A 57,671-nucleotide genomic window follows, 5' to 3' on the forward strand; every position below is an offset into this window, starting at 1 on the left:
TTGAAATGTCAAAGTTATTTGTATTTTTGTATCCTACAGCAGCGACCATAGTTACTGCATCAGCGGAATTGCTTGTAGTAACAATGTTCCCTTTTTGAATAATATCTTTACCAGCACTGACAAAAATATTTGCAGAGTTTCCATTCACACCAGTACCAGTTTTAGCACCCGCATTATTGGTGATACCACCAAAAGTGACATCGCCAGTGGTTGCTACCAAATTAACGGCACCCGCAACGCCACCAGACTTATTCGTACCATTACCGTCTGCACCAGATGCAGTGATCTTTCCAACTGTGAGGTTAGTGCCCGCGGTAATATTTATACCCCCCGCGCTCTTACCATCAGTATCACTTCGCCCCACACCAGCACTGGTATTGATATCACCCGTTTTAATTTCTCCTGCTGCATTCATGGTGACTTTAGCACCGAGATTATTAATTCCACCATTGGCGTTAACATTGCCCGTAGTTATGTTGCCTGCTGAGCTAGCCAAGGTTACATCTCCAGATAGCGTTGAACTCGCCGATGTTGAGCCAGCATCTCCAGCACTGGTAGTAATACTGCCAACAGTAATATTATTTACTGTATTGATAGTAACCACTCCACCTTGTCCACCACTGCCTAATGTCTGATTAGAAACTGACCCACTCGTATTGATATTACCCGTCATGGTCAGACTGTTGGCCTTAATCTCTACATTGCCACCATTGGCACCAGTACCAGGACCAACTGCTACACCAGCAGCATTAATATTGGCATTGCCAAGGTTTATATCCCCTGTAGCCTCCATTTTTACACCCCCAGCAATACCATTGAATATATTGCCTGTCGTGTTGATATTCCCTGTGGTCTGCGTTATGTTCGCGGCGGAAAGGAATACCCCTCCACTCCCACTTGTGATATTTGCGTTGATATTAATATCGCCGCCATTTTGACCATCTTTATCTGCTGTCAAACTAATCGAGCCAATTAACCCTGATTGAATATTTGCATTTACATTGATATTGTTATTTGCTTCCATTCGGATACTGCCATTAGGCAAGGTCATGGAAACCGGACTTTTGACTGTAATGTCATTGTTAGCTTGTAAAAATAATTCGGTAAACCCTTGGACATTCGATATATTGATTACGGTATTTGCACCAGAATTATCGGCAAAGGCCACATCAGGCGTCCCTGTTGCTTGATCCGTCAACGGTGTAGGCGCCGTATTATCCAAAGTAATATTCTCTGGATCAAACAATATACTACCGCCTATGCCATTGGCTGCGCCGACATTGACATCACCGAGCATGGCCAAGTGCTGCTTGCCAGAGACCTCAACAAACCCACCGTTACCTTTTGACGCACCACCTTGTGCAGAAATATTCCCATAGTAACGGGTTAAATCATCTGCCCAGACCACCACTTTGCCGCCATTGCCTTCTTGAATGGCATCCGCTTTGATCGTTGCACCGCTGGCTACATAAGTGGTTCTAGCGTTGTAAACCGCGTCATTTTTACCTTGATAATCACCACCGACCAATACTTTGCCACCGCCTTTATCGCCAGAAGCATCAAGCACAGCGCCGTTCATCAAAGCCACTTGCTCACCTGTGACCTCAATGGTGCCGCCAGTAGTGTTCAGACCTTTCGCAATCAGGCGACCAGACACTTCAACCTTGGCATTATCGCCACCCTCCAGACGGATGACGCCATTACGTTCGACCAGTTGATTGGCTTCCACAATCCCGGAGATATTGATGGCTGAGGCACGGGCATTGGTTGCCATTTGCACAAAGCCGCCATCGGCATAAATGGAACCACTGTTCTTAATGGTGGCCTCGAGTGCACCACCAGACAATTTGGTTTTAACCAGCCCATTGCCAAAAAAGTCCAATGTCGCTTGTTGGGCAGAGCCCAATACCACACTACCGTTGCTTGCGACCAAGGTACCACTGTTATCGACGGTTTTGCCTAAGAGAACAATGTAGCCTTCATTTTTTGCTTTGATGACACCATAGTTTTCCACGTTACCAACGATACTGCCCACGGCAAAATTGTATTTGCCTTTAATAAAGTCATCATTAGAAATGTCCAAACTGGAGGCAACGATATTACCGACATTCACTTCTGCACCGTGACCAAATAAAATCCCGTTTTGGTTAATCAGGAACAGGCTTCCATTGGAATTAAGTGTGCCCATGATTTCGGAACGGCTATCTCCGATTACACGGTAGAGCGCACGGCCAGCATCTGGCATCACAACATCTAGTTGATGGCCTTTTTCTACACCAAACTTGTAAAAATCAACAATATTGACATTGGCTGTATGGGTATACTGAGTATGCGTACTGCTCAAATCTTTGACTGCCAGATCACCCGCAACCACCCCAGCAACCACATTGGTATCAGCAAAAGAAGTCAATGGAGCGATGACCGCAGCAAATGCACTTGCGACAAGCATGCCACGTTTGGCAGAAGAGGTGATAGCACCAATATGTCGCTTGCCTACATAGCCAGAAGCCGGTTCAGGCACTTTTCCACTGACACTGGACTTACCTTGCGCGCGCGCGGTTTCTGCAACGGCAACCCAAGCTTGCTGAAGCCGACTCCACACAAGACGGTAGATATGGTTTAAGGATGCTGCTTTCATGACACTTCTCCTTGTTAATAATAAACGCCACCGATCTCATGACCAGTGGGTTACCATTACTTCTCTCATATTCCTGATATGAATGTAATTTTGGTTCAGGAATTTTTTTTTGTATGTAGCCCAGTATGACTAATGCCTACTCATCCGAGCTACTTATTTTATTTTTGCCAGGCCGAGGCCTGTTGGTTTACTACTAGAAATTTTTTCTCAACTGACCCCAGAGCTGGTACTCAGTATTACTTGACGAACCATCCAGATCACGCTTTTGCTGGGAGTAGGTGGTCGTTAATACCCACTGCCCTGGAATCTGGATATCAGTACCGATACCCACATGTTGGGAGCGGACATAGTTAGTGCTGCCAATCGGGTCATGATTTAACTTGCCACGACCAGCATCGTAAAAAACAAACGGCGTCACAGCTTGGATGTAGGGAGTCACGTCAGCGCCCGTGGTCGCAAAAGTACGGCGTAAATCAGTTCCTGCCATCCAGCCTTGATCTGCCTGGCTGGGGATATCAGAGAATTGACGCCAGCGGTTAATGGCCCCAATACCAAAGCGCTCTGCGATATCAAGGTTACTATTTGTGCCTTGGTAATCTGCCCGCACAATCCAGTTAACGCCATTGTCGAATACCTGCGTACGGCTGGAAGTCCAGTTCCATTTGGTAAAACTGCCCTGGGTATCAAGTTGAGACCTATCCGTATCCTTTGCTGAGGCATCCTTGAATGAAACATTCCCTTGCGTGAGCACCAAACTCCATTGATAAGCAACGTCACCGGTCTCATTGATCCAATCACCTAACACGCCGAGCTCAAGGCTGCTAATGTTACGGCGGTTGTTAATAGAAAATGCCTTCACATCGTCATCCAGAATTTTGTAGTTGCTACCCACTTTGAATGAAATGCTTTTTTTGGTTTCACGTAACCAGGGATGTTCTAAAGACGCATAAAAATAATGTGCATCGCCCGACGCATCAAACTGTTTGAAATCGCGACCAAGCTCATAATCTACATAGCTGTAAGCCAGATTTAAAATATTACCTGCACTGCCAACAGGGGTCAGATACAATCCACTCAATGAGCGCTGACCTTCATCTCTGGAAACTTTACCCACCACCGCCAATTGATCTCCACGACCGTTCAGGTTGTTGACGGCACCGCCAAAACCTAATGTTTCTCGACCGGTGTAACGGTTGCCGTAAGTGTTTGCCGCAACATACCCACTGTAACGCGCTCTGGGTTCAACAGACACAGCCACATCTGAACTGCCCACAGCCTCACCGGGGTTGAGCTGAGAGGTGACCTGAATGCCCGGCAAGCCGTTCATCACCATGATATTGCGCACAAGGTTGCGCTCATTAAGCACATCCCCCTTGTTCAAGCCGTACTCGGAAACAGACTGGAAATACGACTGATCCAGCCCTTCACCAGTTTCGGCTTTCACCTCGCCCAAAGTACCTTCCAGAATCGCCAACTCAACCACAGCTTCTGCTTCAGTAGTTTTTTGCAAATCTTGCGTAGGCAAATAGACTTGTGTCAGCAAGTAGCCACGTTGGCGGTAATAGTTCCGAATGGTACCCACCGCTTCATTCAGCTCGCGCATACCCACTTCATGGCCAGTCAGCGAGGCGACTTGTGCTGCAAGCACCTCATCTGAAAACTGTTTGTTGCCAGAAAATTTGAACGCCTTTACCACAATCTTCAGACTGGATTTCTTTTGTTTTTTTTCTGGCTGTGGCGTTTCTTGTGGTACCTGAATAATGGGCCGTGGCTCTGGAATAATCGGTCTAGGGATATTGGGCTGCAAGGGCTCCGGGAACGAAACGCCCCCTGCCAAAACCTGCGAGCAATATCCCATGACCAGCCAAGGAATCAGGCGCATACCTGTCGTGTGTTTTTTCAAGATGACTCCCAAAAACTTTTATTAAAATCAATATGCTACAAATAATATCGCAACCCTTAAATTTACCTTAAAAAACAATCAAACACTAACCCTTTTTTACAAAACACCCTGTCATTGAAGACCACTTTTGCAAATTTGCTAGTATTCCAGGGCATCGACATCCAATACCCAGCGAATTTTCGCCTGTAATGGATGTGCTCTTACCCAGGCGACGGCCACTTGCAGTAGCTGCTGCAAGGCGTTGCGATGTGCAGATTGCATCATCACATAGCCACGCTCCATACGGTTCAGGCGTGCAAGCCCAGGTCTTACCGGGTCATAAATTAGCGGCTGGTCAGGCAAAGTTGCAGCATGCTGATCGACATAGGCTCTGGCGGCCAAACTAAACTCCGTCAGAAACTGGTTTACCAGGGCATACTCAGTGGCTTCTGCTTTCATCACGGCAATATAGGTAGCAGGCGGGAACTGCATCGCCATTCGCTCTTGCAACAAAGCCTGTGCAAACTCGGCGTAATTCTGCTCGCGCAAGGCGGCAAATAAAGGGTGCTGCGGGAAGGCCGTTTGTATTAACACCTCACCCGGTTTTTCACCACGACCTGCACGACCGGCCACCTGCATTAATTGGGCAAACAAGCGCTCGCTGGCGCGGTAATCCGGGCTATACAATGCACTGTCGGTATCGAGCACACCCACTAAGGTCAGATTAGCAAAATCATGGCCTTTGGCCAGCATTTGGGTGCCCACCAAAATATCGATTTCACCGGCATGCACCTCGGAAAGCAAGGTGGTTAAAGCATCTTTGGCCTGAATGGTATCTCTGTCCACGCGCGCGACGCGCGCCTGCGGAAACACCTGCTGCAGCGTTTCCTCGATGCGTTGCGTCGCCTGACCAACCGGGCGCAAATCCGGATTGCCGCAACTTGGGCATTGCAGCGGAATAGGCTGCTCATCGCCACAGTGGTGACAGCGTAGCACGCGCTGCCGCAGGTGCAGCACCGCTTTGGCAGAACACCGGCGGCAATCGGCCAGCCACTGGCAGGCCGAACAATGCAGCACCGGGGCATAGCCACGGCGATTAATAAACAACAAGCTTTGTTCGCCACGCTGCAAACGCTGCTCTATCGCCTGCTTTAACAAGGGCGTCAACCCGGCTTCTGGCGGCGGATGCGCAGTATCTATACAAAAAATACGCGGCAATGTGGCTTGTGACACCGCCCGCTTGTTTAATGTGAGCAAGCGATAAATCGGCTTTCTGCCGCCCGCGTGCTCCTGATCGCCCGTTGCGTTGTACCAGCTTTCCAGCGAAGGCGTAGCACTGCCAAGCACCACGGGCACACCATGCTGCTTCGCACGTACCAGCGCAACATCGCGCGCATGATAACGCATGCCATCTTGTTGCTTGTAAGAGCTGTCATGCTCTTCGTCCAGAATCATCAGCTTGAGGTGAGGCATGGGCGTAAACACACTCAAGCGCGTCCCGATCACAATGCGTGCGGCGCCAGACTGTGCCGCTTGCCAGTTTTGCAAGCGCTCACTCTCACTCAAATGGCTATGCAAGGTAACCAATGCGTACTCACTGAGCCGGCTACGAAAACGGCTTTCCAGCTGCGGTGTCAGGTTGATTTCGGGCACCATAATCAGCACTTGCGACTGTGGATCAGCCAACACTTTTTCCAGCAAGCGAATATACACCTCGGTTTTACCCGAACCCGTGATCCCAAACAGTAGCCAGGGCTGAAATCCATGCAGGCGGCCCAGAATCGCCTCAACGGCCGCGGCCTGCTCGTCATTGAGTTCGGGAACCTGCGCGGAGGCAGGCATGGAGGGCCGCGTCGCGATGACTTCTCGCCTGTTTACATAGCCGCCATCCAGCAAGGGCTGTAACGCTTTGCGCCAAGTGGCAGAAACCGCAGCGAGCATGGCCTCACTGCATTCGGCGTGCTGCTTTAGCAAGGCCAGCAACCTCGCTAAGACTTGTTGCCGCTTGCCGATCAACGCATCAGGCACCGGTTGTGCCAGATGATAGAGCCACATTTTGCGCGACACCGCCGGCTTGATTTGCCGCAAGCGCAATGGCAGGCTGGATAATACGGTTTGCCCAAACGGATAGTGATAATAGTCTGCACAAAAGCGCAACAATTTGAAGCTGGCAGCATCCAGCGGCACGTCGTCAAACACTTGCAATACCGCTTTGAGCTTGTGCAAGGGGATATCGGTCTCATTGACCAGAGCCATCACGATCCCCACCAGTTGTCGTCCAGCAAATGGCACCACCACGCGGTTACCCACTTTGATCACCAGGCCAGGATTCAGATAATCAAACTCACGGTCCAGCGGCACATCAAGCACGACGCGCACAATGCTGGCGGACGTGGTGACCTGAGGAGCGGCGGATGTTGAACACATGGGTGAAAAGGCTTAATTAGGTTAAAATGGCGGTTTGACGATAACGCATCATTTTAACCTTGAAACAAACGATCACAGAACTGATTCTGCAAGCGGTGACGCCGCTGGTGGCAGACACCTCCAGTCTCCATATCATCCTTGAGCGGCCAAAATCTGCCGAGCATGGGGATTTCGCGACCAATATCGCCATGCAACTGGCTAAACCGCTCAAGCAAAATCCGCGCATGATTGCCCAGCAGATTATCGACGGCTTGCCCGCCAACCAGGTGATCAGCAAGGTGGAGATTGCGGGTGCAGGCTTTATCAATTTCTTTTTGTCGGCAGATAGCAAACAGGCCATCGTGCACGATATTTTGAAACAAACCGACCAGTTTGGTCGCAACCCGGCGGGGCAAGGCGAAAAAGTCCAGGTGGAGTTTGTCTCTGCCAACCCCACTGGCCCGTTACATGTGGGCCATGGCCGCGGTGCTGCGGTCGGCGACTGTTTATGCCGATTACTGGCCGCCAATGGCTGGGAGGTGACGCGTGAGTTTTATTACAATGATGCAGGCGCACAAATCGATAACCTGACCAAATCGGTGCTGGCGCGCGCGCAAGGGATAACGCCAGACGATGCAAGCTTCCCTGAAGATGGTTACCGTGGGGACTATATCTTCGAAATTGCAGAGGCCTTTTTAGCCAAAGCGACGGTGACTGCTGACGACATGCAGGTGACTGCAAGCGGTGATGTCAATGATACGGAATCTATCCGAAAATTTGCGGTGGCTTATTTGCGCCATGAGCAAGATCTCGACTTGCAGGCATTCCAGATCAAATTTGATGTGTTCTCACTCGAAAGCGCGCTATACACCGAAGGCAAGGTAGACAACACCGTGCAATCGCTGATCGCCAGTGGTCACACCTATGAACAAGACGACGCCTTATGGCTGCGCACAACGGATTTTGGTGATGACAAAGACCGCGTCATGCGCAAAAAAGAAGGTGGCTACACCTATTTTGTGCCGGATGTCGCTTACCATCGTGAAAAGTGGCAGCGCGGTTTCAAACGTGTGATCAACGAGCAGGGCGCAGACCACCACAGCACCATTACCCGCGTGCGCGCCGGGCTACAAGCCCTCAATGTTGGCATTCCGCAAGGCTGGCCCGAATACGTGCTGCACCAAATGGTCACGGTGATGCGCGGCGGTGAAGAGGTCAAGCTCTCCAAACGTGCAGGGAGCTATGTGACTTTGCGCGACCTGATTGAAGAAGTTGGCTGTGATGCCACGCGTTACTTTTTGGCGGCACGTAGCCCGGATTCGCAATTGGTGTTCGACATCGATCTGGCACGTGCGCAAACCAATGACAACCCGGTTTACTATATCCAGTACGCGCATGCGCGCATTTGCAGCGTACTCAATCAATGGGGCGGCGATGTTGACAGCCTCACCACCACCGACCTGTCACCACTCAACAGCGCAGGAGAAACAACCCTGATGCAAGCCTTGGGACAATACCCTGAAGTGGTCAGCAGCGCCTGCCAGGCACTGGCACCGCACATGGTGGCCAACTATCTCAAGGAGCTAGCCAGTGCCCTGCATAGTTATTACAATGACACCAAATTTTTGGTGGATGATGCACAAGTCAAACTGGCACGCCTGTCGCTGATTACCGCAACCCGCGTTGTCCTTCGCAATGGCTTGTCTTTGCTGGGGGTAAGCGCCCCGGATAAAATGTAAGCACCTGAAAAGTGCCCGAATTGATTGGTTCAAATTATCTATGAGTCGCGACTACAAACCCTCACAAGCCAAAGCAAAAAGCAAGAGCAGCGGCAGCACCTTCTTTAACGGCCTGCTGGTCGGCCTGTTTTTGGGCGTCGCCTTGACGGTCGCGCTCATCATTTATATCAAAGGTGACCACAGCCCGTTCTCCAGCGCCTTCAAGAATGACAGCGGCTCGCAAGAGCTGCCGATCAAAAGCACCGTCACCGAAGAAGAAGTCAAACCTGGGAGCACCTCGATTGAGGACCCTAACAAATTTGACTTCTACACCATTTTGCCGGATACCGAGAGCAAAATCAGTGAAGAGCAAGTGAAAAAGAACCCGACCATCAAACAAGAAAGCTACTTTATTCAGGTGGGCGCGTTTGCCAAAGAGGATGATGCCAACAATCTCAAAACCCGACTGGCACTGGTAGGCTTTGAGGCCGTTGTACAAACGGCAGAAATTCCGAACAAGGGCACCATGCACCGTGTACGCATTGGACCGCTCAACGATCTGGCAAAAATTACAAAAATCAGCCATGACCTGGAAACCAATGGCTTTCAGCCTAATCTGATCAAGGTCAATATCGAATCTTCAGCATCGCATTAATGCTGTCATCGTATCGCCAGCTGTCACGTTAAACCATTACTTTCCACATATAAGGAAACGAATATCATGAAAAAAATGTTGTTAAGTTTGATGCTCTGGGCAGGCTTCACCGCCACTGCTGCCTTGGCTGAGCCGCAAATGGGTGAGCAGTTTGATCAGGTCGCACAACAAATGACGACAGATCAACCGGCCAAAATCGAAGTCATGGAGCTGTTCTGGTATGGCTGTCCGCACTGCTATCACATGGAACACCCGCTGGAAGCCTGGGTGAAAAAGTTACCTGCGGATGTGTATTTCAAACGCATGCCGGCCTTACCCAATGCCAGTTGGGCGCCCATGGCCAAAACCTATTTTGCCATGCAAGAACTGGGCGTACTGGATAAACTGCATACCCCATTGTTTGACGCCATTCATAAAACAAAAAGCTTGAACCCGGCGGACGAAGCTGCGGCCATTGACTGGGTGACCAAACAAGGCGGCCTGGACAAGATTAAAGTTGAAAAAGCCTTTAAGTCGTTTGCGCTGAACATGCAAATGAATAAAGCCATGCAGGTGTTCCGTGCTTCCGGCGCCACAGGCGTGCCTGCCTTGATTATTGATGGCAAATACATCACCGGCAGCTCCATGGCCGGAGGCAATGAAGCCGCCTTGCAAACCGCGGACTTTATTATCCAGAACGTGCGCAAGGACCGCGCAGCGGGTAAAAAATAAGCACCAATGACAATAAAAAACCCTGCTTAGGCAGGGTTTTTTATTGTTTCAGCCAGCGACCAATCCAGGTTTCAGGCATCTCATTGCCTGTCACCAGATAATGCAAGGTTTTCAGGTCGTGCAGCAGATAGCGCTGGATCGATTTGGCCTGATCCAGACCACAGAATAAAATTTTATCGCCCATCTCCAGCGGCGTCGCCAGGTCCGGTAATAACATTTTTTCACCCGCGCGCAGCAACATTAACGGCACCACCGGCATTTCATGCCGCTGTTGACCGGCAGGATTCATGAGTAAATGCTTGAGCGCTGGTCCCAAGCCTTGCTGCATGAGGCCACACACCGCCACGGCCATGTCATCCGCAATCGTAATATCCCAGGTATCTGGCACTTGCTCACCGAGCTTGGAAACCAGTTGCGCAATCACGGCATTGGCCCAGGCATTGCCCTGATGCCGCGCCGTGGCAAGAAACTCGGCCAACATGGGTGAAACCATATAAGACAAACAGGTGTGTGCAATCACATCACTGGGCTGCATGGTGATGTCGGCATCAAAATGTTGAAACAGCGGCTCGTTATGGCGCTTGTTCTTGCGGATGATCACAAACAGATTAGGGTTGAGTTCCAATGCCGTCATGACGATAGACAAGTTATTAATGTCATTGTCGGTGCCCGCTACAATACCCACCGCCTGCTCAATCCCGGCCTGTTTCAAGATGTGCGACTCCACACCGCTGCCGATAATGCATTGCTCACATTGCGTGCCTGCCGGATCTGCCTCGATGATCGTGACATGCATGGCCTCATTTTGCAGGCTTTTGACGACGGACTTGCCAAAGCGACCAAAGCCACAAGCAATCCAGTGGCCTTGCGGAATGGCGGCCGGGGTTTCAATCGCATCGCCCGGTGCACGCGTCAACCACTCATGCAGCAGGTAAGTGCCCAATGCGTTGAGCCGCATGGCCAAGTGTTCCCCAAAAATATGGTAAGGATTAATAATGCGGTCTGTGCCAAACGAGGCCATATTGGCGGCGATGACATCATCCTGTACACGCGCCAGCACCGGCAATCCAGGCTTGATCAGCTTCACCGCCACCGAGATTGCCAGGTTGGCATGGTCATCATCGGTCAGCGCCGCCACCCCGCGGCACATGGGATTTTTAATGCCGGCGTAGAGCAACACCTCGGATAACTTTGCATCTGCGCATAAGTGCGGAATATGAAACTGGTAATTCGTCAGCTCGAGTTCATTCACGCGTTCTGGCGAGCGTTCAAGCACCACCACCCGCAACTCGTTTCTATCCAGCGCCCTGACCAGCTCGCCGCCGGTTTCCCCATAGCCACAAATCAGGTAAAACGGCTCCATCAGGTTTTTGACATCGCGCTGGAAAATCGCAGTTTTAAACGCCTGCTTGAGTGCGCCCTCCTGAAACAACCCGATAATCGCCCCGATGGCGTAAAACCAGGAGATCACCGTCACATAAATCGAAAAAGTCATCCACAGACGCTGTGGCGTGGTAAACGGGTAGGGGAGTTCACCAAAACCGATGGTGGTCGCGGTATAACTCAGAATATAAAAGGCATCGAAGAAATTCAGATGATAGGCTTGGCCGCGGTCATTCACCCCGGGGATCAACACAAAGCCGATCATCGCAATGGCATAGCTGACAATCAACATCAGCAGCGGCGCACGCATGCGCCGCAAAATCCAGAACACAATTTGATTGAGCGTCATGCTGACTACGTGATTAGCGACGCAGGGTCACGGTTTCATAAATCAGCAAAATGACCGACGTGATATTGGCGAGAAATGCACCACCAGACAAAGAAACCACCCCGACAATCACCTCAGTATCCGCGCCGTTGCTGCCAGCAACGGTCCAGATAATTGCTGCGGCAATCAACTGTAAATCGGCGACCAGGCTGGTAGCGAGGTGGATCGCGCCAATCTGCGTCCGGTCACCAAATTTAAGTACGGTGGCAATCAAATTCACCACAATGGCAACATACAACTCGTAATGCAAGTGATGTTGCGGGTTATCAAGATCACCAACAAAAAATCCAAAGTTAAGCGTCATGGCTAGAATAATAAAAAAGCCAAAAATCACTTTTTCCAAATTCATCTACGTTTCCCCGACCAGTGTTTTATGGCATTCTACCCGATTAAAATTTGTTTACTGCAATGTATTTTATGGCGAAAACCAATTCTGACTGCCTGCATATTGTGATTACCGGTGCCTCCAGTGGCCTAGGCGCCGCCATGGCCACGGCCTATGCCCAACATTATCGGCAACAATTGCAACTAAGTCTGTGCGGTCGCAATACGGGCGCCCTGCAAGCGCTTGCCAGTCAGCTGAGCAGCCAATATCAGGTTGCCTGTACAACTTACAGCGTCGATGTAAGGCAGGCAGACCAGATGCAAGCCATGGCGCAAGCCGCCATCCAGCAATATGGCACCCCGCATATCGTCATCGGCAATGCCGGCGTCAGCCGTGGCACCCTCACCGAATACCAGGACGACATCCCCGCCTTTCAAGCCGTGTTTGATACCAACGTCATGGGACTGGTGCACACTTTTCAACCGTTTATCGAGGCCATGAAACAGGCAACAGAGCAGGGCAAGATGGCGCAACTAGTTGGCATCGCCAGTGTGGCCGGGATTCGCGGCTTGCCTGGCGCCGGCGCTTACAGCGCGAGTAAAGCAGCGGCCATTACCTACCTCGAAAGCCTGCGCGTCGAAATGCAGCAATATGCGATTACCGTCACCACCATCGCCCCCGGCTACATCCGCACGCCCATGACCGACATCAACACCTACCCGATGCCATTTCTGATGGATGCCGATGTCTTCGCCCGCAAAGCCATGCGCGTGATTGCCCAACAACGCCGCTTTAGTGTCATCCCCTGGCAAATGGGTATCGTCGCACGCCTGCTCCGCATGATCCCGCCCGGCCTGTGGGACTGGATCATGAAAAAAGCACCGCATAAAGCCAGGCTACCCGATTAAATTTAGCGGCCATCAAGGTCGATTAGCCCGAACAGGCTATTGAGTAGATATTTCAGTTGGAGATAATCAAACAAACCCACCTTGTTTTAAGAGAAGTATGGACAACACCCAACCCCGCCAACACCCTCTACAGCCACAAGCACACGAGGTCTGGCAAGACCAATGCCGCATCTGCCTGATTAACGGCAAGCTGGTTGCCTTGCCTTATATTGAAGCGTCACGCTTTGACGATTACGAATTCGGCGCCACGCTGGCAGCCATTAATGCCAACCGGCTGATACGTAAACTGGTGAACAAAGAGCAATCTGCTCCACGCTAGTCAAACCAGCCTCTGCGACGTCCTGCCAGGTCAGGATGCATGGGGCAAAGGTTTTTATGTCGACAACCCAAAGAGGGTTTTAAGCGTATCGCTACGCTCACTCTTCGGTATGATCCTTTTTGTCACCACGCCATCGGTGATGGTTTTCAAGGTGTCGCCGAATAAAATCATCCTGCCTGCCGGCTGATGTAATACAACCAGCAATCTCTGCACAAAAATCGCCTCAGGGTGAGTGGAGTTCATAAAATTTGCCGGATAAAAATCAATCCACTCCCAGGGATGCAGGTCAAACGCAAACTGGTTTTGCCAGCCCTCATCGACGCGTGCCTGTACTAAAAACTCGCGCTCGCCCTGGGTACGCAACATAAAGCAATCATGGTCCTGCATGATTTCCGTATCCAGCCTATTTAAGGCCAGTGGTGCGCGGATACCATAGCTGCCAAAACCCAAATCACATAACCAGGCTTGTTGCTCGAGATGCACCACAATTGCCATATGCGTTTTGGGTCTGCGCACCGGATAAAACATTGGTCGCGCCGCGACCAGCTGAAAGCGAAAGCCCAGCGCCTGTAATGCCATGGCAAAGACCCCATTCACTTCGTAGCAATATCCCCCGCGTTGCCGATAAATAACTTTCTCGACTATCTCCTCTGGCACCATGGAAACCACCTTGCCAGCCTGTACATCCAGATTTTCAAACGGCACACTGAATAGCTGACAGCGCATGAGTGCACGCAAGGTCTCGATATTGGTGTCAGGCTGTCCGACATAGCCTATGCGGTTGAAATAATCTTGCAGTTTGAAATTGGTTGCTTGCATGTGAATAGGATCCTGTGAACAAGTTGCTCTGAAGTGCGCTCCACAGTAACACGATCACCATAAAAAAGCCCACCTTGCGGGTGGGCTGTCTTTTATCGCGTAATCGGTTTATAGCGGATACGTTTGGGTTTGGCACCTTCTTCACCCAGGCGTTTTTTCTTGTCGGCTTCGTATTCCTGATAGTTGCCGTTGAAAAACGTCCATTGCGAGTCGCCTTCGGCGGCCAGAATGTGTGTGGCAATTCGGTCCAGGAACCAGCGGTCGTGCGAGGTGACCAGTACGCAACCTGAAAACTCAAGCAAGGCATCTTCGAGCGCTCGCAGGGTTTCCACATCAAGGTCATTCGAGGGTTCATCCAGCAGCAAGACATTAGCCCCGGAAATCAGGGTCTTGGCCAAATGCAAGCGACCACGTTCACCACCCGAGAGTTGACCAACGATTTTTTGCTGGTCGCCACCTTTGAAGTTGAAGCGGCCAATATAAGCCCGGCTAGGCATTTCAAATTTACCAACGCTGAGCACATCCAGCCCGCCAGAAATCGCTTCGAATACGGTTTTATCGTTGTCCAGGCCATCACGGGTCTGGTCGACTGCAGCCAGTTTAACCGTTGGGCCGGTGATGATTTCACCACTATCAGGCTGCTCCTTGCCTTGCAGCATGCGGAACAGCGTGGACTTACCGGCACCGTTGGGGCCGATCACGCCAACAATCGCGCCAGGCGGAATGGTGAATGAGAGGTTATCAATCAACAAGCGATCCCCAAAGCCTTTGGAGACGTTGCTAAACTCAATCACCTGGTTGCCAAGACGGTCACCGGGCGGGATAAAGATTTCCTGCGTCTCGTTGCGGCGCTGGTATTCGACGCTGGACATTTCTTCATAACGTGCCAAGCGCGCCTTGCTCTTGCTCTGACGCGCTTTTGCCCCTTGGCGCACCCATTCCAGCTCTTGCTTCATGGCTTTGCGGTGGGCGTCTTCCTGTTTTTGCTCCAGCGCTAAGCGGTCTTCTTTTTGTTCCAGCCAGCTGGAGTAGTTGCCTTTCCATGGAATACCCTCACCGCGGTCCAGTTCCAGAATCCATTCAGCAGCATTATCCAGGAAGTAGCGGTCGTGGGTGACAGCCACCACGGTGCCGGGGAAGCGCACCAGAAACTGTTCCAGCCACTCGACGGATTCCGCATCCAAATGGTTGGTCGGCTCGTCCAGCAACAGCATGTCAGGTTTTGACAGTAACAATTTGCACAAGGCCACGCGGCGTTTTTCACCGCCTGACAACGGGCCGATTTTTGCGTCCCAGGGTGGCAAGCGCAGTGCATCGGCGGCAATCTCTAATTGCTGCTCGACATCACTGCCGCTGGCGGCCAGGATATTTTCGTACTTGGCCTGCTCTTCGGCCAGTTTGTCAAAATCGGCATCAGGTTCAGCATAGGCGGCATAAATTTCTTCCAGCTTTTGCTTGGCTTCCATGATAGCGCCCAAGCCGGCTTCGACCTCCTGACGCACGGTTTTATCAGCATCCAGCTGTGGCTCTTGTGGCAGATAGCCAATCGAAATATTCGGCTGCCATTGCACTTCGCCTTCAAACTCTTTATCCGCGCCCGCCATGATGCGCAGCACGGTCGACTTGCCTGAGCCGTTTAAGCCCAGCAAGCCAATTTTTGCGCCCGGGAAAAATGAAAGGGAAATATTTTTGATGATTTGCCGTTTGGGCGGCACGATTTTGCTCACGCGGAGCATGGACATCACATATTGCGCCATTTGTATTACATCCAGAGTATGGTTGGAAGCGGCTATTTTAACGCAGAGCGAGGATAAACAAGGAATTCTTTAGCGTTAGATAACCGCGGATGAGCGTGGCTGGCGGACAGTGACATGCGCATGCAAGCCGGTTGACTGGATGCCTTTGCTCAGCGACTAAACAGATTTCTATTCTGCAGCTAAATATGAAAAAAGGGCCAACTGGCCCTTTTTTATACCCTCTGGTTAAGCTGCTTTTTGCTCGATCAAGGTAGCGCTTGCATTTGGGACTGCGGTGCCAATTTCAATTTTGCGTGGCTTGAGTGCCTCAGGAATCTCACGCACCAAAGCAATCGTCAACAAGCCATTTTCGAGCTGTGCCCCGGTCACTTTCACATGATCGGCCAACTGGAACTTGTGCTCAAAGTCCCGGGTGGCAATACCCCGGTGCAAATAGGTGGTTTCCTGTTCTTTTTTGGCTTTGCGGCCAGTCACGCGCAAAGCCTGGTGTTCAGTTTCAATCTCCAGCTCATCTTGCTGGAAGCCAGCCACTGCCATCACGATTTTGTAGGCGTTTTCGTCTACCAGTTCGATGTTGTAAGGTGGATAGCTGATTTCGTTTTCACTGCGCTGGCTTTCGTTGAGCATTTTAGCCAAACGGTCAAAGCCAATTGCGGTTCTGTAGAAGGGGGTTAAGTCATAACTACGCATACGTTGATCCTTTCAAAAATAAGCGATTAACATGATTCACAGACCTCAAACTGCAAGCATCTGTATCGTGTAAATGGGTATGCGCTTTATCTTTTCAAGAGGGTCAGGTATTGATTTATATTCCCAGAGCCTCGGTCCAGGCCAGGGCCTCCATATGGCACTGATTTACTTTTTCCGGCTTGAGTTGCAGCATGGCAGCCATCTCTAAAATTTCTTCATTGTTGGCATCTTCGCAAGCTTCGGTGAGCTTGAGGAAAGGGCCAAAAATACCCTGGCGCTCAACCAGTGCATCGACGATCGTCTCAGGTAATTGTAGTTTTTCGAGGATATTTTCCATCGGCACTTTAAGCATCACATCCAGCAGCGAAAATACGCCCACCACAAACAGATTGTCACGGTCGCGCTTTTCAAAAAACGGTTCGCCCAATAACTCGGTCAAGCGGCCACGTGTAATTGAGGTTTTCATCAGGGCAGGGGAGCTGCTGTTGTTTCCCGCCGTGACCATAAGTAAAGTCAGCCAGCGATAAAGCTGGTTGCGACCCAAGATGGTCAAAGCATGACCGATGGATTGCACTTCGCATGACAAGCCAAAGCCCACAGAGTTGATATAGCGCAGCAGTTTATAACTCAGCGTGGTATCACGTTTAAACCCATTTTCGATGTCCTTGTTTTCTGCCTCCTGGCTGACCAGGTTCAACAAATGCAACACGCCATCAAAGCTTGGATTAATGACCTTGCTGCTGATATTTTCTGGCTTGGCATAAAAATAGCCTTGGAACTGGTGGTAACCCGCATCCAGCAGGTCCTGAAACTGGTTATTTTCCTCCACCTTTTCTGCAATGAGGGAACATTGATCGTGCTGGTATTTTTTTAACCATTGTTTAGCTTGTGCAATGTCCACATTGCGCATATCGATCTTGATAAAGTCGGCATAAGGCAACAAGGCTTCCAAATGCGGATAGTGTTGCGGATTATCCAATGCGATACGGAATTTTAGTTGTTTCAACTCCTGGCAACGTGCCAGGATTTCTGGGGTGACCTGAAGGTGATGCACCACTTCGAGCACGGTTTTTTCAGCCGGCATCAATTCGAGAAACACGCTATTGAGCATGACATGATCGACGTTGATGAATGCCAGCTGCTGGCCGAGTAACCAGCTCTCATGCATTTCGTCCATGGTGGTATTCAGGATACGCGCGCAGGTTTGAATATCTTCCTCAAATGGCGTGTTGCTGCCATCCGTCTCATTACGGAAGAAAAACTCGTAGCCTATGATTTGTTGTTGATCATTAACAACCGGCTGGCGACCGATAATACTGTGTTGTGACGTGGTCATGACTGCATTCCTGATTAGCACCGATTACCAGTTTATGGCAGTCATCGCCATTTTGTATTGAAAAAAAAGCCCCGAATCTCGGGGCTTTTCTGGGGTTTATGATTATTCGACGGTCACACTCTTGGCCAGGTTACGTGGTTTGTCTACATCGGTGCCTTTAAACAAGGCGGCGTGATACGCCAGCAGCTGCACCGGAATCACATGCAACACCGGGGAGAGCGCGCCGACATGGCGCGGCGTGCGGATGACCTGTACGCCTTCAGACGCATGAAAGTGGCTATCTGCATCCGCAAACACAAACAACTCACCACCGCGCGCCCGGACTTCCTGCATGTTGGACTTGACCTTTTCAAGTAAAGCATCATTTGGGGCAATCACCACCACAGGCATGTTGCTATCAACCAGCGCCAAGGGGCCATGTTTTAACTCACCGGCAGGATAGGCTTCGGCATGGATGTAGGAAATCTCTTTAAGCTTGAGCGCGCCTTCCATCGCAATCGGGAAATGGATACCACGACCGAGGAACAAGGCATGTTCCTTATCGCCAAAGCGATGGGCCCATTCGCGAATCTGCGGCTCCAGATTCAGCGCAATTTGCACGCTACCAGTCAGTTGGCGCAGCTCGGCCAGGTATTGTTGCTCTTGCGCATCGGTCAAGAGACCGCGCACTTTGCTCAAGGTAACGGACAGGACAAACAATGCAATCAATTGCGTGGTAAACGCCTTGGTACTGGCCACACCGATTTCTGCACCAGCACGTGTGTAGTAAATCAGGGATGATGCCCGTGGGATGGCGCTTTCTTGCACGTTGCAGATGGCAAGACTGAAAGGATGCCCCAGTTTTTGGGCATGTTTGAGCGCTTCCATCGTATCCAACGTTTCACCGGATTGCGAAATGGTGACGATCAGCTGCTTGGGATTAGGCACCGAATCACGATACCGGTATTCGCTGGCGATTTCGACTGAGGTTGGAATTTTTGCGATGCTTTCCAGCCAGTATTTGGCGGTCATGCCCGCGTAATAGCTGGTCCCCGCCGCTAAAATCAATACGCTATCAATCTGTTTGAAAATGTCAGCTGCTGTCGCACCAAACAATTCACACCTGAAAGCGCCATCATCAATAAGCGCCTCAATGGTATCGCTAATCGCGCGTGGTTGCTCATGAATCTCTTTTTGCATGAAATGGCTATATGGGCCCAATTCCAATGAGGCCAGAGAGACATCACTCATGTGCACTTTGCGCTGCACGGTTTCACCTTGCTTATCGATAATCGTCACGCGATCAGTTTGCAAGGTGGCGACATCGCCATCTTCCAGATAAACCACTTTACGCGTGGCTGACAGCACCGCAGACACATCGGAAGCAACGAAATTTTCGCCTTCTCCATAGCCAATCAACAGTGGGCAGCCCAAGCGGGCAACAATCATGGTTTGTGGCTGGGCCAGGGCGATCACACTGATCGCATACGCCCCGGTCAGCTCACTGATCGCTTGTCTGACAGCCACCAGCAGGTCTTTGCTCTGCTGGTAATAATAATGCACCAGATGGGCAATCACTTCGGTATCAGTTTGTGAAGTAAAGTGATAACCCAAGGCTTGTAAACGGTCACGCTGTTCATCGTGGTTTTCGATAATGCCGTTATGTACCACGGCGATTTCAGCCTGCTCTTGCGTAGGCGAAACATGCGGGTGTGCATTTTGTTCGGTGACGCCACCGTGCGTGGCCCATCGCGTGTGGCCTATGCCGATCTGGCTGGTTAAGCCCTGAGCTTTGCGCTCTAATTCAGAGACGCGGCCGACCGCACGCACACGTACGATGGACTGGTTGAGTACAGCAATCCCCGCTGAGTCATAGCCGCGATATTCCAGCCGGCTAAGGCCTTCAATCAACAAGGGAACAATATTACGGTTTGAAACTGCACCGACAATGCCACACATATGTTTATTTTTTCACCTTTTGCGGACGTTTCCATCCTTGAATTGAACGTTGCTCACGTGCACGACAGAGCGTTAATGTCTCTGCCGGCACATCTTTAGTGATGGTGGAGCCTGCGGCAATCGTCGCCCCTTTGCCTATGGTCACAGGGGCGACCAATTGACTGTCAGAGCCCACAAACACATCATCTTCTATCACAGTCTGATGCTTATTCGCCCCATCATAATTGCAAGTAATCGTCCCCGCACCAATATTGACGTTTGCCCCGACAGTGGCGTCCCCCACATAACTCAAGTGGTTGACCTTGCTACCCAGGCCAACGCTGGCATTTTTAATTTCGACGAAGTTACCCACATGGGTCTCGGCAGCCAAGTGCGTGCCTGGTCGCAAACGCGCAAATGGGCCGACTTTACTATTCTGGCCGATCCTGGCCTCTTCTATATGGGTAAATGCAGCTAATGTGGTATTGCGTGCAATCACGGCATTTTTGATCACACAATTTGGACCGACATCAACACCGTCTTCCAAGGTGACTTCCCCTTCAAAGACACAATTCACATCTATACGCACATCACGGCCGCAGTTCAGGTGACCTCGAATATCAATTCGCTGCGCATCCATGAGGGTGACGCCTTGCGTCATCAAGTTGAGAGCGTGTCTGTGTTGATATTCACGCTCCATCTGTTGTAAATCCAGCTTGGAATTGATGCCGGTAACAGACCAGGCATCGGCGACCACATGTGGTAGTACCGCCCGTCCTTCGCTCACAGACATTGCAATGATATCTGTCAGATAATACTCTTGCTGCGCATTGTTGTTTTGCAGTTGAGCCAGCCAATGCTTCAGTGCTGCATTAGGCATGGCCATAATGCCGGTATTCACTTCCTGAAGGGCTCGTTGTGCTTCACTGGCATCCTTATGCTCAACAATGGCCACAACCTGATTTTGTGCATTGCGCACGATACGGCCATAACCGGTCGGATCATCCTTGATAAACGTTTGCACAACCAGATGTGCATCTGCCTGTGACAGCATGTCGCGACAGGCCTCAACATCGACCAGCGGCACATCGCCAAGCAGAATCAGTGTTTTTCCTTGCGCAGGCAGATGGGGGAGGGCTTGCTGAACGGCATGTCCGGTCCCCAGTTGCTCGGCTTGTAAAACCCACACCAAATCCTCGCCCGGGGTTTGTTGCTGGACCTGTTCACCCCCAAAACCATAGACCACAATGATTTTTTGAGGATTGAGTTTGCGTGCGGCGTTGATCACATGATGCAGTATCGGTGTGCCGCCAATGGCATGCAGTACCTTAGGCAGATCTGAGCGCATACGGGTGCCTTTGCCTGCCGCCAGAATTACAATATTCAAATCAGTCATGCGATTATTTTATCTCAGAAACAAAAAAGGCGGCTTGAAAGCCGCCTCATTTGTCATTGTCTGCATTAAATTTAATGTTAAACGCTAATGCAACAACTAGTGGACTGATTTACGCAATTTCTGAATTGCCTGGATTTGTGCAACAGCCTCTGCCAACTCAGCTTGCGCTGCGGCATAGTCAATCTCGGAAGAACGGTTTTTCAATGCTTCTTCGGCCGCTTCCTTAGCTGCAATAGCCTTGGCTTCGTCCAGATCCTGCCCGCGAATGGCTGTATCCGCCAGTACGGTAATCATGCCTGGTTGCACTTCCAGCATGCCGCCAGAAATAAAGATCAGGGTTTCTTCCTGTTCTGCAGATTGCTTGATACGCAATGCACCGGGCTTGATCGTGGTAATCATTGGTGCGTGATTTGGGTAAATACCCACTTCACCTGCACCTGCGGGGGCCACGACAAATTCGGCTTCACCGGAGAAGATAGACTCTTCGGCACTCACCACATCGACATGCACTGTATTTGCCATAATGTTCTCTTTTCTATATCACTGAAATAAACAGGCAGATGGCACCCATCTGCCTGTAGTCATATCTATTAGTTCAGTGTTTTAGCCTTTTCAACAGCCTCTTCAATGCCACCTACCATGTAGAAGGCTTGTTCTGGCAAGTGGTCATACTCACCATTTACAATCGCTTTAAAGCCTTTAATGGTTTCTTTCAGTGGTACATATTTACCCGGCGCACCGGTAAACACTTCTGCCACGTGGAAAGGCTGTGACAAGAAACGTTGGATCTTACGTGCACGGCCAACCACCAGTTTATCTTCAGGTGACAGCTCGTCCATGCCCAGAATCGCAATAATGTCGCGCAGCTCTTTATAACGTTGCAGTGTAGACTGCACCGCACGTGCAACGGAATAGTGCTCTTCACCCACAATTTGTGGATCCAGCTGACGTGAAGTTGAATCCAGTGGGTCAACCGCTGGGTAAATACCCAATGAAGCAATATCTCGTGACAGAACCACGGTGGAGTCCAAATGCTGGAATGTGGTTGCTGGGGATGGGTCAGTCAAGTCATCCGCAGGTACATAAACGGCCTGGATAGATGTAATAGAACCGACTTTGGTTGAAGTAATACGCTCTTGCAGACGGCCCATTTCATCAGCCAGGGTAGGTTGGTAACCTACGGCAGATGGCATACGGCCCAGCAACGCAGATACTTCAGTACCGGCCAGTGTGTAACGGTAAATGTTATCTACGAAGAACAACACGTCACGGCCTTCGTCACGGAATTTTTCAGCCATGGTCAAACCGGACAACGCGACGCGCAGACGGTTACCAGGAGGCTCGTTCATCTGACCGAACACCATCGCCACTTTGGACTCTTTCATGTTGTCCAGCTTGATCACGCCAGCTTCTGCCATCTCGTGGTAGAAGTCGTTACCTTCACGGGTACGCTCACCTACACCGGCAAATACGGACAAACCGGAGTGCTGTTTAGCAATGTTGTTAATCAGTTCCAGCATGTTCACGGTTTTACCTACACCCGCACCACCGAACAGACCCACTTTACCGCCTTTAGCAAACGGGCAAACCAGGTCAATCACCTTGATGCCTGTTTCGAGCAGGTCAACCGAAGGAGACAGCTCTTCAAACGCTGGCGCTTTCTGGTGGATAGAACGGAATTCTTGTGAGTCGATAGGACCGACTTCGTCGATTGGGCGGCCCAATACGTCCATGATACGGCCCAATGTGCCTTCACCGACTGGGACAGAGATTGCTGCACCTGTGTTTTTGAACGCAGTGCCACGTGCCAAACCATCGGAGGAACCCATGGCGATGGTACGTACAATACCGTCGCCCAATTGCTGTTGCACTTCCAAAGTCAAGCCAGTCTCAGCTTTGGAATCTTTGTCATCAATAATCAATGCATCGAATACTTTAGGCATCTGATCGCGTGGAAACTCCACGTCAACCACAGCGCCGATACACTGCACTACTTTACCTGTTACTGCTTGATTTGCCTTTGCCATTTTCTTTTCCTAACTGTATGAGTCAGATCTAATTGAATTCTTAAACTTGCTGCCCTAAAACGCACCCTTAGGACGAAACCGCAGCTGCACCGCCGACGATTTCAGAAATCTCTTTGGTAATGGCAGCCTGACGCGCCTTGTTGTAGACCAGTTTCAGTTCACCAATCACGCTCTTAGCGTTATCCGAGGCTGATTTCATCGCTACCATACGGGCAGATTGCTCAGACGCCATGTTTTCAGCCACTGCGTTATAAATCAATGACTCAATGTAACGCATCATCAATTCATCTACGACCGGTTTTGCTTCTGGCTCATAGATGTAATCCCAATGACCATTAGGACTGCCCAGTTGCTCGCCAGTCAAAGGCAACAATTGTTGCATGGTTGGCACTTGCTTCATGGTATTGATGAATTTGGTATAGCAGATGTAAAGCTGATCAATTTCACCGGCAATGTACGCATCCAGCATCACCTTGATGGTGCCGATGAGTTTTTCCAGATGCGGAGTATCGCCCAAACCGGTGATGTGGGATTTCACTTGTGCGCCCACCCGGCTCATGAAGCCATAGCCTTTGTTACCAATGGCGCTGACGCTGATACCTTTGCCTTCGCTTTCCCAGGTTTTCATCTGGTTCACCGACATGCGCAGTACGTTGGTATTCAAGCCACCGCACAACCCTTTGTCTGAGCTGACGACAATCAGACCCACATTTTTCACCACGTCACGTTTAATCAAAAACGGATGACGATACTCTGATTGTGCAAAGGAAAGGTGAGCCGCCACGTTGCGGATTTTTTCCGCATAAGGGCGGGAGGCACGCATTCTATCCTGCGCCTTGCGCATTTTAGAGGCGGCCACCATCTCCATCGCTTTGGTGATCTTGCGTGTATTTTCTACACTCTTGATCTTGGTTCTAATCTCTTTACTTCCTGCCATATGCGTTTCCTAAGTCGAAGTGTCAGAGATTAATAAGCGTTGGTCGCTTTAAAGTCCTGAATTGCTGCTTCCAGTGCTTTTTCGTTATCACCGCTCAAATCCTTGCTGGATTCGATCGTATCAACGATATTTTTGTACTTGGAGCTCAGGAAACCGTGCAATGCGTTTTCAAAGGCCAAGACTTTGTTGGTTGGCACATCATCAAAGTAACCTTTGTTAGCAGCAAACAGGCTGATACCCATATTCGCCACACTCAAAGGTGCGTATTGAGCTTGCTTCATCAACTCAGTAAACATACGACCGCGGTCCAGCTGTTTGCGGGTCGCTTCGTCCAAGTCGGAAGCAAACTGCGCAAACGCAGCCAATTCACGATACTGCGCCAAAGCCAGACGGACACCACCGCCCAGTTTTTTGATCACTTTAGTTTGCGCTGCACCACCCACACGAGACACGGAAATACCGGCGTTGATCGCAGGGCGGACACCAGCGTTAAACAGGTCACTTTCCAGGAAGATCTGACCATCGGTAATCGAAATCACGTTGGTTGGAACGAATGCAGACACGTCACCAGCTTGTGTTTCAATCACTGGCAAGGCAGTCAATGAACCTGTTTTGCCTTTAACTTCACCGTTGGTGAATTTTTCAACATATTCTTCATTGACGCGCGCAGCACGCTCCAGCAGACGGGAGTGGATGTAGAACACGTCACCTGGGTAAGCTTCACGGCCTGGTGGACGACGCAGCAACAGGGAAATCTGACGGTATGCCACAGCTTGTTTGGACAAGTCATCGTAGACAATCAATGCATCTTCACCACGGTCACGGAAGTATTCACCCATGGTACAACCAGCATAGGGTGCCAGGAATTGCAGGGCAGCCGAGTCAGAAGCAGTTGCCGCCACCACGATGGTATAGGCCATCGCGCCGTGCTCTTCAAGTTTGCGTACCACGTTAGCAATGGTAGAAGCTTTCTGGCCAATCGCAACGTAGATACAGGTCATGTTCTGACCTTTTTGGTTAATGATCGCATCGACAGCAACCGCTGTTTTACCTGTCTGGCGGTCACCAATGATCAATTCACGCTGACCACGACCCACTGGCACCATGGAGTCAATAGACTTCAAACCAGTTTGTACAGGCTGTGACACGGATTTACGTGCAATCACGCCTGGGGCGATTTTTTCAATTTTGTCTGTCAACTTGGTGTTGACTGGACCCTTGCCATCAATCGGCTGACCCAACGCGTTCACCACACGGCCAATCAGCTCGGGGCCCACTGGCACTTCCAGAATACGACCTGTACATTTACAGACGTCGCCTTCAGTGATGTGTTCATACTCACCCAGCACCACGGCACCCACGGAGTCACGCTCCAGGTTCAATGCCAGACCGAATGTGTTGCCTGGAAACTCGATCATCTCACCAGCCATGACGTTAGACAGGCCGTGAATGCGCACAATGCCGTCTGTCACAGAAATCACAGTACCCTGGGTACGTGCTTCTGCGGCGGTAGAGAAGTTTTCCAAACGGCTCTTAATAAGCTCGCTAATCTCTGATGTAGATAACTGCATTTAATTCTCCTATGCCTTATGCTGTGAGCGTATAGGCTAAATTTTGTAACTGACCTTGGACAGACGCGTCGATAACGGTGTCGCCAACAATAATTTTGATGCCGCCGATGATTTCCGGATCAACGGAAACGCTTGCTTCAATTTTCTTGCCGAACTTGGCTTCCAGACGCTTGACCAAATCTTTGGTTTGCGTTGCCGTGATTTTGGCAGCGGCAATGATTTGTGCGTCCAAGGTGCCTTCATCTTGCGCTTTTAAAGCCTCAAAGGCTTCAGCAATGGCAGGCAATAAGGATAAACGGCCATATTCAACCAAAGTCTTGATCAAATTTTGACCATGCTCGTTAAGATTGTCGCCACAGACTTTGAGGAATGCGCCTTCAACATCTGCAGCATTCAGTTTGGGGTTATCAATCAGGGTTTTCATTTGGTCATTAGAAGCCACTCCGGCTGCCAATGCCAACATATCAGACCATGTTGCCAATGCATTTTTCTCTTTGCCCAACTTGTAGGCAGCGACAGCATAAGGCCTTGCAATGGTTGAGAGTTCAGCCATGTTTTATCCCTTTAACCTTATAGTTCCGCAGCGAGTTTAGACAACATTTCGCTATGTGCTTTGGCATCAATCTCTTTGCGCAGGATTTTTTCTGCACCAGCCACAGCCAGTGTTGAAACCTGTGCACGCAGACCCTCTTTGGCACGGTTCACTTCCTGATCGATTTCAGCTTTGGCACCGGCAATAATGCGATCACCTTCAGCCTTGGCGTTTGCTTTGGCTTCATCAATGATTTGAGCGGCGCGTTTTTCGGCTTGCCCAATGATCTCACTTGCTTTTTGTTTGGCCTCGTTCAATGTTGCTTCAGATTTTTTGGCAGCCACTTCCAGGGCACTCTTGCCCTCTTGGGCAGCAGCCAAACCATCTGCGATTTCCTTTTGGCGTGTTTCGATCGCTTTTAATAGCGGCGGCCAAACGAATTTCACTGTGAACCAGATCAACACTGCAAATGCGATAGCTTGCGCGATGAGTGTGAAATTAATATTCATGTTGGATCCATCATACTGATTGGTTGAAAGGTTTAAGTCACTACTTAAACCCTACCGGGCGGTGATTACCGAGTAAAAATTACTTGGCAACAACGCTCAACAATGGGTTTGCGAATGCAAACATCATTGCCAGACCAACACCGATAATGAAAGAAGCGTCGATCAAACCCAACAGCAAGAATACTTTACCTTGCAGGGCAGGGATCATTTCTGGTTGACGAGCAGCGCCTTCCAGGAAACTTGCACACATGATACCAATACCGATACAAGCGCCAGCGGCACCCAAACCAATGATCAAACCAATACCAACGCCTGTGTAGGCTTGAATCAATGCTAATGCTTCCATTTAATACCCTCTCTTATAAAGAATTAAAACAACGACAAAGTTAAAACTAGTGTGATTCATGCGCCATGGCCAGATAGACCACAGTCAACATCATGAAAATAAACGCTTGCAAGGCCACAATCAGGATGTGGAAGATAGACCATCCAGCACCCAGTACAGCACCGGCAACGGTACCCGTCAGGCCAGTGGCAGCCCACATACCCAACAGCAAGAAGATGATTTCACCAGCGTACATGTTACCGAACAGACGCAATGAGTGAGAAAGTGGTTTTGAAACGTATTCAATCAGGTTAAACAAGAAGTTGGCAGGCCATACCAAAGGATTGCTACCAAATGGCGCACAGAACAATTCGTGAATCCAGCCACCCAGGCCTTTGGCTTTGATAGAGAAGAAAATCATCAGGAACCACACCGCCAATGCCAAAGCAAACGTGGTGTTAATGTCAGAAGTCGGGACGATACGCCATTTGGTATGCTCGCCACCAATTGCTGATGCCACATTTGCTACGTGGTCTACCGGCAGGAAGTCCATCGCGTTCATGACCAGCACCCAAACAAACACGGTCAGTGCAGCCGGCGCAATAAAGGAATGACGGTTACCGTGGAAAATGTTTTTAACCTGGTCATCGACAAAACCGAATAACAACTCAACAAACGCCTGACGCTTAGTCGGTACGCCAGCGGTCGCTCCGCGTGCCACCCACCAGATCAGCCCCATTACCAGCAAACCCAGCACGACTGAAGTCAGCAGGGTGTCATAGTGCAATACCCAAAAGCCTTCAGAGGTGGCATTGCCATTCACACCTTGTGCATTAAAGCTCAGGTGGTGCGCGATATATTCAGAAGGAGTCAGTTCTGCGTGTTGTGCGTGTTCGGTTGTCATATGTTCAAACTATTTTTAAGTTAACTGGTCTACACATTTGCTTGTGATTTTGCGAGCGCAGCGCCAGAAAAAAGCGCAGCGGCTGCCAAGCCTGCAATCAATGCAAAAGGCACCAATGCATGAAACAGCTTGAAAACCACAAACAGGATAATCGCGATGATTAATATTTTTACTGCTTCTGCCTTGAGTAAATTGAGTAATACCGCCGTGGGATCTGTTTTCAGCTGACCTTTGGCTGCAATTCTTGCAGCAAACCAGGCACCGATCACAACGGAAATGCCGCCCATCAAGGCTGATAATGCTGCATTGATCCCTGCCAATGCAAATGCTGCTATGGTCACTGCCGCTGTCGCCATGAGTTGCCAGCGCAGCATGTTACGGTAAAGCGACATGCCAGCCGCTTGGGTTTCGAGACCACTCATGGGGTTAGCCCGCAAAAATTCAAGACAAAATACTACAAAGACGCGAGATTTTGAATTATTCACCCGACGAAGTCAAGCACCAAACTAGCCATAACTGCCTGAATGAGCTGGAAAAATCGAGGCCTGCAGGTTGGCTACGTCATTTTGCTTACGATTTTAGGTGATTGTCGGTCAGTTTCGCTATCCAATCATCAAGCTGATCCAGATTTGCAAAACTCAGTTTCAAGACACCCGCGCCGTTCGCCTTACTGCTAATACTGACCTCAGCCCCCAACTGCTCACTGAGTTGGTTTTGCAGAGTCGCCACATCTGGATGCACGGCAGGCTTGGCTTTTTTGCCACTCGCCGGCTCCGATTGAATCATGCGCTCCACTTCACGCACAGATAAGCCATCCTGAACCACCTTGTTTGCCAACAAGATTTGCTGGGCCGGCTCTATCCCCACCAACGCACGCGCATGGCCCATGTCAATCTGGTTATCCAGCAACATATCCTGCACCATAGGGGTCAGTGTCAGCAGGCGCAACAAGTTGGACACCGCCACTCTCGAGCGACCCACGGCTTGTGCCGCTTTTTCGTGCGTCATCTCAAATTCGTCAATCAGGCGCTTAATGCCCATGGCCTCTTCGAGTGGATTCAGGTTTTCACGCTGAATATTTTCAATCAGCGCCATCGCCAGTGCGGCTTCGTCGGCAATTTCCCGCACCAGCACGGGCACTTCGGTCAGGCCCGCCTTTTGCGAAGCACGCCAGCGACGTTCACCGGCAATAATCTCAAATTTTTCCGGGGCAATTTCACGTACCAGAATCGGCTGCATAATGCCTTGTGCCGCGATTGAGTCAGCCAATGTTTGCAGGGCTTCCTCGTTCATATAGGAACGCGGCTGATATTTGCCTGGCTGCAACTGCCCTACAGGCAATGTGCGCAACATGTCTGACTGGGCAATTGTTTCCGCATCCCCTGATAACAATGCGTCGAGTCCGCGACCGAGTCCCTTGGGCTTCACCATGCTGCTACTTCCTTATAAATGTATGTCTGAAATGAAAAGGATGAATAATTAATTTTTTTGAATGATTTCTTGCGCCAACTCAAGATAAGCCTGCGCACCCTTGGAAGAACGGTCATACAGCAAAACAGGCATGCCGTAACTGGGCGCCTCAGCCAGTCTGACATTGCGCGGAATAATGGTTTGATACACCTTTTTGCCAAAGTGATTCACCAGCTGGGCTGACACTTGCTGTGCCAGCATATTGCGGTTATCAAACATGGTACGCAGCAAACCCTCTATCTCCAGAACAGGATTTAAGTGAGCGCGCACTTTCTTGACAGTATTGACCAGATCAGACAAGCCTTCCAGTGCATAATACTCACATTGCATCGGGATCATGACTGAGTGTGCTGCAGTTAATGCGTTAACGGTCACCAGATTTAATGAAGGCGGACAGTCCAGCAAGACAAAATCGTAGCGATCATCACCCAACTTGAGAATTGCATTTTTCAACCGCGTTTCACGCGCCATTTCATTGACCAACTCTACTTCGGCCCCAGCAAGGTCGCGATTAGAAGCCGCCACATCATACTTAGCAGCTTCAGCATGTATCACCACCTCCTGCAGTGTCTTGTTACCAATCAACACCTGATAAATACTGTCTTTTAAATGTGATTTATCAATGCCACTGCCAGTACTGGCATTACCCTGCGGATCCAGATCGACTAACAAGACTTTTTTTCCGTGCTCGGCCAAACTGGCAGCCAGATTGACGCAAGTGGTGGTTTTACCGACGCCCCCTTTTTGGTTGGTGATGGCAATTATTTTCATTATGTATTCTCAAACACGATTAAATGTCTTTCGGCCTGCAAGTAGGGCACATGAAGACGGATCACTTCTTTGGGGATGACCTTTGCCTGCGCCAACTCATCGCTTGGCACCACTCCCTTCATGGCTAACCATCGCCCCTGTGGCGCAATTAGATGTGCAGTCAACTGCTTAAACAAAGCAATATCGGAAAAGGCTCTAGAGATCACTTGTGAAAAGCGAGTAGGGGGCGCATACGCTTCAACCCGGCCATGCACCACTTGCGCGTTCGACAATCCCAGCTCAGCCTTGACCTGCCGCATAAAGATAGCTTTTTTTTGTACAGTATCAATCGTGGTGACTTCGACCTCGGGACGCGTAATTGCGATTATCAACCCCGGCAAGCCTCCACCACTGCCTACGTCCAGCACATTACCGGCCTCTACAAAAGGCAGAACGCTCAAACTATCCAGCACATGTAGCACCAGCATCTCTTCTGAATCACGGACCGCAGTCAGGTTATAGACCTTGTTCCACTTTTGCATAAGCGCCATATAAGCGAGACACTTCTGCTGCATTTCAGGCGTAACCATCGCCTGCAAACCGAGCACCTCGACACCGGCCGCTAACTTTGAAGCCAAGTCCATCATGCTGCTGCAATATCGCCAGACTGGCTCTGCTTTTTCTGTTTACGCTTGAGATAAACCATCAACAAAGAAATCGTGGCAGGGGTAATCCCCTGGATGCGACTGGCTTGGCCAATTGTTTCCGGTTTCTGTGCTAGCAGTTTTTGCCTCGCTTCAATACTCAAGCCATGCACATCATTATAATCGATAGCATCGCCCAACTTGACGTGCTCACTATTTTTTTGGCGTGAAATTTCCTCATTTTGGCGATCAATATAGCCTTGATACTTGGCAGCAATTTCTACTTGCTCCATCACATCTTCGGCCAACACTTCAGAAGAGGGAACAATCTCCAGCAATGATTGATAACTCACTTCTGGACGCCGTAATAATTCAAACAACGAATACTCATGCTCCAAAGCTTTACCAAAAACTAACGTTTGTGTTTCACGTGAAACAATTTTATTTTGGCTATTGCCCAGGGGTTGACCTTGGTCAGGCTGTAAAAACGTGCGCTTCAATCTTGCTTGCTCACGCGTGATCGCTTCCTGTTTTTTACAGAAGGCCGCCCAGCGCACATCATCAACCAACCCCAGTTGACGACCGACTTCGGTCAAGCGCATATCTGCATTATCTTCACGCAACTGCAAACGGTACTCTGCACGACTAGTAAACATCCGGTATGGCTCATTCACCCCCGTTGTAATCAAATCATCCACCAACACACCCAAATAGGCTTGTTCACGGGAGGGGCACCAACCGTCTTTATCCTGCGCATAAAGTGCGGCATTTGCACCCGCTAACAACCCCTGTGCTGCCGCCTCTTCGTAGCCGGTTGTCCCATTGATCTGTCCGGCAAAAAACAAGCCTTGCACAGCCTTGGTTTCGAGAGTCGACTTTAATCCTCTTGGATCGTAATAGTCGTATTCAATGGCATATCCGGGGCGCAAGATATGCGCTTGCTCCAGCCCGCGAATCGAACGCACCAACGATAACTGAATATCAAAAGGCAAACTGGTGGAAATGCCGTTCGGATAAATCTCATGGGTGGTCAACCCCTCAGGCTCAAGAAATACCTGATGCGACTCTTTGTCGGCAAAGCGATGAATTTTGTCTTCAACAGAGGGGCAATAACGCGGGCCCACACCTTCAATCACACCCGTGTACATCGGCGAACGGTCCAATCCACTGCGGATAATGTCATGCGTCTGCTGATTGGTATGCGTAATCCAGCAAGGTAACTGTTGCGGATGCTGGGCTATATTACCCAAAAAGGAGAACACCGGCACTGGTGTATCACCAGGCTGCTCAGTCATCACACTGTAATCAATGGTTCTACCATCAATACGTGGTGGTGTTCCAGTTTTTAGCCGGCCGGCCGGAAGACCAATTTCTCTCAGTCTATCCGCCAGGGAGATTGCGGGCGGGTCTCCGGCGCGCCCGGCGCTATAACTTTGCAAACCCACATGCACCAAGCCACCCAAAAATGTCCCTGCAGTGAGCACCACCGACCTTGCATAGAAACGCAAACCAATCTGCGTTACCACTCCCGCAGCGCGATGATTCTCAAGAATGATATCGTCTACAGCCTGCTGAAACAGCCACAAATTTTGCTGGTTCTCCAGACGGCGTCGAATGGCCGCCTTGTACAAAATGCGATCGGCTTGCGCACGCGTGGCACGCACAGCCGGGCCTTTGCTAGAATTCAAGATACGAAACTGGATACCTCCCTCATCAGTGGCCGCCGCCATGGCGCCACCGAGGGCATCAACCTCTTTGACCAGATGACCCTTGCCTATGCCACCAATAGAAGGGTTACAGGACATTTGCCCCAGAGTTTCAATGTTGTGGCTCAACAAGAGGGTTTTTTGACCCATACGGGCAGCCGCCAGCGCAGCCTCGGTGCCGGCATGCCCACCACCCACCACAATGACATCGAATCGATCAGGAAAGTCCATCATAAAGAATCTTGAACTGTTTGATTTAAAAAGATTTATGATTTTAGCTTAAACTTACTAAATGGTCATTTAAATCACTGCATTGTTACACCTAAACTATGATTTAATACAATGTATTTACGGTTTAATACAAATCAATAACAAGCAGGCCATATTTGCTTAACATAACAAGAATAGAATTTTTCCTAAAACAACCAAGGAGCTATTACCATGAAAATCAAAACAATCATTGCTGTATTCGGGGTTCTTTTTTCTGCGCACGCATTGGCTGATGTCACCAATGCCGAAAAACTGGTATACAAATATACCAACATTGCACACTCTGCAAACTCCATGTACGAGGCCCCCTCTATTACTGATGGTAAAATTTTCTTTAACCGCAAATTCAAAACACCTAGTGGTAAAGAAGCGGCATGTGCCTCTTGCCACACTAACAACCCTGCTAACGTTGGCAAGAACATCGTCACTGGCAAAGAAATCCCTCCACTGGCACCACGCGTGAATACCAAGCGCTTTACCGATATTGATAAAGTAGAAGAAGAGTTCACCAAGCACTGCAATGATATTTTGGGTGCAGACTGCTCACCTTCAGAAAAGGCAAACTTTATCGCTTATCTGTTAACCGAAACAAAACCTAGCAAATAATTCAATGCTACGTTACGTATGGGATCCGTTTATACGGATCTTCCATTGGTCACTGGTCGCGGCGTTTGCTTATGCCTTTTATACGCACGACTCGATGTGGGATCGGCTACATCATGCTTATGCGGGTTATGTGGCCGGCACTCTGATCGTGGCGCGCATTATCTGGGGCATTATTTCCACAGGTTATGCCAACTTTCATAGCTTCCCGCTGAACCCTGTGTGGGCGCTGAAGCATCTCTACAAGCTTATCCATGGAACAGCCAAGCACTATATCGGCCACAACCCTACAGGTGCGATAGCAATTTATGCGATGCTGGGCCTAGGCATCCTGACGGTAGGTTCCGGCTGCATTGTTTATAACAATGGCTGGGACTTTATTGATGATGAAATGGCCAAAACCTTACATCACTATGTGACCTGGACATGGCTGGGTGTGGTGGTGGTCCATGTCTTCGGTGTGATTTTTGAAAGCATCATCAATCGTGATAACCTGATCTGGGCGATGATTACAGGGTGTAAACGCGTATGCAGTATTGAAGAACGGTTTGACCAAAAAAACACACCGTTCCCCCGAAAAAAAACCCGCTGATGCGGGTTTTTATTTACCTATACAAAAACGACTGAATATTTCCCCAAGCAAATCATCCGGCGTAAACTCGCCAGTGATGCTACCCAACGCCTCTTGCGCACAACGTAATTCTTCTGCAATGAGCTCAGCAGCATGCATTTGACTCACTGCATGACTTAAGTGCTCTGATACGGCTTGCAACGCCTGCAAGTGTCTAGCCCTTGCCATAAACACACCTTCTCCGCCAGGTTGATAACCAATCATCTCCAGCAAAGTTTTTTGCAACAAAGGAATACCTAGACCTGTCTTGGCTGATAAAAACACGTGCTGCTCATGATCAATAACATCAGTGCGCGATGTTTCACGTGAAACATCTATCTTGTTATGCACCCAAACTTTTTTGACCTGACTCGGTAACTTTTCAAGAATGGACTTTTCAAATGCACCAATGCCATGCTGACTATCCACAAGTAACAAGGCCACATGCGCACTTGCAATCGCTTTCCAGGTCCGGGCTATGCCAAATTGCTCCACGGTATCTTCGGTCTCACGCAAACCTGCAGTATCAATGATATACAGAGGCACACCCTGAATTTGAATGACGTTTTTGATGGTATCACGTGTCGTACCAGCTATCGGTGTCACAATCGCCACCTCTTCACCAGATAAGGCATTTAATAAACTGGATTTGCCAACATTGGGCTGCCCAATCAACACCACGTTCATGCCTTCGCGCAGCAAAGCACCCTGTTTTGCCTGGTGGAAAATTCTTTGCAAGGTGCCCTGATTTTGTTGAAGCTTTTCCAACACTCGCCCTTGCGTGATGAAATCAATCTCTTCCTCAGGAAAGTCCAGGCAAGCCTCGACATACATGCGCAAATCAATCAATTGATGCAATAAGTCCTGTACGGCATTAGAAAACTCACCAGACAACGATCTAACTGCACTGCGGGCTGCTTCCTCAGTCGAGGCATTGATCAGATCAGCCACTGCTTCAGCTTGGGCGAGATCCAGTTTGTCATTCAAATATGCGCGTTGTGTAAACTCGCCGGCCACGGCGTGGCGTGCACCGCATTCGATGCAACGCGCAAGCAAGATTTGCATCAACGCAGTCCCGCCATGTGCCTGTAGCTCAAGCACATCTTCACCTGTATACGAATGAGGATTGGGGAAATAAATCGCAATGCCACGATCTATCAATACACCGTCGGCTTGTAGAAAAGAAAGATACGCTGCGTGACGCGGGGGAGGGCAGTGCCCGAGAATTTGAGCAGCAATACTGGCTGCTAACGGGCCGGAGACCCGGACGACGCCAATGCCGCCTGCACCGGGGGCGGTTGCAATCGCGGCAATGGTATCGTTGGCAATCGGAAGATTATTTGCCATGTCCTTTTTTCGCCAGCGCTTCGGCGTGGATCATGCGATTAATCGCCCATTGTTGCCAGATAGACAGGATATTGTTGACCAGCCAGTACAACACCAAGCCAGCAGGAAAGAAGAAGAAGAATACGCTGAACAACACAGGCATAATCTTCATCACTTTGGCTTGAATCGGATCAGTAGGTGGTGGATTCAAGAAGGTTTGGATAATCATGGTGGCACCCATCAATATGGGCAACACAAAATAGGGATCGGTGGCGGAAAGATCCTGTATCCAGCCAAAAAATGGGGCATGCCGTAATTCTACAGAGCCCAACAAGACCCAATACAAGGAAATAAACACCGGGATTTGTACCAATATGGGCAAGCAACCACCCATCGGGTTAATTTTTTCGGTGCGATACATTTCCATCATGGCTTGCTGCAGCTTTTGCTTGTCGTCGCCAAACTTGTCTTTAAGTGCTTGCATACGTGGGGCAATTTCGCGCAAATGCGCCATATTGCGGTAGCCAGAAGCTGACAGCTTAAAGAAAGCTGCTTTGATGAGGATGGTCAGCACAATAATCGACACACCCCAGTTTTTCACCAGATCGTGGATATGACTCAACAACCACATTAAAGGTTTAGCAATCACGGTCAAAATGCCATAATCGACCACATATTCCAAACCAGGCGCCGTCGCTTCCAAGGCTTGCTGAACTTGCGGTCCGCTGAATAGTTTCGCGTCTACTGTTTTACTTGTCCCTGGTGCAATTTCGCCTACAGGCAAAATGGTACCAATCGAGAAGTCATGCTCACTGAGTTTTGTCGTGTAAAACTTGCGTTCAGCTTTTGATTGCGGAATCCAGGCGCTGACAAAGTAATGTTGAACCAAGCCAATCCAACCATCTTTAGCATTGATAGAAACATCCTTTTTGGCCATTTCATCAAATTTCACCTTGTTGTATTTGTCTGCTTCGGTGAAATAAGCGCCGCCAGTAAAGGTTGGCATCATTTTAGAACCCTGATTGGATTCATTATCGTGAATGATTTGGTAATACACCGAAGGCGAAATGGCTTTTTCGCTGTTATTCTTAATTTCATACAACACATCAATGACATATTCACCACGATGAAAGCGGTAAATCTTGTCTACTGCAATTCCATTCTTCTCCGGGGCAGTTAAACGGATATCCAACGTTTGTTGATCCGCTTGCATTTGGTAGCTGCTAGCCTCAGCGGTAAAGTTTTCATAATGCGTAGGCAAGCCTTCACCCTTGAGGCCGGTTTGCGCAACATATAATTTGTCTTTACTGCTATCACTCATCAACTCATAAGGACCAGCGCCATTATCTGCTTTATGTTCTAACAAGGATAATTGACGCAAATCACCGCCGGCAGTGTCAATCACCGCCGCATAACGATCAGTTGTGACGGCGATACGTGTGCCTTTGTTTAAATGAAAGCCATCTACCTGCGGTTTATCAGCAGTTACAGGCAGCGCTTGTGCCACTTGCTCGGCAGTTGGTTGTGGTGAATGGTCTTGTTGCCAGGCATCCCACAGCAACATGATGGAAAAAGAAAAAATCACGAACAGAATTAGACGGCGAGTATCCATAAGATTTCGTTTAAAAGTCAGGGTAGGGGGTCTACACCACCTGGATGCCAGGGATGACAACGACCGATGCGGCGTAAGGCTAACACACTCCCACGCCACGCACCATAGCGTTGCAAGGCCTCAATGGCATAGTGTGAACAGGTAGGGTGAAAACGACATTGTCTTCCCAACCAGGGACTGAGTCCCCATTGGTAACACTTGATCAAGAATATCAACAACGTCTTCATCGGCAAGGATTCATCAGGAAGCATGCACATGCACGGATTTGCTTAAACGGCGTAGCAAAGTCTCTACATCTTGACGCACTTGAGCAAATTCACCTTGTTTGAACGGCTTACGCACTTGCACTACCACATCAAAACAAACAGGCGCCATTGCTGGGTGAGCACGCAGGACTTCTCGCAACACCCGTTTCATGTAATTACGTCTGACCGCCAGTTTGGACACTTTTTTTGAAACAACCAAACCGTAGCGGTGATGTGAAAGCTCATTTGGTTTGATATTGGCAAATAACCATTCACCGTAAAACCGCTTCCTGAAACTAAAAACGGATGAAAATTCATCCGTTTTTTTTAGCTTATACAATGTCATGCATTGAGTATCTGCAATGCATCGTCAGGGATTACAGACCCAAACGTTTACGACCTTTAGCGCGACGAGCAGCAATCACTGCGCGGCCACCTTTGGTTTTCATACGTACCAGAAAGCCATGGGTACGTGCACGACGGGTTTTAGATGGTTGATAGGTACGTTTCATTATTAAACTCCAGCCAAAAATGGCAATTAAACTCTAATCCGGCAAGCTTGATTATTACGCTCAATATTTGCCGATTTCAAAAACCCTTAATTAAACATCAAATTCAGAGTTTATGTCAATGATTTTTTTTAATTTTTTATGATGGCGGGCTGTGGATAACTCGCCTTAAAACGTTTAGAATACTCAACAGATGGTCATGACAACAACCAAGACAAGACCACTTCTTCTGCCACTCTTTCCTGGCAATTATAACGAATAAATATTCAACACGCTGATCCGTCTTCGCGATCAATGTGTTGCAATTACTTTTAAAAAAGCACTGGAGCAATGGAAAATTTTTGGGCCTATTGTTTGTTAAAGTTCGAGCAAGAGCTGTCAGCACAACAATACAACACCTGGATCAAACCCCTGAAAGCACGCATCAATGGGGAATCCGTGCAAATTGTTGCGCCCAACAAATTTGTCATGCAATGGGTCAAAAGCAAGTTTTTTTCACGCATAGAGACGATCGCGACCGAGCTCTCTCCAACAGCCATTCTTGAACTGATTGTCGACAGTAGTGAATCCTTGGCACCGGCAGCACCCACCGTTGTTAACAAGGCAGTCAGTGTGAGCGAAAACCCGGTTGAAGCCGCCATTGCAACAGCACCGACAAAAACCGTCACCAAACCAAATCGGCCCCCCATTCCACGAGCAAGCGCAAAACCGGTTAAAAACGAGAAGAGTAGTGGGCTCAATGACAGCTTCTTGTTTGATAACTATGTCACTGGCCGTGCAAACCAGCTGGCACGCGCTGCGGCAATACAGGTGGCAGGCAATCCTGGCCAAGCATATAACCCACTGTTTATTTATGGCGGTGTCGGCTTAGGCAAAACACATTTGCTACAAGCCATCGGCAACGAATTAAAGAAAATTAAACCAGAAGCGAATATCCGTTACCTGCACGCAGAACGTTATGTCTCCGATGTGGTAAAAGCTTATGAAAACAAGGCGTTTGATGAATTCAAACAACTTTATCATTCGCTGGATCTACTGCTGATTGATGATATTCAGTTTTTCGCCAAAAAAACACGCACCCAGGAAGAGTTCTTCTATGCGTTTAATACGCTGATCGAAGAAAAAAAACAAATCGTCATCACTTGCGATACCTATCCTAAAGAAATCGCCGACATGGATGAACGGCTACGTACCCGCTTCAGCTGGGGGCTTACCGTCGCGGTGGAGCCACCAGAGCTGGAAATGCGGGTAGCCATTCTGCGAAAAAAGGCTGAAAACCTGAATATAGATCTGCATGAAGATGTAGCCTTTTTTGTCGCCAAACAGATACGCTCTAGCGTGCGAGAACTTGAAGGCGCCTTGAATCGTATTATTGCCATGGCTAACTTTACCGGTCATGCCATTGATGTGCATCTGGCCAAAGACGCACTACGAGACCTGATTGCCGTGCGCGGCCGCCAGATCACCATCGAAAACATTCAAAAGACAGTCGCTGACTATTACAAAATCAAAGTCAGCGATATGTTTAGCAAAAAACGCTCACGCAATGTCGCCAGGCCGCGCCAGGTGGCCATGTCTTTGGCGCGTGAGCTTACCAATCATAGCTTTCCAGAGATTGGGGAGGCTTTTGGCGGACGTCACCACACAACAGTGATGCATGCCTGCGAAGAAATTGAACAATTACGCTTGAATGACCAGACGCTGGCACGTGATATTGGTTTACTCACACAAGTGATCAGGGATTAAAACAAGCAAGTCATGCTGTGGATAAGTTGAGAATGACGTGTGCTTAAATATTGCGTATAGACTGAATAAAATCAGTTTACAATATCAGCCACAAACGATGCAGGTTTAAACCGCAATTTATGCACAAGGCAATATTCGGATAAGTCATTGAATTATTTATATTTTTAGACTTACCCACAAAAAAACGTAACATTACTATTATTCTTATCTTTTATATATTGAAATAAAGTTATTAATTAGGTCAGGCCATGCAAATCAAAATTAACCGTGAGGTTTTGCTTAAACCACTCAATAGTGTGACTGGCATCGTAGAGCGTCGGCATACATTACCTATCCTTTCTAACCTGTTGGTTAATATCAAACAGGATGAAATGCATTTGACCGCCACCGACCTCGAAATGCAGATTTCTCTGAAAGTACATGGCGGCATTGAAGGCGAATTGAGTACAACGATTTCAGCAAAAAAACTGCTGGATATCTGCCGTTCATTGCCTGACAGCACCACGATAGAAATGAATAATCAGGATAATCGCATTACACTGAAAGCAGGCAAGAGCCGTTTTAACCTGCAAACACTGCCTGCAGCAGATTATCCTTTGATGAGCAAAGCCAGTGGCCAAAACATCAGTTTCAGTCTGGCGCAATCAGAGTTCAAACGCTTGCTCAAGCAAGTAGAATTTGCCATGGCGCAACAAGATATCCGCTATTACTTGAATGGCTTATTGCTGGAAGTAAACGGCAACCAGTTGCACGTGGTGGGCACAGATGGACACCGTTTAAGCTATACCAATACCACCCTGGCGCAAAGCTTTGAAAAAACAGAAGTGATCTTGCCGCGTAAAACAGTGCTGGAATTGACGAAGTTGCTGGATGAGCAGTCAGATTCGCCTGTCGTGATTGAAGTCTTGAACGGACAGGTCAGCTTTGAATTTGGTGATATCCAACTGATCAGCAAAGTGATTGATGGCAAGTTTCCGGATTACAACCGTGTCATTCCCAATGGTCATCAAAATACTTTTCTGGTCAATCGCACACAAATCCTGAGCGCCTTGCAACGTGCGTCTATTCTGTCGAATGAAAAATATCGCAGTATCCGCATGGTCATCACCAATAATCAGCTCAAACTGATTAGCACCAACACCGAGCAAGAAGAAGCAGAAGAAGAACTCGATATCGACTACAGCAATGCCGCACTGGATATTGGTTTTAATGTCACTTACCTGATTGATGTGCTCAATAATCTGAGTGATGAACAAATTCAATTTGCGTTCGCAGACGCCAACAGCAGTTGCCTGATCACCGCAAGCAGCGATGCCAACTATAAATATGTTGTGATGCCAATGCGCATATAATGCTGGTAGCCGTGTTTCACGTGAAACACGGCTAATATTAGGGTGATGGTCTTTTAACTCTCAATTAAAGAAACTTTTGTTATGGCACAGCCACAAGAATATAACTCAGACAGTATCAAGATTTTGGAAGGTTTGGACGCTGTACGTAAGCGTCCTGGCATGTACATCGGTGACACGTCAGACGGTTCTGGTTTGCACCACATGGTATTCGAAGTGCTGGATAACGCCATTGACGAAGCACTAGCCGGGCATTGTGACGATATTAAAGTGATTATCCACCCGGATAACTCCATCAGTATTTCTGATAACGGTCGCGGCATTCCGACCGATGTCAAAGATGACGATAAACATGAGCCCAAACGCTCCGCGGCTGAAATCGTGATGACCGAGTTGCATGCCGGCGGCAAGTTTGACCAAAACTCTTACAAGGTCTCTGGTGGTCTGCACGGTGTGGGTGTGTCTGTCGTTAATGCGCTGTCAGACTGGTTAAAACTCAAGATTTACCGTAAAGGTAAGGTACATCAGATGGAATTCCATCGTGGCGTACCGCAAGCGCCATTGGCCGTGACTGGAACCACAGATAAAACCGGGACAGAAGTACATTTTCTGGCTTCTGTAGACACGTTTGTGCTGGTTGAATATCACTTTGAAATCCTGGCCAAGCGTATTCGCGAATTGTCCTTCTTGAACAACGGCGTCAAGATTGAATTAATTGATCAACGTACCGGCAAGTCAGAAAACTTTGCCTTCAGTGGTGGTGTAAAAGGGTTTGTGGAGTACATGAACCGCAGCAAAACGGTTTTGCACCCTAAAGTGTTTTATGCCATTGGTGAGAAAGACAACATCACGATAGAAGTAGCCATGCAGTGGAATGACAGCTACTCAGAAACCGTGCAATGTTTCACCAACAATATTCCGCAACGTGATGGTGGCACCCATTTGACCGGTTTGCGCACCGCCATGACACGGACGCTGAACCAGTATATCGAGCAAAACGAGTTTGCTAAAAAAGCCAAGGTCGAAACCACCGGTGACGATATGCGTGAAGGCATTACTTGTGTGCTTTCGGTCAAAGTGCCAGATCCAAAGTTCAGTTCACAAACCAAAGACAAACTGGTGTCCAGTGAAGTGCAACCAGTGGTCTCCGAAATTGTGTCCGCTAAACTGGCTGAGTTTCTAGAAGAAAACCCGATTGATGCCAAAATCGTATGTGGCAAGATTGTCGAAGCTGCGCGCGCGCGCGAAGCAGCCCGTAAAGCCCGTGAAATCACCCGCCGTAAAGGCGTAATGGACACCATGGGCCTGCCAGGCAAACTGGCTGATTGCCAGGAAAAAAATCCGGCGCTCTGCGAACTCTATCTGGTCGAGGGGGACTCTGCGGGTGGTTCTGCCAAACAAGGCCGTGACCGTAAATTCCAAGCCATTTTGCCACTCAAGGGTAAGATTTTAAACGTGGAAAAAGCACGTTTTGACAAATTGCTGGGCTCTGCCGAAATTGCCACACTGATTACGGCCATGGGCACCGGCATTGGTAAAGATGACTTTAACCTGGAAAAATTGCGCTATCACCGCATCATCATCATGACCGATGCGGACGTTGATGGTGCGCACATCCGTACCTTGTTACTGACATTCTTCTATCGCCAGATGCCAGAGCTGGTTGAAAATGGCCATATCTACATCGCACAGCCACCGCTATACAAAGTCAAACAAGGCCGTGATGAGCGTTACCTCAAAGATGAGCATGAGCTCGATGAATACCTGCTTAATTCAGCCTTGCGCGATGCCATACTGGTGACCAAAGAGGGCGGCGAGATTCTGAAAGATGAAGCCTTGACCAGCATCGCCAAACAAATGGTGCTGACCGAAGCTGTAATCCGCCGCATTGCTAATCTGTATGACGAAAGCGTTTTGCGCGCCATTCAGGATGTGGGCGAGGTTGACCTGAGCACGGAGGCCGCCGCTAACAATGTGGCAGAAAAACTGCGTCCTATCCTCGGTGCAGTCGGCTCAGAAGTGATTGTGTCACAAGATACAGAGACCAGCGCCTATCGTCTGGAAGTGAACAAATACGTGCACGGTAACCTGCAAAGTTGCGTCATTGATGCCGAGTTTGTAGGCAGCGGCGATTACCGCCAGATCAACCGCACTTCACAAATGGTGAATAACCTGCTGGGTGAAGGCGCCATGATCAAGCGCGGTGAAAAAGAGCAAAAAGTCAGCACCTTTAAACAGGCGTTAGACTGGTTGCTAGGCGAAGCCAAACATAACCTGAATATTCAGCGGTATAAAGGTCTGGGCGAAATGAACCCGGAACAACTGTGGGAAACAACCATGGATCCGACCGTACGTCGCTTGCTCAAAGTACAGATTGAAGATGCCATCGGTGCCGATGAAATCTTCACTACCTTGATGGGTGATAACGTGGAACCGCGCCGCGCCTTTATCGAAAGCAACGCCTTAAGTGTCAGTTCACTGGATATTTAAGCGCATCAGTGTTTCACTAAAAAGGCTCCTGAGGGAGCCTTTTTTATTTGTCATAAATTTATGAAACGCTGCAGTAAAGCCGCCAGTTTTAAGCTTAGGTTTTATCTATCAGACTGCTTTCTGATTCAAGCAGGGCTTTAAGATCCTCACGCCCTTGCGCCATGACGGTCGACAAGGCTTTTCTGTCATGGCGGATTTTGAGCGTGGTTTCCAGTTGTTCTACATCATGTTTTTCAAATTGCTGGATGATTCGATTTGCTGCTGTGGCTGTTTCACCAATGACCAATAAGGCTTGTCTGGCGGCTTCGAGTGAGGAGTAAAACGTTTCGCGGATGGGTTGCAAATCCAGCTCGCGCAAATCAAACGCATCGGTCCGGCTTCTGGCCCTGACCACAATGTTAACCTGTGGCCAGCGCTCCTTGACCAGGCGGGCCATTTCTAGTGTGGCATGGGTGTCATTCAAAGCAATGACTAGCAATTTGGCCGAGCCTATGCCAGCTTCTTCAAGCACATCCAGTCGTGACGCATCACCGTAGTAGCATCGCCAGCCAAACTGGCGGGTTAAATCAACCTGGTTGGGGTCGTTATCAATCAGGGTGGCGCTGATGCCTTTGGCTAACAGTACACGGCCAACAATCTGGCCAAAGCGGCCAAAACCGGCAATGATGACGTTATTATTTTCAGGGATGGCATCGCGTGGACGTTCTCCGCATTGCAGGGTTAAAAAGCGGTCATACAATAACAGCAGCAGCGGGGTGATGAGCATAGACACGGCGACGATGGCATTGAGGGTGTTATAGCTGTCACGAGACAAGGATTCCTGGCTTAACGCCAAGCCAAAAATCACAAACGCAAACTCGCCAATTTGCGAAATAGACAGGCCCAATAACAGTTTGTCGCGCAACGAGTAGTTGAAGACCTGACCCAGGCCCATCAATACGACCATTTTGATCGCCACAATGAGCAGGGCAAAGCCAAAAATCAATCCAGGCTGTTGTGTGACCAGTGAGATATCGACGGTCATGCCGACCGAAATGAAAAACAGCCCTAACAGCAGACCCTTGACTGGTTCAATGTCCAGCCTGAGTTCATAACGGTATTCAGAGCCTGCGAGCAACACGCCCGCCAGAAAGGTACCGAGGGCCATCGACAAGCCGACCGATTGCATGGCCAGGGAGACCCCGATCACCAGTAACAATGAAAAAGCGACAAACATTTCGCGCAAGCCGGTTTGGGCAATCACGCGCATGACCGGGGGCAACAGCGTGCGGCTGGCAAAAATAATGGCAACAATCACGGCAATGGCCTTGCCTACCGCCATCACATCAAACCCGGTGCTTGCGTGATGCGGGGCAATCAAGGCCAGGATCATAAACAGCGGGATCACTGATAAATCCTGAAACAGCAGAGTGGCAAAGGCCGCTTGTCCGCCCGGCGTGTGTAACTGCTTTTTCTCAATCAGCGCTGTCAATCCAATGGCGGTCGATGACATCGCCACGCCCATGCCGATAATCAGCGCCTCCTGCCATGAAAAGTGCATTAAGTAGGCGATGTTGCCAACCACGGCGATGGTCAGTGTTACCTGCAAGCCACCCAGGCCAAACAACAGCTTGCGCAACTCCCATACTTTTTGCGATTCCAGCTCCAGACCAATTAAAAACAACATCAATACCACGCCAAACTCGGCAAAGTGCAGCACTTGCTCCGGGTCGGCAATCAACTTCAAGGCATAAGGGCCCAGCAAAATCCCAGCAATCAGATAACCCAGCACCGAACCCAGGCCGAGCCGTTTGAACAATGGCACCAGAATAATGGCGAAAGACAGGTAAATGGCCGCTTGCACCAGAAAGTCAGAAGTGGAATGCATGATGCCCTTAAGAGAAATAAAGATTGAAATAACGGCTGCTAAAAATGCTTTGCCAGATAAATCTGACATGACTATCAGATTGCTACCAATATATTACTGACAAACGCTTGTTTAAAGTGTCTATCAGCCATTCATAAACGCCATTTTAAAGAATTAACCGCTATGCAGACGCCTAAAGAATTTGCTGATCAGATTTTTGATGTATTAAGTTTTTCGATTGACTTAGCCTGCCATGAAAAAGAATGGTTTAACGTCAGCCGCGATGCCCTCGCGTTTGGCTTTAACCAAACCGATGTCTCCAGTGATTTTGCCTACGCCCAGCGCTTTGACCTGGAAGTCTCCCCCGACATTTTCATCAGCCTGCATTATCGCTCGTTTGACCCCTCCGGCCCTTTCCGCCGCCTGCCTGGTGTCAGCAAGTTTGAGCTCACCCTGTCTGTTCAAGACAAAATGCAGCGCTTTCATCAAAACAGCTTTGATGAACCGCTCACGGCTAACGACCCCTCGGCTTGGGATGAGCTCTCCTACGCATAACGCCGTTTAAGACGGCCTTTGCCTTTTAGAGAGTCATCCACTGCCGGATCAGCGGCGCATGTTGCGCCCAACCTTTCTCGCTTACACACCAGTGTTGTACTTGCCCGCCCACCAATAATAATTTTTTCGCATAGGCTGCTGCTTCATCCACAAGCGGATGGCCTTGTTCGCTAATGATGAGCGCATTAACCAGCCCCGCCAGTCGGCACGACTGGACAGGCGAAACATAAGGATGCCAGGCCAAACTGGGGCAGGGCGCATAGTCAGCCCATGCCGCCCGGCAGGGACTCTCGGTCAGGCGAGCGAGCGACGGCGAGGTTTGCAAGGCATCCAGCATGGGGTTAATCAAGACTTGCCCTTGCAGTTGGGCAGGTGCACGCAGCCCGCGGTCTCTGTAAAGCAGGGCGGTGACGGCTGCCAGATTGCCGCCAGCGCGCTCGCCACCTACAAATAGCAGCTTCGCATTTGCCCCTAATACTTTTGCATGTTCACTGAGCCACTGCAAGGCCTGGTAGGCGACTTCTATACTCTGTGGAAACTGCACACGCGGCGCCAGCGGATAATCTACACATACCACGACACAGCTGTCTGAGAGGGCTTCAGCCAGTGCATGCGCGCTCTCAATCTGGCCCTGATTAAACAGGCCATCATGAAAATACAGCAGTGCTGGCCCTCGCTTTTGGCGGTGGTGGCGGCCAAACACCTGCAGCTTGATACTGTGGCCGCTGGCGGCATATTCAAAGGTAGTGGTCCACATGGTGTAGGGTTGATGCAAACGCTAATGCAGGCACTGCGCTGCGTGCCTGCATTTGGGCATCCACTAGCGCAAACCGCCCCCCACCAGCAATTGCTCACCAGTCAGCCAATAAGCATCTTCAGAGGCCAGAAACACTGCGACAGAGGCAATATCATTCGGTTGCCCACTGCGCCCCAGTGGCGTCTGTGCCACATAAGCGGACTCCATTTCTGAACCGATCACCCCGGCGGTATGCGTGCCTTCTGTTTCCACCAGGCCAGGGTTCAAGGCGTTGACGCGAATCTTGCGTGGGCCCAACTCTCTGGCCAGCACGCCGGTGATGGCATCCACTGCGCCCTTGGTGCCGGTATACACGGCACTCGCAGGGGGGGTTAAACGGCTCACTACCGAACCAATATTGATAATGCTGCCGCCCTCAGGCAAGTGTTTGACCGCGGCTTGCGAGGTCAGCAACAGGCCCAGCACATTAATGTTGAATTGCTTGTGAAAATGGTCAGGCGTGATTTCTTCTAGGGTGGCAAATTCATACACCCCGGAGTTATTGACCAAAATATCCAGCTTACCAAAGTGAGTGATCGCTGCGTCTACCAGCGCGTGTGCATCAGCCACCTCACTGACATTGCCGCCCACCGCTACCGCCTTGCCACCCGCTTGTGTAATCTCGGCCACTACTTTGTCAGCCCCAGCCTTGCTCGATAAATAATTCACCACCACCGCTGCACCCTCGCGGGCAAAGCGTTTGGCAATTTCTGCCCCTATGCCTTTAGAGGCCCCAGTGACTACAGCGACTTTTCCTTCCAGTTTCTTGCTCATCTTGATACTCCTCAATTAATAAAGTGGTTTAAAACTGGTGACCACTATAAATAAATAAAAAACCCAGATAAATCACCTAAAAATGCAATCACTGTGCTAATTTATTGCACAATCAAGTCAAACAAGGATGGATATGGACCGTTTTGACACCATGTTGGCCTTTACTAGGGTGGTCGAGCTCGAGAGCTTCACCAAAGCCGCCATGTCACTCAACCTGCCCAAAACCACGGTCTCGGCCCAGGTGCTGGCGCTGGAAAAACGCTTGCGCGTCAAACTGTTGCACCGGACTACCAGACGCATCAGCGTGACTACGGATGGCGCTGCCTATTACGAGCGCGCCATTCGGCTTTTAAACGAGCTCGAAGAAACCGAAGCCGCACTCACGCAGTCCACCGCCAGCGCAAAAGGCCGCTTGCGCGTAGACGTGCCCACGCCTTTAGGCCGGTTAGTGATTATTCCTGCCCTGGCCGAGTTTTTTAAACGCTATCCCGAGATCCAGCTGGAGATCGGCTGTGACGACAGGCCAATTGATTTACTGGAGGAGGGCGTCGATTGCGTGATCCGCGTCGGCAATCCTCAAGACGCCAGCCTGGTTGCCAGGCGCGTAGGCACCATGCAGTTTTTACTGGTCGCCGCCCCGCAATACCTCAACACTTATGGCAGGCCTATGTACCCTGAGGCGTTGCAACACCACCAGGGCGTACACTTTTTTTCCTCCAAAACCGGCAAAATCCGCCCCTTTATGCTCACGCATGCAGGCACCGAGCAAGAAATCCCCGCCATGCGTAAACTCGCCATCAACAATGGTGACGCCATCGTCGCCGCTGCGCTGGCAGGGTTAGGTATCAGCCAGCTGCCCGCATTCATGGTGCAAGGGTATTTAACTGAGGGTAAATTAGAAAAGGTCTTGGCCGATTTTCCGGCCGGGAGTTTGCCGATTAACGCACTCTATCCACAAAATCGGCACCTCTCATCCAAAGTGCGGGCATTTATCGAGTGGGTGGCAGAGTTGTTTGAAGGGTGTCGTTTACTGCAAAAAACCAGTTAACTGAAATCGCATTATGCATAGGAAGCAAAATGAGCCAACGCGAACAAAATTTTGAAGAAACCTTGTTTCAACGCATTCCCCAAACTAAAAACCTGGGGATACACATTGCCAGGATGAATGAACACCAACTCACCGCCCACGGCGATTTTTTGCCCAACAAAAACCACCTCGATATCGTGTTTGGTGGCAGCATCGCTGCTATTTCGATTACCACGGCCTGGGCACTGGTGCAGTCCAAAATTGAACAAGCCGGGCTTAAAGGCAGCCTGGTCATCAAGCGGCAAGAGATTGATTATCTATTGCCAGTGAAAACAGACTTTGAATGTGTAGCGAGTTTTCAATCAGCGGATGATTGGGACAGTTTTAAAAAGACTTATCAGGAAAAGGGCAGGGCGAAAATTATAGTCATGGCTCAAATGGTCAGCGAAGCCAAAGTCACCTCAAGATTTCAGGGAGTGTTTGTTTTGTATCAATGATGCTTAATGCCCATGATGCACTTACGAGGATGATTAAATGGAAAATACAGAACCTACCCGCGAAGAGATCAATGCCCTCATAGGTGCCACGCTACTAGAGTTTGGCGCCAGTTGGTGCAGCTACTGCAAGGCGGCGCAATCTACAATCAGCGCTGAACTCATCCAGTTCCCGCATATCCGCCACCTTAAAATTGAAGATGGTAAAGGCCGCAGGTTGGGGCGGTCGTTTCACGTGAAACTATGGCCGACGCTCATTTTTATGAAAGCGGGTGTGGAAGTGGCGCGTTTGGTCAGGGATATTGAACCTGCTGAATTAAAAGCTGCACTTTTAAGCATTAGCGATCGCTGATGCTTGATCAACACAAATCATCCAGATGTTTTGGCTCGCAGATGCGGCCATTTTCCTGCAGTGCATGCAGATTTTTTGCCATTTCGTAGTTCATTTTTCTGAGGCGGGTGACTGAGCCTAACGGCCGGTGCGAGGCCAGACCTTGCCAGGGAGAGAACAGCATGCCGTCATCGATTAGCCTTGAACGGTAAGGGCTCCAGGCAATTTGGGGTTTGGCGGTGATGCGGGCGACTGGGATATAAGGGGAGCGCTCTTCTGGCCAGATGATGGTGGCGTCTTCGATGGGCATGGTTTGGAGATCGGTGCAGAGTTGTACGCGTAGCTCCCAAACGGCGGTGCGCTTGATAAAAAAATCGACGATGGATTTTCTGAGGCCGTCTGAGGCGAACAGGTCTATGGGTTTGTTGCTGAGGGCGATGAGGTCGGGGGCGATGGGGACAACCGCGATTTTAGCCATGTAGTCACCATACATGATCGGGTCCTGGCTGATGTAGGTTTCACCGAGCAAGTTGGTTTCTTGCGACTGGTAGAGGTGGTTAAGCTGCGATTGCTGGCCATATTTGAGCGACTCGACCAAATGTGCGGTAGAACGGAACAATTGCGCGAGGAAATGCCGGAATTCTGTACTGGTGTTGGGCGAACACGCTAAGTGTTTGAGGTTGTTTAAAAACACCTGCACGCTGGAGGATAAAAAACTGGCGCCGTTTACAAATAAAAAATTTTGCGTGATGGCGTCTTCACTGCCTGGCAGGCGCTCGCCTTCTACACCTACCACCTTCAGCGCGAGGCTGCGGGGCGTACCGGGTTTGTCGTGCAGGATGTCACCAGGGACAGTGGAAAAGCGCATAATCAGCGGCAGGGTTTGCGGGCGTGCAAACAGGCCTTGTGCATAGGCAGGCGGCAGTTGGTCATAGATTTGCATTTCGGCTGTGAGCAGGCCGTGGCTTTTCAGGTGCACACTGCGTGCAGCATGGGTGGCGGCCTGGCTGCTGATTTCTGAGAGCTTGTGCAGAGTTTGCTGCAGGTGCTGCTGGCAGGTGCGTTCGGTGGTGGCTACCACCTCGTAATCGGGCTGGTAATTTAGGGGCGAGACTACAAATTGATCTGTTTGCTGCATCACAACCCCCTTTTGCAATTGGGTTTATCGGATCAGTGCCAAGCACATCGATTTCTAGAGGGCGGGGTACCGCCCACTCTGATATTACTCTTTGGTCTCACCGGCTTCTTTGCGTTGTTTATTCACAATACGTGCAGCGACTTCTTCTTCGCGGCCAGGATAGCGGTGATCCTTTTTAAATTCCTCTTTGAGTTTTTCATATTCACGTTCCCGTTTCGGGCTGGAACCTCTGGGCATGTCACACCTCCTTTTGCGTGAGTGCAAACGGCAGCCGTTATGGCTGCCGTATTGTCTGGTTATCAAACTGAAGTCGAAAATTCATTCAACCTTCATTTTCAAACGCGACAATTGCAGATTACGCGGGTAACTGGCGGTAGGGCATCCGGTTCAGGCTTAAGCGACTGTAGGAAGCGCTTTATGCCACGGGTTGCCAGTCATAAACTTTTGAACGCATTTAGGCTAAAAAAATCCTTAAACCGGGATTCTTTACGCTTGCAAAGCCTTAAGGGTTGGCGGCAGACAAAGCATGGTAAGACGTCATCAAGTTGCGGTAATCTGGAATATGGTTGGCACAAAGGGCACCCAGGCCTTCAATATCGTGGCGCCAGTCGCGCTGCAGTTCACAGGCCACGCCAAACCAGGTCATCATGTGTACCCCGGCGGCTTGCATGCGTTGCCAGGCGGCATCGCGGGTGAGGGCGTTAAAAGTGCCTGAGGCATCGGCGACTACAAATACTTCAAAACCGGCTTCAATGGCTGAGAGTGCGACAAACGCGACACAAACCTCGGTGACGACGCCAGCAATAATGAGCTGCTTTTTACCTGTCGCCTTGATGGCCTGTACAAAGTCCGGGTTATCCCAGGCATTAATCTGGCCGGGGCGAGCGATGTAGGGCGCATCGGGGAACAGTGTCTTGAGCTCTGGCATAAGCGGGCCGTTGGGGCCGGTTTCAAAGCTGGTGGTTAGGATGGTGGGCAGGTTAAAAAATTTGGCGGCATCGGCCAATGCAAGCACATTGTTTTTAAAGCGGTCTGGCTCGATATCGCGTACCAGTGATAATAAGCCAGCTTGGTGGTCTACCAACAATACGGCAGCGTTGTCACGGTCCAGACGGGTGTAGGGTGTATTTTTCATAATGTAATCCTCTCGAGATGTGGTTGGCTGGGTTACCGCCGTCTGTACTGCTGGTTGACGGCGGTGCCTGCTGTTTTATGTGATCAAGATGCCTGGCCCTTAAGCCGTGGCAAAACGGCCCTGGTTGTAGTCATTAATGGCCTGGTCGATTTCCTCCCAGCTATTCATGACAAAAGGACCATGCCCGATCACCGGCTCATTGAGCGGCTCACCATTGAGCAATAGCAACGTGGTGTCTTGCTGGGCCTGCAATACCAGTTCAGTCCCTTCACGCTGCATCACGGCCAGCTCACTAGGGCGGATGGTATGCACTTCACCGGTTTTCACTGCGCCATGCAACACAAAAATCGCCGTCGTGTGCCCCTCAGGCAAGGTGAAGGTAGTGCGTGTCCCGGCGTTGAGGCGTACATCCCACACGTTCATTGGCGTGAAGGTCTTTGCCGGGCCTGGGTTGCCGTCATATTCACCGGCAATGACACGTACCTTGCCTGCCTCTTGCGGCAGAGTGACCTCAGGAATCTGGGCATGGGTAATGCCTTGATAGCCTGGCGCGGTCATTTTGTCCTTGGCAGGCAGGTTGACCCATAACTGGATCATTTCAAACGGACCGCCTGTGCGGGCATAGTCATCGCCGTGATACTCCTCGTGAATAATGCCTGAGCCTGCAGTCATCCACTGGACTTCCCCCGGGCCGATGGTGCCGCCCGCGTTGGTGGAATCATGGTGCGAGACCTGGCCATCGTAGACGATGGTGACCGTCTCAAAGCCACGGTGCGGGTGTTGGCCGACGCCTCGTCTATGTGCTGTTGGCTCAAAGCTAGTGGGGCCTGCATAATCCATCAGCAAAAAGGGTGAAATATCACTGGCGATATCGCGGTAAGAAAAAATGCTTTGTACCGGAAAGCCGTCACCGACCCAGTGGTTGCCGTTACTGCGTTTGATAAATGCCAGTTTTTTCATGGTTTGCTCCTTGTTCAGGGGTGTGCGTGATTGCATGGATCACACTATAGACAGATGACAATCAGGTGACTAGATGGTTAAATGTGAAATTACTTTTCATTTAGTTGAATAATCATGGACTTTAACGAAGCGGCGGTATTTGTCAGGGTGGTGCAGGCCGGCAGCTTTAGCGCGGCCGCCCGTCAATTGGGATTACCGACGTCGACAGTGAGCACGCGGGTGGCAAGACTGGAGCGGCGGCTGGGTGTGACCTTGCTGCAACGCACCACGCGCCGTTTGCACCTGACCGAGGCGGGCAGCCTGTATTTTGAACATGCTTCGACCGGGCTGGGGTATTTAATGGAGGCAGAGGCCGCACTTGATGAGGCCAGGCAACAGCCGCAAGGGACATTGAAAATGACGGCTCCGGCGGATTTGGGCGATGCGCTGTTGGGACATTTGCTAGCCGAAACGCAGGCGCGGTATCCGGCATTGTCACTGGAGCTGTGGTTGACCGAGCGGTATGTCGATTTGGTCGCAGAAGGCGTGGACGTAGCGATCCGCATGGGGGAGTTACGCGACTCCAGCCTGATTGCCAAATCGCTGGGGACCATACAATGGGCGTTATTTGCCAGCCCGGCTTATTTGCAGCAGGCCGCGCCTATCAACTCTCCGGTCGAGCTGGCACAGCATCCCTGTGTGCAGTTTACGCCCATGGGGCGGCATCATTGGGAGTTGCAGCGGGGCACCAATCAGATCCGGGTGCCGTTGCCGGGTCAGGTGTTGGTCAATAATATCGGTGTTGTCAAAACCATGGCCGAGAGCGGGCAGGGGGTGGCTTTATTGCCAACCTTTATTTGTCAGGCGGCAGTGCGGCAGGCTGGCTTGCAACGTCTGTTGCCAGAGTGGCGTGGCCAAGCTGATGCGGTGCACCTGGTGTATCCTAAGCAGCGCTTTATGCCACCCAAGCTACGCGGGTTTATTGACCTGGCAGTGACTGCCCTGAAGCCATTGTTTGTGGCCTAGCCGGACACGAATTCTAAAGACTGCCTCCCGCAATCCCTTGAGGGGACTCACTTTATTTCTACAGGCGCTGTAGATGCCCCCGTGACCCGGGGCGACTGAAGTTACGCTTGCATCACTGACATTTCTTAGTATTTTTTTGCCATTCTTCAGCTAAAAATCGTGGCTTGGCTGCTGTCATTTTGCGTTTTTTGGCGCATGATACCAAGATAAGCAATTAAAGTATCAGCCGCTTTTAACCGTTGTTAAGACATTAACAATTATAGGCAGGGGGATGCGTGCGTTGAACAACACCACGGCAGAATCATCAGCGCTACACATTGAAATTGTGGATATGCTGTATGGCAATAACCGCAGGTCATTACTGGCTGCGTTTATTGTCATGGCTGCGTTGCTGCTCGTGCAACGGCATTTGATCGCCTCACCGATTCTGCTGATTTGGAGTGTACTTTTTCTGCTGGCCTATGGCGCACGTGCCTTTTTAACCTACCAATATGCCAAAGACCCGGTGCGTGAGGCACATACCCGGCAATGGTTGCAGTGGTTTCGCGCCACCTCTCTGTTTTGCGGCATCGCCTGGGGTCTTGCGGGGATCCTGCTGTTTCCCGAGAGCGATACCGAACATCAGGCCTTTTTAATCTTTGCGCTGGTGGGTGTCTGCGGGGCAGGCATCGTCATTTATTCGGTGGATACCACGACGAGTAATCTGTTCACGGGTGGGATTTTGTTGTTCATGATTCCACGCTTTGTGCTACATGGCACACAGTTGTCGCTGGCGCTGGCGGTGCTATTTATAGTCTATGTGATTTATGTGACGGTGGCTGGCCGCAGCCTGGCCAGCAGTTTGCGTGACAATATCATGCTGCGCATCGCCTCTAACCTGGACAATAAAAAAGTCCACCAATTGGCCTATTATGATTTTTTAACCGGGCTGCCTAACCGCCGTTTGTTAACGGATAGGCTCAACCAGTCATTTGCACGCTGTGCACGGCACAAAAGTTATGGTGCGGTCATCTGCCTGGACCTGAATAATTTTAAGGGCCTCAATGACAGCAAAGGCCATCAGGCTGGCGATGAATTGCTACAGCAGGTGGCGGCGCGCTTATCCTTGAGCTTGCGCAAACGCGATACGATTGCACGCATGGGCGGCGACGAATTTATTGCCGTGCTGGATGACCTCTCTAAAGATAAGGCTGAGGCGGTGGTCGCAGCGCATCGGGCGGCTGAAAATATGATGGCGGTATTTTCTGCGCCGTTTGAGCTGCAAGACAGTTTGTACCGCACCTCGCCCAGTATCGGTATTTGCCTGTTTATGGGGGATCACTTCGACGAAGCCGAGGTGTTGCGTCGCTCAGATATTGCCATGTATCAGGCCAAAAAATCGGACAAGCTCAACAGTATCCAGATGTATGACGAGACGCTCCATCCCGCCATTGAGCAACGTGCGTCGCTTGAGAATGAGCTGGCATTTGCCTTGCAGGCCAATCAACTGTTGTTGTATTACCAGGTGCAGGTGAATGCGGATCAGCAACCCATTGGTGCCGAAGTCTTGTTACGCTGGCAACATCCGACACTGGGCATGATTCCGCCCGACCAGTTTATCCCGATTGCAGAGGAGACGGGCGACATTGTGCCCATCGGGCATTGGGTGCTGGCCCAGGCCTGCCAGCAACTCAAGCATTGGGCAGATTCTGCACACACGGCTGGACTTAAACTATCCGTCAATGTCAGTGCCAAGCAGTTTAGTCAGCCCGACTTTGTGCGGCAGGTGACAGAGATTGTGCTGGCCAGTGGCTGTGATGCGCGCCACCTGTGCCTGGAGTTGACCGAGAGTCTGATTGTGAAAAACATTGATGAGGTGATTGGCAAGATCAAGGCGCTCAAAGCGCTGGGCATCACCTTCTCGCTGGATGATTTTGGCATAGGCCAGTCTTCATTGTCGGTATTAAGACGTTTGCCGCTGGATGAACTCAAGATCGACCGCAGCTTTATTAAAGATATTGCGCATAACAACTATGATTCATTCATTGTGCAAACCATCATCAATATGGGCAAAAATCTGAGTCACTCTGTGATTGCCGAAGGCGTGGAGTTACAGCAGCAGATGACCATGTTGCAGCATATGGGCTGCCAACGTTTTCAGGGCTATTTGTTTAGCAAACCGGTGCCACTGGCCGAGTTTGAAGCCTGCTTGCAGGCGATTCTGACGCAGCCTGAGGCTTTGGCCAGATTGCAGACTGGCCTCTATTAAACCTTGATCCACTCTTCCGCCTGACTTAACCAGCGTTGCAAATGTGCGCTCACCGCTGCAGGGTCTGTCTGCAGCAGTTTTTCGGCCACGGGCTTCGCCGCGTCAAGCAGGTGCTCGTCCCGTTCCAGGTCGGCAATTTTGAGCATGGGCACGCCGCTCTGACGCGTGCCTAGCAGCTCGCCCGGGCCGCGAATATGCAAGTCGGCTTGCGCAATGGCAAAGCCATCATTGCTCTCATAAATCACTTTCAGCCGTTGGCGGCCAATTTGTGAGCATTGCTGTTTGCTATATAGCAGGATGCAGGTACTTTTTGCAGCACCGCGGCCGACGCGTCCACGTAACTGGTGCAACTGACTCAGGCCCATGCGTTCGGCGTGTTCAATCACCATTAAACTCGCATTCGGTACATCCACGCCGACCTCAATCACGGTGGTGGCCACCAGCAACTGAATCTCATTGCCCGCAAACGCCTGCATGACGGCCTGCTTCTCTACCGGTTTCATGCGGCCATGCACCAGCCCGACCTTGAGGGTAGGGAACACCTGCTGCATATAGGCAAACGTGTCATTGGCGGTTTGCAATTGCAAGGCCTCAGACTCTTCAATTAGCGGACACACCCAGTAGGCTTGATGTCCTTGCGTGCAGGCCTCATAGACGCGCTGCAAAATCTCTTCACGTCTGTCATCCGCCACCAGTTTGGTGACGATAGGGGTCCGGCCCGGCGGTAGTTCGTCTATCACCGACACATCGAGGTCGGCATAGTAGCTCATGGACAAGGTGCGTGGAATCGGCGTGGCCGACATCATGAGCTGGTGCGGTTCCAGCGCCGTGGCTTGTCCGCTGGTCGCGCCTTTTTTTCTAAGGGCCAGCCGCTGGCCGACACCAAAGCGGTGCTGCTCATCCACAATTGCCAACCCCAGTTGCTTGAACTGCACTTCGTCTTGAAAAAGCGCATGTGTACCCACGGCTAACATGGCTTCACCATTGGCAATCATTGACAGTGACTGCTCACGTTCCCTTTTTGGCTGGCTACCTGTCAGCCAGGCCAGCGTGATGCCCAAGGGCTGTAACCAGCTACTGAGTTTCTTGTAATGTTGTTCGGCCAGGATTTCGGTCGGCGCCATCATCGCCACTTGCCAGCCGTGTTCGATCAGTTGTAGCGCGGCCAGGCAAGCGACGATAGTTTTGCCACTGCCAACATCGCCTTGCAGCAAGCGCTGCATGGGGTAGGGCTGGCTCAGGTCCTGGCGGATTTCTTTCACCACTTTTTGCTGCGCTGCGGTGAGCTCAAACGGCAGCATGGCGAGCAGGCGGTCAGCCAGCGCATGGGTGTCTGCAATCGCGGGGGCTGTGGCGCGTTTGCGCCGGGCATAATGCTGGCGCATGGATAACTGTTGGGCCAGCAACTCGTCATAAGCCAGGCGTTGCCAGGCCGGATGGCTGCGGTCTTCCAGGCTGGAAAGCGGGCTGTCTGGCGAGGGTTGGTGCAGCAAGTGCACGCTGCTGGCAAAGTCTGGCAGGGCCAGGGAGGCATATACCCAGGCGGGCAGAGTTTCGGTTAACAATGCAGGCTGCAATACCAGATTGACCGCTTTGCGCAGGCTATTCTGGCTCAAGCCTGCGGTGGTGGGGTAGACGGGCGTCAGTGCCTGATTGACGGGCGTTTCTTCACTGACTTTGCGTTGGGTGGGGTGCACCATTTCATAGCCAAAAAAGCCGCCACGCACTTCACCAAACACGCGTAAGCGCTGGCCTGGTTGCATGAGGGCGATCTGGCTGGGATAAAAATGTAAAAAGCGCAAATGCAGGATGCCGGTGTCATCTTGCAGGCTGACATTGAGGGCTTTGCGCGGTTTGTAGCTGACCTCCTGATGCACCACCACACCTTCAACCTGCGTTTGTTCACCCAGACGCAAATCGCGGATGGCGGTAATGCGCGTTTCATCCAGATAACGCAAGGGCAAGTGCAGCAGTAAGGC

At 50.2% G+C, this 57,671-nt stretch carries 53 protein-coding genes (2 of these 53 cut by a window edge); 16 read left to right on the top strand and 37 right to left on the bottom strand.

Features of this window, described 5'->3' with window-relative positions; all coding sequences use genetic code 11:
* From ACT53G_RS10510 to ACT53G_RS10520, 3 genes are all read right to left on the bottom strand, one after another.
* A protein-coding gene (locus ACT53G_RS10510) for a two-partner secretion domain-containing protein (protein WP_476169379.1) crosses the window boundary here: on the bottom strand, positions 1-2,638 show its 5' portion. 1,025 nt of this gene lie to the left of the window's left edge; 2,638 of the gene's 3,663 nt are visible here — the first part of the coding sequence; it begins with the start codon at positions 2,636-2,638; its stop codon lies off the left edge, out of view.
* Between the two features lie 193 nt (positions 2,639-2,831).
* Complete coding sequence (locus ACT53G_RS10515; RefSeq protein ID WP_476169380.1) at positions 2,832-4,541, bottom strand: ShlB/FhaC/HecB family hemolysin secretion/activation protein; 1,710 nt, start codon at positions 4,539-4,541, stop codon at positions 2,832-2,834.
* Between the two features lie 138 nt (positions 4,542-4,679).
* On the bottom strand, positions 4,680-6,947 hold the full coding sequence (locus tag ACT53G_RS10520) for a primosomal protein N' (RefSeq protein WP_476169381.1): 2,268 nt from the start codon (positions 6,945-6,947) through the stop codon (positions 4,680-4,682).
* 59 nt (positions 6,948-7,006) lie between these two features.
* Here ACT53G_RS10520 and argS point away from each other — a divergent pair, with 59 nt between their 5' ends.
* The 3 genes from argS (at position 7,007) to ACT53G_RS10535 (ending at position 10,010) form a co-directional block, all read left to right on the top strand.
* On the top strand, positions 7,007-8,665 hold the full coding sequence (argS, locus tag ACT53G_RS10525) for an arginine--tRNA ligase (RefSeq protein ID WP_476169382.1): 1,659 nt from the start codon (positions 7,007-7,009) through the stop codon (positions 8,663-8,665).
* A gap of 40 nt (positions 8,666-8,705) precedes the next feature.
* Positions 8,706-9,299: an SPOR domain-containing protein gene (locus ACT53G_RS10530; protein ID WP_275357522.1), complete on the top strand. Its 594-nt coding sequence runs from the start codon at positions 8,706-8,708 to the stop codon at positions 9,297-9,299.
* 66 nt (positions 9,300-9,365) lie between these two features.
* On the top strand, positions 9,366-10,010 hold the full coding sequence (locus tag ACT53G_RS10535) for a thiol:disulfide interchange protein DsbA/DsbL (protein WP_476144771.1): 645 nt from the start codon (positions 9,366-9,368) through the stop codon (positions 10,008-10,010).
* 40 nt (positions 10,011-10,050) lie between these two features.
* Here the strand turns inward: ACT53G_RS10535 and ACT53G_RS10540 are convergent, their stop codons facing one another.
* On the bottom strand, positions 10,051-11,742 hold the full coding sequence (locus tag ACT53G_RS10540) for a potassium channel family protein (protein ID WP_275357520.1): 1,692 nt from the start codon (positions 11,740-11,742) through the stop codon (positions 10,051-10,053).
* Between the two features lie 13 nt (positions 11,743-11,755).
* Positions 11,756-12,130 carry a DUF6394 family protein gene (locus ACT53G_RS10545; protein WP_476144773.1) on the bottom strand — a complete coding sequence of 125 codons (375 nt, stop codon included), beginning with the start codon at positions 12,128-12,130 and terminating at the stop codon, positions 11,756-11,758.
* 59 nt (positions 12,131-12,189) lie between these two features.
* On the opposite strand from ACT53G_RS10545, the gene ACT53G_RS10550 reads away from it, so the two are divergent.
* Together ACT53G_RS10550 and ACT53G_RS10555 are read left to right on the top strand one after the other, a co-directional pair.
* Positions 12,190-13,014, top strand: coding sequence for an SDR family oxidoreductase (locus ACT53G_RS10550; RefSeq protein ID WP_476169474.1), 825 nt, complete (start codon positions 12,190-12,192; stop codon positions 13,012-13,014).
* A 97-nt stretch (positions 13,015-13,111) separates the two neighbouring features.
* Positions 13,112-13,333 (top strand): hypothetical protein, encoded by a 222-nt coding sequence (locus ACT53G_RS10555; RefSeq protein ID WP_313984704.1) that lies wholly within the window; start codon positions 13,112-13,114, stop codon positions 13,331-13,333.
* Between the two features lie 54 nt (positions 13,334-13,387).
* Here ACT53G_RS10555 and ACT53G_RS10560 read toward each other — a convergent pair whose 3' ends face one another.
* From ACT53G_RS10560 to mnmG, 19 genes are all read right to left on the bottom strand, one after another.
* The gene (locus tag ACT53G_RS10560) at positions 13,388-14,152 is read right to left on the bottom strand and encodes an arylamine N-acetyltransferase family protein (protein ID WP_476169383.1); all 765 of its coding nucleotides are present in this window, start codon (positions 14,150-14,152) and stop codon (positions 13,388-13,390) included.
* A gap of 92 nt (positions 14,153-14,244) precedes the next feature.
* The gene (gene ettA / locus ACT53G_RS10565) at positions 14,245-15,909 is read right to left on the bottom strand and encodes an energy-dependent translational throttle protein EttA (RefSeq protein ID WP_194749677.1); all 1,665 of its coding nucleotides are present in this window, start codon (positions 15,907-15,909) and stop codon (positions 14,245-14,247) included.
* A 225-nt stretch (positions 15,910-16,134) separates the two neighbouring features.
* Positions 16,135-16,599: an Hsp20 family protein gene (locus ACT53G_RS10570; RefSeq protein WP_194749676.1), complete on the bottom strand. Its 465-nt coding sequence runs from the start codon at positions 16,597-16,599 to the stop codon at positions 16,135-16,137.
* 115 nt (positions 16,600-16,714) lie between these two features.
* The gene (locus tag ACT53G_RS10575; RefSeq protein ID WP_275357511.1) at positions 16,715-17,935 is read right to left on the bottom strand and encodes an EAL and HDOD domain-containing protein; all 1,221 of its coding nucleotides are present in this window, start codon (positions 17,933-17,935) and stop codon (positions 16,715-16,717) included.
* Positions 17,936-18,037: 102 nt separating this feature from the next.
* Entirely contained in the window at positions 18,038-19,873 is a 1,836-nt protein-coding gene (glmS, locus tag ACT53G_RS10580; RefSeq protein WP_476144793.1) for a glutamine--fructose-6-phosphate transaminase (isomerizing), read from the bottom strand.
* A 4-nt stretch (positions 19,874-19,877) separates the two neighbouring features.
* Positions 19,878-21,248 (bottom strand): bifunctional UDP-N-acetylglucosamine diphosphorylase/glucosamine-1-phosphate N-acetyltransferase GlmU, encoded by a 1,371-nt coding sequence (glmU, locus tag ACT53G_RS10585; RefSeq protein WP_476169384.1) that lies wholly within the window; start codon positions 21,246-21,248, stop codon positions 19,878-19,880.
* A gap of 96 nt (positions 21,249-21,344) precedes the next feature.
* On the bottom strand, positions 21,345-21,770 hold the full coding sequence (locus ACT53G_RS10590; RefSeq protein WP_194749672.1) for a F0F1 ATP synthase subunit epsilon: 426 nt from the start codon (positions 21,768-21,770) through the stop codon (positions 21,345-21,347).
* 68 nt (positions 21,771-21,838) lie between these two features.
* The gene (gene atpD, locus ACT53G_RS10595) at positions 21,839-23,275 is read right to left on the bottom strand and encodes a F0F1 ATP synthase subunit beta (RefSeq protein ID WP_194749671.1); all 1,437 of its coding nucleotides are present in this window, start codon (positions 23,273-23,275) and stop codon (positions 21,839-21,841) included.
* A gap of 67 nt (positions 23,276-23,342) precedes the next feature.
* Positions 23,343-24,212: a F0F1 ATP synthase subunit gamma gene (gene atpG / locus ACT53G_RS10600; RefSeq protein WP_476169385.1), complete on the bottom strand. Its 870-nt coding sequence runs from the start codon at positions 24,210-24,212 to the stop codon at positions 23,343-23,345.
* 29 nt (positions 24,213-24,241) lie between these two features.
* Positions 24,242-25,783: a F0F1 ATP synthase subunit alpha gene (gene atpA, locus ACT53G_RS10605; protein ID WP_194749669.1), complete on the bottom strand. Its 1,542-nt coding sequence runs from the start codon at positions 25,781-25,783 to the stop codon at positions 24,242-24,244.
* Between the two features lie 16 nt (positions 25,784-25,799).
* Positions 25,800-26,336: a F0F1 ATP synthase subunit delta gene (locus ACT53G_RS10610; protein WP_194749668.1), complete on the bottom strand. Its 537-nt coding sequence runs from the start codon at positions 26,334-26,336 to the stop codon at positions 25,800-25,802.
* A gap of 17 nt (positions 26,337-26,353) precedes the next feature.
* Positions 26,354-26,824 (bottom strand): F0F1 ATP synthase subunit B, encoded by a 471-nt coding sequence (locus ACT53G_RS10615; protein ID WP_194749667.1) that lies wholly within the window; start codon positions 26,822-26,824, stop codon positions 26,354-26,356.
* Between the two features lie 79 nt (positions 26,825-26,903).
* A complete protein-coding gene (atpE, locus tag ACT53G_RS10620; protein ID WP_018987204.1) occupies positions 26,904-27,170 on the bottom strand; it encodes a F0F1 ATP synthase subunit C in 267 nt (88 codons plus the stop codon).
* A 46-nt stretch (positions 27,171-27,216) separates the two neighbouring features.
* Complete coding sequence (atpB, locus tag ACT53G_RS10625; protein WP_124552423.1) at positions 27,217-28,053, bottom strand: F0F1 ATP synthase subunit A; 837 nt, start codon at positions 28,051-28,053, stop codon at positions 27,217-27,219.
* A gap of 29 nt (positions 28,054-28,082) precedes the next feature.
* Positions 28,083-28,475, bottom strand: a complete 393-nt coding sequence (locus ACT53G_RS10630) for an ATP synthase subunit I (RefSeq protein WP_194749665.1) — start codon at positions 28,473-28,475, stop codon at positions 28,083-28,085.
* A gap of 148 nt (positions 28,476-28,623) precedes the next feature.
* Entirely contained in the window at positions 28,624-29,484 is an 861-nt protein-coding gene (locus tag ACT53G_RS10635) for a ParB/RepB/Spo0J family partition protein (RefSeq protein ID WP_194749664.1), read from the bottom strand.
* Between the two features lie 48 nt (positions 29,485-29,532).
* Positions 29,533-30,294: a ParA family protein gene (locus ACT53G_RS10640; RefSeq protein WP_228518953.1), complete on the bottom strand. Its 762-nt coding sequence runs from the start codon at positions 30,292-30,294 to the stop codon at positions 29,533-29,535.
* Positions 30,294-30,917, bottom strand: a complete 624-nt coding sequence (gene rsmG, locus ACT53G_RS10645) for a 16S rRNA (guanine(527)-N(7))-methyltransferase RsmG (protein ID WP_476144799.1) — start codon at positions 30,915-30,917, stop codon at positions 30,294-30,296. The genes ACT53G_RS10640 and rsmG overlap by 1 nt, the downstream gene beginning before the upstream one ends.
* Positions 30,917-32,854 carry a tRNA uridine-5-carboxymethylaminomethyl(34) synthesis enzyme MnmG gene (mnmG, locus tag ACT53G_RS10650; RefSeq protein ID WP_476169475.1) on the bottom strand — a complete coding sequence of 646 codons (1,938 nt, stop codon included), beginning with the start codon at positions 32,852-32,854 and terminating at the stop codon, positions 30,917-30,919. Before mnmG ends, rsmG begins: the two co-directional genes overlap by 1 nt.
* A 210-nt stretch (positions 32,855-33,064) precedes the next feature.
* On the opposite strand from mnmG, the gene cycA reads away from it, so the two are divergent.
* Both cycA and ACT53G_RS10660 read left to right on the top strand, forming a co-directional pair.
* Positions 33,065-33,499 carry a cytochrome c'' gene (gene cycA / locus ACT53G_RS10655; protein ID WP_194749662.1) on the top strand — a complete coding sequence of 145 codons (435 nt, stop codon included), beginning with the start codon at positions 33,065-33,067 and terminating at the stop codon, positions 33,497-33,499.
* 4 nt (positions 33,500-33,503) lie between these two features.
* On the top strand, positions 33,504-34,088 hold the full coding sequence (locus tag ACT53G_RS10660; protein ID WP_194749661.1) for a cytochrome b/b6 domain-containing protein: 585 nt from the start codon (positions 33,504-33,506) through the stop codon (positions 34,086-34,088).
* Between the two features lie 9 nt (positions 34,089-34,097).
* Here the strand turns inward: ACT53G_RS10660 and mnmE are convergent, their stop codons facing one another.
* Genes mnmE through rpmH form a run of 5 tightly spaced genes read right to left on the bottom strand, consistent with a single transcriptional unit; the run spans position 34,098 to position 37,801 of the window.
* On the bottom strand, positions 34,098-35,453 hold the full coding sequence (gene mnmE / locus ACT53G_RS10665) for a tRNA uridine-5-carboxymethylaminomethyl(34) synthesis GTPase MnmE (RefSeq protein ID WP_476169386.1): 1,356 nt from the start codon (positions 35,451-35,453) through the stop codon (positions 34,098-34,100).
* Positions 35,443-37,044 (bottom strand): membrane protein insertase YidC, encoded by a 1,602-nt coding sequence (gene yidC / locus ACT53G_RS10670; protein WP_476169387.1) that lies wholly within the window; start codon positions 37,042-37,044, stop codon positions 35,443-35,445. Before yidC ends, mnmE begins: the two co-directional genes overlap by 11 nt.
* Before the next feature lie 17 nt (positions 37,045-37,061).
* Positions 37,062-37,301: a membrane protein insertion efficiency factor YidD gene (gene yidD, locus ACT53G_RS10675; RefSeq protein ID WP_379073918.1), complete on the bottom strand. Its 240-nt coding sequence runs from the start codon at positions 37,299-37,301 to the stop codon at positions 37,062-37,064.
* On the bottom strand, positions 37,285-37,635 hold the full coding sequence (rnpA, locus tag ACT53G_RS10680) for a ribonuclease P protein component (RefSeq protein ID WP_275357492.1): 351 nt from the start codon (positions 37,633-37,635) through the stop codon (positions 37,285-37,287). The genes yidD and rnpA overlap by 17 nt, the downstream gene beginning before the upstream one ends.
* A gap of 31 nt (positions 37,636-37,666) precedes the next feature.
* Positions 37,667-37,801 carry a 50S ribosomal protein L34 gene (rpmH, locus tag ACT53G_RS10685; protein ID WP_018987191.1) on the bottom strand — a complete coding sequence of 45 codons (135 nt, stop codon included), beginning with the start codon at positions 37,799-37,801 and terminating at the stop codon, positions 37,667-37,669.
* A gap of 327 nt (positions 37,802-38,128) precedes the next feature.
* Between rpmH and dnaA the strand changes: the two genes are divergently transcribed.
* The 3 genes from dnaA (at position 38,129) to gyrB (ending at position 43,383) form a co-directional block, all read left to right on the top strand.
* Positions 38,129-39,544 (top strand): chromosomal replication initiator protein DnaA, encoded by a 1,416-nt coding sequence (gene dnaA / locus ACT53G_RS10690; RefSeq protein WP_476169388.1) that lies wholly within the window; start codon positions 38,129-38,131, stop codon positions 39,542-39,544.
* A gap of 248 nt (positions 39,545-39,792) precedes the next feature.
* Positions 39,793-40,896 (top strand): DNA polymerase III subunit beta, encoded by a 1,104-nt coding sequence (dnaN, locus tag ACT53G_RS10695; RefSeq protein WP_194749656.1) that lies wholly within the window; start codon positions 39,793-39,795, stop codon positions 40,894-40,896.
* 81 nt (positions 40,897-40,977) lie between these two features.
* The gene (gyrB, locus tag ACT53G_RS10700; protein WP_194749655.1) at positions 40,978-43,383 is read left to right on the top strand and encodes a DNA topoisomerase (ATP-hydrolyzing) subunit B; all 2,406 of its coding nucleotides are present in this window, start codon (positions 40,978-40,980) and stop codon (positions 43,381-43,383) included.
* A gap of 94 nt (positions 43,384-43,477) precedes the next feature.
* Here the strand turns inward: gyrB and ACT53G_RS10705 are convergent, their stop codons facing one another.
* The gene (locus ACT53G_RS10705; RefSeq protein ID WP_476169389.1) at positions 43,478-45,250 is read right to left on the bottom strand and encodes a monovalent cation:proton antiporter-2 (CPA2) family protein; all 1,773 of its coding nucleotides are present in this window, start codon (positions 45,248-45,250) and stop codon (positions 43,478-43,480) included.
* 162 nt (positions 45,251-45,412) lie between these two features.
* Here ACT53G_RS10705 and ACT53G_RS10710 point away from each other — a divergent pair, with 162 nt between their 5' ends.
* Positions 45,413-45,784 (top strand): hypothetical protein, encoded by a 372-nt coding sequence (locus ACT53G_RS10710; protein ID WP_194749653.1) that lies wholly within the window; start codon positions 45,413-45,415, stop codon positions 45,782-45,784.
* Between the two features lie 25 nt (positions 45,785-45,809).
* Here ACT53G_RS10710 and ACT53G_RS10715 read toward each other — a convergent pair whose 3' ends face one another.
* Positions 45,810-46,541: an alpha/beta hydrolase fold domain-containing protein gene (locus ACT53G_RS10715; protein WP_476169390.1), complete on the bottom strand. Its 732-nt coding sequence runs from the start codon at positions 46,539-46,541 to the stop codon at positions 45,810-45,812.
* 63 nt (positions 46,542-46,604) lie between these two features.
* The gene (locus tag ACT53G_RS10720; protein ID WP_379073931.1) at positions 46,605-47,354 is read right to left on the bottom strand and encodes a glucose 1-dehydrogenase; all 750 of its coding nucleotides are present in this window, start codon (positions 47,352-47,354) and stop codon (positions 46,605-46,607) included.
* Between the two features lie 133 nt (positions 47,355-47,487).
* Between ACT53G_RS10720 and ACT53G_RS10725 the strand changes: the two genes are divergently transcribed.
* From ACT53G_RS10725 to ACT53G_RS10735, 3 genes are read left to right on the top strand one after another with little or no spacing between them, the layout of a single operon-like run.
* Complete coding sequence (locus ACT53G_RS10725) at positions 47,488-48,402, top strand: LysR family transcriptional regulator (protein WP_379073933.1); 915 nt, start codon at positions 47,488-47,490, stop codon at positions 48,400-48,402.
* Between the two features lie 29 nt (positions 48,403-48,431).
* Positions 48,432-48,878 (top strand): YiiD C-terminal domain-containing protein, encoded by a 447-nt coding sequence (locus ACT53G_RS10730; RefSeq protein ID WP_476169391.1) that lies wholly within the window; start codon positions 48,432-48,434, stop codon positions 48,876-48,878.
* A gap of 37 nt (positions 48,879-48,915) precedes the next feature.
* On the top strand, positions 48,916-49,227 hold the full coding sequence (locus ACT53G_RS10735) for a thioredoxin family protein (RefSeq protein WP_476169392.1): 312 nt from the start codon (positions 48,916-48,918) through the stop codon (positions 49,225-49,227).
* A 7-nt stretch (positions 49,228-49,234) separates the two neighbouring features.
* Here the strand turns inward: ACT53G_RS10735 and ACT53G_RS10740 are convergent, their stop codons facing one another.
* From ACT53G_RS10740 to ACT53G_RS10755, 4 genes are all read right to left on the bottom strand, one after another.
* Complete coding sequence (locus ACT53G_RS10740) at positions 49,235-50,344, bottom strand: catalase family protein (protein ID WP_476169393.1); 1,110 nt, start codon at positions 50,342-50,344, stop codon at positions 49,235-49,237.
* Between the two features lie 84 nt (positions 50,345-50,428).
* Positions 50,429-50,581 (bottom strand): hypothetical protein, encoded by a 153-nt coding sequence (locus ACT53G_RS10745; protein WP_313984608.1) that lies wholly within the window; start codon positions 50,579-50,581, stop codon positions 50,429-50,431.
* 265 nt (positions 50,582-50,846) lie between these two features.
* Entirely contained in the window at positions 50,847-51,479 is a 633-nt protein-coding gene (gene ycaC, locus ACT53G_RS10750) for an isochorismate family cysteine hydrolase YcaC (RefSeq protein WP_313984604.1), read from the bottom strand.
* A gap of 99 nt (positions 51,480-51,578) precedes the next feature.
* A complete protein-coding gene (locus tag ACT53G_RS10755) occupies positions 51,579-52,439 on the bottom strand; it encodes a pirin family protein (protein ID WP_313984601.1) in 861 nt (286 codons plus the stop codon).
* Between the two features lie 114 nt (positions 52,440-52,553).
* Between ACT53G_RS10755 and ACT53G_RS10760 the strand changes: the two genes are divergently transcribed.
* Both ACT53G_RS10760 and ACT53G_RS10765 read left to right on the top strand, forming a co-directional pair.
* A complete protein-coding gene (locus ACT53G_RS10760; RefSeq protein WP_476169394.1) occupies positions 52,554-53,444 on the top strand; it encodes a LysR family transcriptional regulator in 891 nt (296 codons plus the stop codon).
* A gap of 271 nt (positions 53,445-53,715) precedes the next feature.
* On the top strand, positions 53,716-55,692 hold the full coding sequence (locus ACT53G_RS10765; RefSeq protein WP_476169395.1) for a putative bifunctional diguanylate cyclase/phosphodiesterase: 1,977 nt from the start codon (positions 53,716-53,718) through the stop codon (positions 55,690-55,692).
* Here ACT53G_RS10765 and recG read toward each other — a convergent pair.
* Positions 55,689-57,671, bottom strand: partial view of an ATP-dependent DNA helicase RecG gene (recG, locus tag ACT53G_RS10770; RefSeq protein WP_476169396.1) — the 3' portion only. The gene runs 81 nt beyond the window's last position; the window shows 1,983 of its 2,064 coding nt (coding positions 82-2,064); its start codon lies beyond the right edge, outside the window; it ends in the stop codon at positions 55,689-55,691. The genes ACT53G_RS10765 and recG overlap by 4 nt on opposite strands.

The organism is Methylophilus sp. DMC18, from assembly GCF_056314005.1.

Bases quoted from the DNA above. Each gene is read 5' to 3' on its own strand.
- ACT53G_RS10520 (WP_476169381.1), bottom strand. From the start codon at position 6,947: ATGTGTTCAACATCCGCCGCTCCTCAGGTCACCACGTCCGCCAGCATT.
- ACT53G_RS10530 (WP_275357522.1), top strand. From the start codon at position 8,706: ATGAGTCGCGACTACAAACCCTCACAAGCCAAAGCAAAAAGCAAGAGC.
- ACT53G_RS10535 (WP_476144771.1), top strand. From the start codon at position 9,366: ATGAAAAAAATGTTGTTAAGTTTGATGCTCTGGGCAGGCTTCACCGCC.
- ACT53G_RS10540 (WP_275357520.1), bottom strand. From the start codon at position 11,742: ATGACGCTCAATCAAATTGTGTTCTGGATTTTGCGGCGCATGCGTGCG.
- ACT53G_RS10545 (WP_476144773.1), bottom strand. From the start codon at position 12,130: ATGAATTTGGAAAAAGTGATTTTTGGCTTTTTTATTATTCTAGCCATG.
- ACT53G_RS10550 (WP_476169474.1), top strand. From the start codon at position 12,190: ATGTATTTTATGGCGAAAACCAATTCTGACTGCCTGCATATTGTGATT.
- ACT53G_RS10555 (WP_313984704.1), top strand. From the start codon at position 13,112: ATGGACAACACCCAACCCCGCCAACACCCTCTACAGCCACAAGCACAC.
- ACT53G_RS10560 (WP_476169383.1), bottom strand. From the start codon at position 14,152: ATGCAAGCAACCAATTTCAAACTGCAAGATTATTTCAACCGCATAGGC.
- ettA (WP_194749677.1), bottom strand. From the start codon at position 15,909: ATGGCGCAATATGTGATGTCCATGCTCCGCGTGAGCAAAATCGTGCCG.
- ACT53G_RS10570 (WP_194749676.1), bottom strand. From the start codon at position 16,599: ATGCGTAGTTATGACTTAACCCCCTTCTACAGAACCGCAATTGGCTTT.
- ACT53G_RS10575 (WP_275357511.1), bottom strand. From the start codon at position 17,935: ATGACCACGTCACAACACAGTATTATCGGTCGCCAGCCGGTTGTTAAT.
- glmS (WP_476144793.1), bottom strand. From the start codon at position 19,873: ATGTGTGGCATTGTCGGTGCAGTTTCAAACCGTAATATTGTTCCCTTG.
- glmU (WP_476169384.1), bottom strand. From the start codon at position 21,248: ATGACTGATTTGAATATTGTAATTCTGGCGGCAGGCAAAGGCACCCGT.
- ACT53G_RS10590 (WP_194749672.1), bottom strand. From the start codon at position 21,770: ATGGCAAATACAGTGCATGTCGATGTGGTGAGTGCCGAAGAGTCTATC.
- atpD (WP_194749671.1), bottom strand. From the start codon at position 23,275: ATGGCAAAGGCAAATCAAGCAGTAACAGGTAAAGTAGTGCAGTGTATC.
- atpG (WP_476169385.1), bottom strand. From the start codon at position 24,212: ATGGCAGGAAGTAAAGAGATTAGAACCAAGATCAAGAGTGTAGAAAAT.
- atpA (WP_194749669.1), bottom strand. From the start codon at position 25,783: ATGCAGTTATCTACATCAGAGATTAGCGAGCTTATTAAGAGCCGTTTG.
- ACT53G_RS10610 (WP_194749668.1), bottom strand. From the start codon at position 26,336: ATGGCTGAACTCTCAACCATTGCAAGGCCTTATGCTGTCGCTGCCTAC.
- ACT53G_RS10615 (WP_194749667.1), bottom strand. From the start codon at position 26,824: ATGAATATTAATTTCACACTCATCGCGCAAGCTATCGCATTTGCAGTG.
- atpE (WP_018987204.1), bottom strand. From the start codon at position 27,170: ATGGAAGCATTAGCATTGATTCAAGCCTACACAGGCGTTGGTATTGGT.
- atpB (WP_124552423.1), bottom strand. From the start codon at position 28,053: ATGACAACCGAACACGCACAACACGCAGAACTGACTCCTTCTGAATAT.
- ACT53G_RS10630 (WP_194749665.1), bottom strand. From the start codon at position 28,475: ATGAGTGGTCTCGAAACCCAAGCGGCTGGCATGTCGCTTTACCGTAAC.
- ACT53G_RS10635 (WP_194749664.1), bottom strand. From the start codon at position 29,484: ATGGTGAAGCCCAAGGGACTCGGTCGCGGACTCGACGCATTGTTATCA.
- ACT53G_RS10640 (WP_228518953.1), bottom strand. From the start codon at position 30,294: ATGAAAATAATTGCCATCACCAACCAAAAAGGGGGCGTCGGTAAAACC.
- rsmG (WP_476144799.1), bottom strand. From the start codon at position 30,917: ATGGACTTGGCTTCAAAGTTAGCGGCCGGTGTCGAGGTGCTCGGTTTG.
- mnmG (WP_476169475.1), bottom strand. From the start codon at position 32,854: ATGGACTTTCCTGATCGATTCGATGTCATTGTGGTGGGTGGTGGGCAT.
- cycA (WP_194749662.1), top strand. From the start codon at position 33,065: ATGAAAATCAAAACAATCATTGCTGTATTCGGGGTTCTTTTTTCTGCG.
- ACT53G_RS10660 (WP_194749661.1), top strand. From the start codon at position 33,504: ATGCTACGTTACGTATGGGATCCGTTTATACGGATCTTCCATTGGTCA.
- mnmE (WP_476169386.1), bottom strand. From the start codon at position 35,453: ATGGCAAATAATCTTCCGATTGCCAACGATACCATTGCCGCGATTGCA.
- yidC (WP_476169387.1), bottom strand. From the start codon at position 37,044: ATGGATACTCGCCGTCTAATTCTGTTCGTGATTTTTTCTTTTTCCATC.
- yidD (WP_379073918.1), bottom strand. From the start codon at position 37,301: ATGTGCATGCTTCCTGATGAATCCTTGCCGATGAAGACGTTGTTGATA.
- rnpA (WP_275357492.1), bottom strand. From the start codon at position 37,635: ATGACATTGTATAAGCTAAAAAAAACGGATGAATTTTCATCCGTTTTT.
- rpmH (WP_018987191.1), bottom strand. From the start codon at position 37,801: ATGAAACGTACCTATCAACCATCTAAAACCCGTCGTGCACGTACCCAT.
- dnaA (WP_476169388.1), top strand. From the start codon at position 38,129: ATGGAAAATTTTTGGGCCTATTGTTTGTTAAAGTTCGAGCAAGAGCTG.
- dnaN (WP_194749656.1), top strand. From the start codon at position 39,793: ATGCAAATCAAAATTAACCGTGAGGTTTTGCTTAAACCACTCAATAGT.
- gyrB (WP_194749655.1), top strand. From the start codon at position 40,978: ATGGCACAGCCACAAGAATATAACTCAGACAGTATCAAGATTTTGGAA.
- ACT53G_RS10705 (WP_476169389.1), bottom strand. From the start codon at position 45,250: ATGCATTCCACTTCTGACTTTCTGGTGCAAGCGGCCATTTACCTGTCT.
- ACT53G_RS10710 (WP_194749653.1), top strand. From the start codon at position 45,413: ATGCAGACGCCTAAAGAATTTGCTGATCAGATTTTTGATGTATTAAGT.
- ACT53G_RS10715 (WP_476169390.1), bottom strand. From the start codon at position 46,541: ATGTGGACCACTACCTTTGAATATGCCGCCAGCGGCCACAGTATCAAG.
- ACT53G_RS10720 (WP_379073931.1), bottom strand. From the start codon at position 47,354: ATGAGCAAGAAACTGGAAGGAAAAGTCGCTGTAGTCACTGGGGCCTCT.
- ACT53G_RS10725 (WP_379073933.1), top strand. From the start codon at position 47,488: ATGGACCGTTTTGACACCATGTTGGCCTTTACTAGGGTGGTCGAGCTC.
- ACT53G_RS10730 (WP_476169391.1), top strand. From the start codon at position 48,432: ATGAGCCAACGCGAACAAAATTTTGAAGAAACCTTGTTTCAACGCATT.
- ACT53G_RS10735 (WP_476169392.1), top strand. From the start codon at position 48,916: ATGGAAAATACAGAACCTACCCGCGAAGAGATCAATGCCCTCATAGGT.
- ACT53G_RS10740 (WP_476169393.1), bottom strand. From the start codon at position 50,344: ATGCAGCAAACAGATCAATTTGTAGTCTCGCCCCTAAATTACCAGCCC.
- ACT53G_RS10745 (WP_313984608.1), bottom strand. From the start codon at position 50,581: ATGCCCAGAGGTTCCAGCCCGAAACGGGAACGTGAATATGAAAAACTC.
- ycaC (WP_313984604.1), bottom strand. From the start codon at position 51,479: ATGAAAAATACACCCTACACCCGTCTGGACCGTGACAACGCTGCCGTA.
- ACT53G_RS10755 (WP_313984601.1), bottom strand. From the start codon at position 52,439: ATGAAAAAACTGGCATTTATCAAACGCAGTAACGGCAACCACTGGGTC.
- ACT53G_RS10760 (WP_476169394.1), top strand. From the start codon at position 52,554: ATGGACTTTAACGAAGCGGCGGTATTTGTCAGGGTGGTGCAGGCCGGC.
- ACT53G_RS10765 (WP_476169395.1), top strand. From the start codon at position 53,716: ATGCGTGCGTTGAACAACACCACGGCAGAATCATCAGCGCTACACATT.